The organism is Niabella digestorum (assembly GCF_036409055.1).
In the GTDB taxonomy this organism is placed as follows: domain Bacteria; phylum Bacteroidota; class Bacteroidia; order Chitinophagales; family Chitinophagaceae; genus Niabella; species Niabella composti.
The window spans coordinates 115,344-173,014 of sequence record NZ_JAZGLY010000006.1 but is presented as its reverse complement, the minus strand read 5'-3'; the positions used below and the strand labels follow the sequence as shown (position 1 = coordinate 173,014).

At 40.9% G+C, this 57,671-nt stretch carries 40 protein-coding genes (2 of these 40 cut by a window edge); 11 read left to right on the top strand and 29 right to left on the bottom strand.

Annotated elements, in window-relative coordinates:
• The 3 genes in view from V2H41_RS11315 to V2H41_RS11305 are tightly spaced (at most 51 nt apart) and all read right to left on the bottom strand, a layout consistent with a single transcriptional unit that may run on beyond the window.
• A protein-coding gene (locus tag V2H41_RS11315; protein ID WP_330975268.1) for a DUF4957 domain-containing protein crosses the window boundary here: on the bottom strand, positions 1 to 442 show its 5' portion. It extends 1,121 nt beyond the left edge of the window; the window shows 442 of its 1,563 coding nt (coding positions 1-442); its start codon is at positions 440 to 442; the stop codon falls past the left edge of the window.
• A 24-nt stretch (positions 443 to 466) separates the two neighbouring features.
• Entirely contained in the window at positions 467 to 2,248 is a 1,782-nt protein-coding gene (locus tag V2H41_RS11310) for a RagB/SusD family nutrient uptake outer membrane protein (RefSeq protein WP_330975267.1), read from the bottom strand.
• Positions 2,249 to 2,299: 51 nt separating this feature from the next.
• Positions 2,300 to 5,488 (bottom strand): SusC/RagA family TonB-linked outer membrane protein, encoded by a 3,189-nt coding sequence (locus V2H41_RS11305; protein WP_330975266.1) that lies wholly within the window; start codon positions 5,486 to 5,488, stop codon positions 2,300 to 2,302.
• Positions 5,489 to 5,826: 338 nt separating this feature from the next.
• Here V2H41_RS11305 and agaR point away from each other — a divergent pair, with 338 nt between their 5' ends.
• Positions 5,827 to 6,591: a transcriptional repressor AgaR gene (agaR, locus tag V2H41_RS11300; protein ID WP_330975265.1), complete on the top strand. Its 765-nt coding sequence runs from the start codon at positions 5,827 to 5,829 to the stop codon at positions 6,589 to 6,591.
• A 4-nt stretch (positions 6,592 to 6,595) separates the two neighbouring features.
• On the opposite strand, the gene V2H41_RS11295 is transcribed toward agaR, so the two are convergent.
• Positions 6,596 to 7,501 (bottom strand): AraC family transcriptional regulator, encoded by a 906-nt coding sequence (locus tag V2H41_RS11295; RefSeq protein ID WP_330975264.1) that lies wholly within the window; start codon positions 7,499 to 7,501, stop codon positions 6,596 to 6,598.
• 144 nt (positions 7,502 to 7,645) lie between these two features.
• Between V2H41_RS11295 and V2H41_RS11290 the strand changes: the two genes are divergently transcribed.
• Positions 7,646 to 9,997, top strand: coding sequence for a DUF5703 domain-containing protein (locus tag V2H41_RS11290; protein ID WP_330975263.1), 2,352 nt, complete (start codon positions 7,646 to 7,648; stop codon positions 9,995 to 9,997).
• A 46-nt stretch (positions 9,998 to 10,043) separates the two neighbouring features.
• Here V2H41_RS11290 and V2H41_RS11285 read toward each other — a convergent pair whose 3' ends face one another.
• From V2H41_RS11285 to V2H41_RS11220, 14 genes are all read right to left on the bottom strand, one after another.
• Positions 10,044 to 11,366: a DUF3472 domain-containing protein gene (locus V2H41_RS11285; RefSeq protein WP_330975262.1), complete on the bottom strand. Its 1,323-nt coding sequence runs from the start codon at positions 11,364 to 11,366 to the stop codon at positions 10,044 to 10,046.
• Between the two features lie 113 nt (positions 11,367 to 11,479).
• On the bottom strand, positions 11,480 to 14,845 hold the full coding sequence (locus V2H41_RS11280; RefSeq protein WP_330975261.1) for a glycosyl hydrolase: 3,366 nt from the start codon (positions 14,843 to 14,845) through the stop codon (positions 11,480 to 11,482).
• 79 nt (positions 14,846 to 14,924) lie between these two features.
• Entirely contained in the window at positions 14,925 to 16,934 is a 2,010-nt protein-coding gene (locus V2H41_RS11275; RefSeq protein ID WP_330975260.1) for an aceric acid hydrolase, read from the bottom strand.
• Positions 16,935 to 16,968: 34 nt separating this feature from the next.
• Positions 16,969 to 19,140: an alpha-L-rhamnosidase-related protein gene (locus V2H41_RS11270; protein WP_330975259.1), complete on the bottom strand. Its 2,172-nt coding sequence runs from the start codon at positions 19,138 to 19,140 to the stop codon at positions 16,969 to 16,971.
• A gap of 1 nt (position 19,141) precedes the next feature.
• On the bottom strand, positions 19,142 to 20,716 hold the full coding sequence (locus V2H41_RS11265) for an SLC5 family protein (RefSeq protein WP_330975258.1): 1,575 nt from the start codon (positions 20,714 to 20,716) through the stop codon (positions 19,142 to 19,144).
• A 59-nt stretch (positions 20,717 to 20,775) separates the two neighbouring features.
• The gene (locus V2H41_RS11260; protein ID WP_330975257.1) at positions 20,776 to 21,861 is read right to left on the bottom strand and encodes a Gfo/Idh/MocA family protein; all 1,086 of its coding nucleotides are present in this window, start codon (positions 21,859 to 21,861) and stop codon (positions 20,776 to 20,778) included.
• A 26-nt stretch (positions 21,862 to 21,887) separates the two neighbouring features.
• Positions 21,888 to 24,416, bottom strand: a complete 2,529-nt coding sequence (locus tag V2H41_RS11255) for a right-handed parallel beta-helix repeat-containing protein (protein WP_330975256.1) — start codon at positions 24,414 to 24,416, stop codon at positions 21,888 to 21,890.
• A gap of 129 nt (positions 24,417 to 24,545) precedes the next feature.
• A complete protein-coding gene (locus tag V2H41_RS11250; protein WP_330975255.1) occupies positions 24,546 to 25,037 on the bottom strand; it encodes a DinB family protein in 492 nt (163 codons plus the stop codon).
• Between the two features lie 77 nt (positions 25,038 to 25,114).
• Positions 25,115 to 26,350 carry a hypothetical protein gene (locus V2H41_RS11245; protein ID WP_330975254.1) on the bottom strand — a complete coding sequence of 412 codons (1,236 nt, stop codon included), beginning with the start codon at positions 26,348 to 26,350 and terminating at the stop codon, positions 25,115 to 25,117.
• Entirely contained in the window at positions 26,334 to 26,936 is a 603-nt protein-coding gene (locus V2H41_RS11240; RefSeq protein ID WP_330975253.1) for a histidine phosphatase family protein, read from the bottom strand. The genes V2H41_RS11245 and V2H41_RS11240 overlap by 17 nt, the downstream gene beginning before the upstream one ends.
• Positions 26,937 to 26,984: 48 nt before the next feature.
• The gene (locus tag V2H41_RS11235; protein WP_330975252.1) at positions 26,985 to 28,424 is read right to left on the bottom strand and encodes an FGGY-family carbohydrate kinase; all 1,440 of its coding nucleotides are present in this window, start codon (positions 28,422 to 28,424) and stop codon (positions 26,985 to 26,987) included.
• Positions 28,424 to 29,863: an FGGY-family carbohydrate kinase gene (locus tag V2H41_RS11230; RefSeq protein WP_330975251.1), complete on the bottom strand. Its 1,440-nt coding sequence runs from the start codon at positions 29,861 to 29,863 to the stop codon at positions 28,424 to 28,426. The genes V2H41_RS11235 and V2H41_RS11230 overlap by 1 nt, the downstream gene beginning before the upstream one ends.
• 26 nt (positions 29,864 to 29,889) lie before the next feature.
• Positions 29,890 to 30,852 (bottom strand): 2-hydroxyacid dehydrogenase, encoded by a 963-nt coding sequence (locus V2H41_RS11225; RefSeq protein WP_330975250.1) that lies wholly within the window; start codon positions 30,850 to 30,852, stop codon positions 29,890 to 29,892.
• Between the two features lie 37 nt (positions 30,853 to 30,889).
• On the bottom strand, positions 30,890 to 32,134 hold the full coding sequence (locus tag V2H41_RS11220) for an MFS transporter (RefSeq protein ID WP_330975249.1): 1,245 nt from the start codon (positions 32,132 to 32,134) through the stop codon (positions 30,890 to 30,892).
• Positions 32,135 to 32,240: 106 nt separating this feature from the next.
• On the opposite strand from V2H41_RS11220, the gene V2H41_RS11215 reads away from it, so the two are divergent.
• Complete coding sequence (locus tag V2H41_RS11215) at positions 32,241 to 33,014, top strand: DeoR/GlpR family DNA-binding transcription regulator (RefSeq protein ID WP_330975248.1); 774 nt, start codon at positions 32,241 to 32,243, stop codon at positions 33,012 to 33,014.
• Between the two features lie 20 nt (positions 33,015 to 33,034).
• On the opposite strand, the gene V2H41_RS11210 is transcribed toward V2H41_RS11215, so the two are convergent.
• The 7 genes from V2H41_RS11210 to V2H41_RS11180 all read right to left on the bottom strand — a co-directional run bounded on the left by V2H41_RS11210 (position 33,035) and on the right by V2H41_RS11180 (position 40,978).
• The gene (locus V2H41_RS11210; protein WP_330975247.1) at positions 33,035 to 33,874 is read right to left on the bottom strand and encodes an endonuclease/exonuclease/phosphatase family protein; all 840 of its coding nucleotides are present in this window, start codon (positions 33,872 to 33,874) and stop codon (positions 33,035 to 33,037) included.
• Between the two features lie 13 nt (positions 33,875 to 33,887).
• Positions 33,888 to 34,970 carry an SGNH/GDSL hydrolase family protein gene (locus V2H41_RS11205; protein WP_330975246.1) on the bottom strand — a complete coding sequence of 361 codons (1,083 nt, stop codon included), beginning with the start codon at positions 34,968 to 34,970 and terminating at the stop codon, positions 33,888 to 33,890.
• 202 nt (positions 34,971 to 35,172) lie between these two features.
• Positions 35,173 to 36,327, bottom strand: a complete 1,155-nt coding sequence (locus V2H41_RS11200) for an alpha-hydroxy acid oxidase (protein WP_330975245.1) — start codon at positions 36,325 to 36,327, stop codon at positions 35,173 to 35,175.
• Positions 36,328 to 36,443: 116 nt separating this feature from the next.
• Positions 36,444 to 37,265, bottom strand: a complete 822-nt coding sequence (locus tag V2H41_RS11195) for a sugar phosphate isomerase/epimerase family protein (protein ID WP_330975244.1) — start codon at positions 37,263 to 37,265, stop codon at positions 36,444 to 36,446.
• 89 nt (positions 37,266 to 37,354) lie between these two features.
• Complete coding sequence (locus V2H41_RS11190) at positions 37,355 to 38,785, bottom strand: alpha/beta hydrolase family protein (RefSeq protein WP_330975243.1); 1,431 nt, start codon at positions 38,783 to 38,785, stop codon at positions 37,355 to 37,357.
• A 21-nt stretch (positions 38,786 to 38,806) separates the two neighbouring features.
• The gene (locus tag V2H41_RS11185; protein WP_330975242.1) at positions 38,807 to 39,751 is read right to left on the bottom strand and encodes a dihydrodipicolinate synthase family protein; all 945 of its coding nucleotides are present in this window, start codon (positions 39,749 to 39,751) and stop codon (positions 38,807 to 38,809) included.
• 99 nt (positions 39,752 to 39,850) lie between these two features.
• Entirely contained in the window at positions 39,851 to 40,978 is a 1,128-nt protein-coding gene (locus V2H41_RS11180) for a sialidase family protein (RefSeq protein ID WP_330975241.1), read from the bottom strand.
• Positions 40,979 to 41,201: 223 nt separating this feature from the next.
• On the opposite strand from V2H41_RS11180, the gene V2H41_RS11175 reads away from it, so the two are divergent.
• Positions 41,202 to 44,024: an FAD-binding and (Fe-S)-binding domain-containing protein gene (locus tag V2H41_RS11175; protein WP_330975240.1), complete on the top strand. Its 2,823-nt coding sequence runs from the start codon at positions 41,202 to 41,204 to the stop codon at positions 44,022 to 44,024.
• A gap of 11 nt (positions 44,025 to 44,035) precedes the next feature.
• On the opposite strand, the gene def is transcribed toward V2H41_RS11175, so the two are convergent.
• From def to V2H41_RS11155, 4 genes are all read right to left on the bottom strand, one after another.
• Positions 44,036 to 44,620, bottom strand: coding sequence for a peptide deformylase (def, locus tag V2H41_RS11170; RefSeq protein ID WP_330975239.1), 585 nt, complete (start codon positions 44,618 to 44,620; stop codon positions 44,036 to 44,038).
• A gap of 56 nt (positions 44,621 to 44,676) precedes the next feature.
• Positions 44,677 to 45,243, bottom strand: coding sequence for a Crp/Fnr family transcriptional regulator (locus tag V2H41_RS11165; RefSeq protein WP_330975238.1), 567 nt, complete (start codon positions 45,241 to 45,243; stop codon positions 44,677 to 44,679).
• A gap of 242 nt (positions 45,244 to 45,485) precedes the next feature.
• Complete coding sequence (locus V2H41_RS11160) at positions 45,486 to 47,168, bottom strand: arylsulfatase (RefSeq protein WP_330975237.1); 1,683 nt, start codon at positions 47,166 to 47,168, stop codon at positions 45,486 to 45,488.
• Positions 47,169 to 47,202: 34 nt separating this feature from the next.
• Complete coding sequence (locus V2H41_RS11155) at positions 47,203 to 48,603, bottom strand: sulfatase family protein (protein WP_330975236.1); 1,401 nt, start codon at positions 48,601 to 48,603, stop codon at positions 47,203 to 47,205.
• Positions 48,604 to 48,847: 244 nt separating this feature from the next.
• Here V2H41_RS11155 and V2H41_RS11150 point away from each other — a divergent pair, with 244 nt between their 5' ends.
• From V2H41_RS11150 to lnt, 7 genes are all read left to right on the top strand, one after another.
• The gene (locus V2H41_RS11150) at positions 48,848 to 50,686 is read left to right on the top strand and encodes a DNA polymerase III subunit gamma/tau (protein WP_330975235.1); all 1,839 of its coding nucleotides are present in this window, start codon (positions 48,848 to 48,850) and stop codon (positions 50,684 to 50,686) included.
• 163 nt (positions 50,687 to 50,849) lie between these two features.
• Entirely contained in the window at positions 50,850 to 52,463 is a 1,614-nt protein-coding gene (locus tag V2H41_RS11145; protein WP_330975234.1) for a pyruvate dehydrogenase complex dihydrolipoamide acetyltransferase, read from the top strand.
• A gap of 175 nt (positions 52,464 to 52,638) precedes the next feature.
• Positions 52,639 to 53,001: a CoA-binding protein gene (locus V2H41_RS11140; protein WP_330975233.1), complete on the top strand. Its 363-nt coding sequence runs from the start codon at positions 52,639 to 52,641 to the stop codon at positions 52,999 to 53,001.
• A gap of 43 nt (positions 53,002 to 53,044) precedes the next feature.
• Positions 53,045 to 53,584, top strand: a complete 540-nt coding sequence (locus tag V2H41_RS11135) for a YceI family protein (protein ID WP_330975232.1) — start codon at positions 53,045 to 53,047, stop codon at positions 53,582 to 53,584.
• A gap of 74 nt (positions 53,585 to 53,658) precedes the next feature.
• Positions 53,659 to 55,206 (top strand): YifB family Mg chelatase-like AAA ATPase, encoded by a 1,548-nt coding sequence (locus tag V2H41_RS11130; protein WP_330975231.1) that lies wholly within the window; start codon positions 53,659 to 53,661, stop codon positions 55,204 to 55,206.
• Positions 55,207 to 55,348: 142 nt separating this feature from the next.
• Positions 55,349 to 57,154, top strand: a complete 1,806-nt coding sequence (locus V2H41_RS11125) for an ABC transporter ATP-binding protein (protein WP_330975230.1) — start codon at positions 55,349 to 55,351, stop codon at positions 57,152 to 57,154.
• 81 nt (positions 57,155 to 57,235) lie between these two features.
• Positions 57,236 to 57,671, top strand: the 5' portion of a protein-coding gene (gene lnt, locus V2H41_RS11120) for an apolipoprotein N-acyltransferase (protein ID WP_330975229.1). Its footprint extends 1,136 nt past the window's final position; the window shows 436 of its 1,572 coding nt (coding positions 1-436); the start codon lies at positions 57,236 to 57,238; its stop codon lies beyond the right edge, outside the window.

Here is a 57,671-nt window from a genome sequence, read left to right as displayed (position 1 = left end):
GTTCTATTTCATTTAGATCAACCGGATAAAATATTTGCTCCGCATCTGTTGTAAAAGTAGCGCTCACCCACTTTGAGTCCTCAACGCCTTCTCCTACTGCTTTTACACGTACTACATATCGTGTTTCTCCATCAAGACCAGACACCGTATACGGTACTTGATCCAGCGTAACCCCCTCAACAACCCGAAAAGGAGCTCCGGAGAAGTCGGTACCACTGCTACTTTCATAAATCTCAATAGTATAGGTACCTGCTTTTCCTACTTGTCCCCAACTCAATCTTACAGAGGTTCGATTTACAACGGTGGCTGTAAGCTTAGTAGGAGAAAACAACCTTGAGGTTTCAAGAGAAGTTCTTTCTTTCTCGATAGTTTTGGTACATCCATAGCTGCACACAACCATCGCAGCCAATATTATGGAGCAAAAATTACACGCGTATTTCATAACAGAAGATTTTGGGTGAGGTATTTAGAAGTTATACCCATCATTGTTCAGTTTACCGTTACTATTATCAATAAATACTTGCCAGATAGGCCAGAACTGTTGTAAATTAGGATCCCGAACAAATAGGGCATCCCAATAATTCACCTGATCTCCAGATGCAGTCATAGTCCACCTTTTACTATTGCCATAATTAAGGGCTGCGCCTTCTTCGTCAGTATCACCGAAGTTCAAACCGTAAATAATAACAGTTTCACCATCGTCGGCAGTCTTGTAATAAATATTTCTGGGTAATGAGGCATAAGGCCCGGTTCTATTTTCCAACTGCTCCAGTTTTACTTTAGCTTCATTCAGTTTAGTACTTAATAAGTTCCATCTGATCAAGTCCGCCTTACGAAGCATCTCTCCTGTAAACTCCAGTGCGCGCTCCTTAACGATAGCATTAAAGAAAGCCTCTTTGCTTACAGTAACAGCAGACATATAAGCATTTACTTTTTCAGGATTATTAGGGAACGCTCTTTCACGAATCATTCTCAAATAAGGGGCTGCAGCCTGAGGACCATCAAGCTCGTTAATGGCTTCTGCTGCCATCAGAATTACGTCAGCATAGCGCATATACATCCAGTTCAGACCGTCATCATTAGAAGATGTAACACGTCTTGGCAACCATTCATATCTGTATTTTCCAAATTGCCATCTTCCTAATGAGGTGGGCACCTGAACACCGTTAGTCCACTCGTAAGGCACACAAGTTACATCACGACGTACATCATCCTTATCATATTCATAATACATAATGGGATTAGGACCATTAGTGCCCCCGCGGTTTTGCCCTGTATATTTATCAGTAGTAGTGTGTCTTAAACCTAAATCAAAGATCACGCGACCGCGGCCTTCGCTGAACGGAATTTCCCATAAAGACTCAAGCCCTGCCTGTCCGGTTTCCGCACATAGTGTTCTGAATACTTCTTCAAAGCCTAGCAAGCGACAAGTACCGCTATTAATCACATCCAAGCACTCTTGCTTAGCTATCTGATACATTTTTTCGGGAGCTAGATCCGGATCATTACTTCTACGGATTTCATTATTGGCACGTTGAGAATATCCGCCCGCGGCTAATGCGATTCTCGCACGAAGACCTTTGACGAACGCTTTATTCACTCTTTCAGTGGTAGAAGTAGCTGCAGTTTCGTTAGGCCATGCCACTAGTTCTGCGGCCTCCCTTAAATCTTCCAGCAGTTGTTTGTAAATCACATCTCTGTCTGCCCTTGGGAGATAAGTGGTTTCGGTAGTAACCGGTTCAAAACGTGCCGGCACATCGCCCCAACCTTTTATAAGATCGTTATAAACAACAGCTCGCAACGTAAGCATTTCGCCGAGAATCTGTGCTAAATCCCGATTGTTTTTATAGTCACCATAAGTTCTAATACCTCGGATAGCCAGATTTGCTCTTTCTATACCTTCATAAAACTTTGCCCACGCATTATTATCGGTATTCATCTGGCTGTTATTTACATTGGTATTATAATTCGATAGCCAGGCCCTATCATCGTTTATTGACTTGAGGGAGTTATACACTTCACAATCTGTATTGATCCCATAATATACCAGATAGCGACCTCGATAGGAATTGGTTTCACAGAAAGACTGGATTACTCCGGCAATAGCTCCTTCCGCCAGGCTAGGCGTGGAAAAAATTACTGCTTCGTCCAAAGAGGATTTGGTGGGCGTATCCAGCAGCTTCTTACAGGATCCGGTTATTATTACTACCGAAACCAGCAAACATATTTTATATAGTGAGGTTCTCATTGTTAAATCATTTTTGGTTAAACAAGCTATGCATTTCCTATTCACTTTATGCTAGAAAGAGAGATTTAAACCCAGTATAATCATCCGGCTACGGGGGTAGGCTGAATAATCCACACCCGGTGTAAGCGCCGTTCTTCTGCGCGTAGATACTTCAGGATCGAAACCTGAATAATTGGTAATACAGAATACATTATATCCGGTAGCATAGATACGTGCACTTTGTAAACCGGCCTTACGGGCTATAGACTGTGGTAAATTGTACCCCAGCGTGAGTGTACCCAACCTTAGGAAGCTTCCATCTTCCACAGCCCAATCAGTAAATATGTATCGACTCATGTAAGGAGACCACATGGTAGTATTAGCATTCATAGCCGCTAACTCTTCGGGGTCATTAGAAAGCGTCCCGTCTGGCCGCAAATTGGTCCAACGTTTGCCTTCAGCCATGATATCAATCATGTTTCTTCCATGGTATTTGCTGGTAGAAGTGTATTCTACTTTGTTAGCATTGTAGATATTGTTGCCATAGCTCCAGTTAAACATCGCACTTAAGTCAAAATCAAAAATTCTTGCATTGATAGTAAAGCCCCCTGTATGCTTAGGATTGGCATCTCCGATAATTGTTTTATCCGAAACATTCACCACATTATCCCCGTTTACATCCTGCAGTTTTAAAGATCCCGGTCTGATCGTACCTACAATGGCACTGGCATCTGGCACGCCTTCTTTTAAAATCCAGCGTCCTGTACTAGGATTGTAACCCTCAAAATCAGAAACCTCATACCTACCGGTACCTTCTAGGCGATATCCGTACATTTTTCCTACAGAACCTCCTACAGCTACCCAATAATCGGTACCCACTTCGGTAGAAGCCCAGCCTGACTCAGCACCAAAGTTTTCCATCAGGCCGAGTGAAATAATCTTATTTCTGTTAAACCCTATATTACCACTAAAACTTAATCCAAAGTTTTTCTTATCGATAGCGTTCCAATTCAACGTAATTTCCAATCCCTGGTTACGGGTCTCGCCCATATTACGATATTGGTTATCATAACCGGTTCCAGATACGGGGAATAAAATCAATAAGTCTTTAGTGCTGTTGCGATATACATCAATAGTACCGGTTAATACCTGATTTTTGAGTGTGAAGTCCAATCCTACGTTCCGGGTAATAGTAGTTTCCCATTTCAGATTGGGGTTTGCCATAGTTTTGGAAGCTGCCCAATAGCTGTTATAACCATTTACCCATGTAGTGGTACTTACATCAAAAGTCTGCACCATCTGCCCTGAAGGAATATTGTTATTTCCAGCAGTACCATAGCTGAGGCGCAGCTTCAAATCGTCAAACACATTGCGCAACCCACTAAAGATGTCTTCTGAAGAAATACGCCACGCACCAGCAACAGAGGGGAAATATCCCCAACGATTCCCCTCGGAGAACTTGGAGGAACCATCAGCACGGAACGTTACAGACAATAAATATTTACTTCTATAGCTATAATTAGCTCTTCCAAAGAACGATAAAAGACGATCATCAGGGTACAAATAATTATCTACCGAGTTCGCAGCACCTTGGGCAGACAATTTTAAAGCATCATAAAATGTAAATGTGCGTGGGAAGCCATGAACCACTGTTGTTAGCATTTCCTGACTCACATTAATAAACTCCTGTCCTACCAAAACATTCAGATCATGATTGCCTGTAAGAAGCTTTTTGAAATCATAACTGAAAGTATTGGTATTACGCATAGCTCTTTTTAGCATCTTCTGCATTTGTATAGCGGGCAACCCCTGATTCTCTGCAGAAGGTACATTTTTTACATAATAGGTAGTAGGACCGTAAAAACGATCATCATCATAGTGATATTCATCCATACCTACTTCAGTCTTAAGCTGAGCATTCTCAAAAGGACGCCATCCCACACTAAGCCCTAGGTTCAGATTGACTCTCCGCTGTCTTCGGTCATTATCGTATACCGCCACTATGGGATTATACATATTGAACGCATCATCGGTTTCTTCCGCATCGGTGAGTCCTCCTACAGGTATAGGCGGATAAATCATGGCATACTTCAATCTTGAATCGGCGGAAGAAACTTCATTTTGCTCGTTCATCCCACCACCCTCAATGGTAGCTTTAGAATACCTCACCGAGAAGTCGGTGGTTACTTTAGCATGTGGTTTAGCATTGAGCTTAAGAGTGAGGTTATCTCGAGTAAATCCTGATGACAACATGATAGCTTTGTCGCTTATATGGGTATAGCTCGCAGCATAACGAAGTTTATCGCTACCTCCATTCATACTAAGATTATGGTTCATAGTATGCCCTATACGTCCAAATACCTGCTCCAACCAATCGTTGGGCTGCGCTTCTGCATACAAGTCAATATCTTGCCAGTTGCCTAAATAACGAGTAAAAGTTTCATCCAGCTTATTATCTAACAAGGCGCGTTCATATTGCCATTTTACATAATCCAGCGGATCGAGTACTGTGAGTTTATTCGCTAGCTTGCGATAACCACCATAACCGTTGTAATTCAGTCTAAATTTTCCTGCTTTACCACTCTTGGTAGTAATGATGATAACTCCATTAGCTCCCCGAGAACCATATATGGCTGTGGAAGAAGCATCCTTTAATACGTCGATAGATTCGATATCACCAGGAGCAATATCCGATATAGAGTTTACAGGAAAGCCGTCTACAATCAGCAGTGGGCTGTTATCGCCGGTAATTGAGCCGCCGCCACGTACCCTAATTTTTACTTCCGCATCAGGAGACCCCTCGGTAGTGGTTACCTGTACTCCGGCCAACCTACCACTCAAAGCTTCCGACGGGTTGGCAACGGGAATTTTTGCTAAATCTCTACCAGACATAGTAGCCACTGCACCGGTTAGATCCCTTCTTTTAGAAGTACCATAACCAATTACTACCACTTCATCTCCTGTGACAATATGCCTCGCCATCACTACATTCACTACAGAAGATGTTACGGTAATGGTTTGTGAGGTAAATCCTGTAGCAGTAAATACCAGCTGTTGTGTTCCTGTACGCGGAACATTAATGGTAAAAGAGCCGGCATTATCAGAAACTGTGGCAGTATTAGTACCAGACAAGGTTACCGTCACCCCGGCTAAAGGAGCCCCTGTTTCATCCAAAACAGTTCCTTTCACTTCACGTGACTGGGACCAAGCCGATATCGTGCAGATAAAAAGAAAAAAAACGAACTGGAAAAGTTTTATCATATAGCGTTTTTTTAGTCGTCAGTGACAAACAATCTGCGCAAGTTTAACCACTTTTTAGCAACACCAGACAGTACAGGACGGATTTATTTACGCAAACGTTTTCATGAACAACGGGCAACACTACACTATTATTTTAAAAAGTAAGGGGAAGTAGGGCTTTTGAAACAATAAAGTGCTGCATTTTGCCGAGAGCAGTAATATTTAAAAATAGTACCTCCTATTTTTAACCTTTTGCAGGCAGTAAAGTCAAACACATTACAATCATTTTCTAGTAGTAACATATTTAAAATGAGAGAATCATTACATTTAGTATTTTTGACACCCATATTCAGTAACTAATGAGCAACCTACTAGAACGGCATCAGCAAATTATAGAACTGATCAAAAAGGAAGGAAGTGTAAAGGTAACAGACCTCTGCGCCCTGCTTAATGTGTCTTCCGTTACAATAAGAAAAGATTTGCAGTTTCTGGAAGATAAAAAACTGCTGTATCGTACTCACGGTGGAGCCACACTCACCAATCCGTATATTGCTGATCGACACGTTGAAGAAAAAGTAACATTGCAGGCTGCAGAAAAACAAAAAATTGGCGCTTATGCAGCCAAGCTCATCGAGCCCAACGATTGTATTCTGATTGCCTCCGGAACCACGGTTCAGTATTTTGCAAAAAACATTGTGGCTAAAGAGAATCTCACTGTTGTCACTTCGGCACTAAATGTAGCACTGGAGCTCATTCACCATCAGGGAGTGGAAGTAATACAATTGGGAGGTTTAATGCGTAAAACTTCCGCTTCTGTTACAGGTACGTACGCCGAAGCAATATTAACCGACTTTTCCTGCAGTAAACTGTTTTTAGGGGTTGATGGTATTGATTTAAATTATGGACTTACCACGTCTAGTATGTCGGAAGCACTACTAAACCGAAAAATGATCGAAACTTCTCAAAAAACAATTATCCTAGTAGACTCCAGTAAATTCGGGAAACGCGGATTTGGCAAAATCTGCAATATCGACGATATTGAGCAAATTATAACCGACTCCAACGTCTCAGAACACACCATTAAAACGCTGGAAAGTATGGGGGTGGAAGTAACGATAGTCTAAATAATTAATGCTTATTAGCAGCACGATATTTTATTGGGGGCATTCCAGTAATTTGTTTGAACCTCTTAGAGAAATAATACGGGTCATCAAAACCCAAATTAAGAGCAATTTCCTTAATAGATTTATCCGTAAAATCTAACTGCTGGCACGCCTGCTGAATTTTCATCTGCATGAAATAGTCCATCGGAGCATACCCGGTTTGTTGTTTAAAAAGATTGGAGAACCGTGAAACAGAGTAATTGGTATGAGCACTAATTTGCTTAAGTGTTAACATATCGGTTATATGCTCCTGCATATACAAAATAGCATTCTCCACACAGCCCGGTTTAGTATCGGGGGTGGCAGGATGATGGCGTGAATTATAAATAAACAAGGATAAAAAATGCTGTAAACTGATATTAGCGAAAAACAGATTATCCAAACTAAACCCCAATTCAAGCGTCTTATACATCTTATTAAACACAGTGGGCGCTTCACCATTGTCTTTAACAAGGCGAGGCTTGAAATGCTCCTTCACCGTATGCATTTTATTAAACTCAGGTAAACATTTACCACCAAAATGTACCCAGTAAATGCTCCAAGGGTCATGCTCTGTACTACCATAGGCGTGCTCTACATGCTGCGGAAGTATAAAAAATTCGTTCGGCCCCACTTCATGCTTCTCCCCATCCAACATGTACCACCCATATCCATCTACACAATAGAAAAGAAAATTTTCAGGAAGTCCATGTTTACGTTTTGTATAATGTCCTTTAGCCTTGGGATAGAACCCCAGACTGGCGATATACAGATTATTTAACAATGGGTTTACTATAATATTAGATCGCAATACCGGTTTGGGTATTTCAATTCTTTTACGTCCCACTCCATACCAGATATTTTTATGTGATCCTTGTTTTACTTCCGTCATGACAAACCTTCTAACTTTTCTGAATATGCTGGTTCAGATCTAATCAAAAATAGGTTATTATTAAAAAAGTAAAAAGTACAATATACTTATACATTGCATGACTCCTCTATAACAGAAAGGTTTAATTCCTTATATTCGGGCACGATGAAAATTTTAAAAAGAATTACAAACTTTATTTCATTCCTACCTCATCTTTTGGATATGGGCAAAGTTTGCTTATTGCCTTTAGCACTTTTATTTCACTCATTTGCTCATAGTCAGGTACTACCTGATTCCTACAATATCGTTTGGACTTCTCAAAGCAATAATGCCAGTGAATCTATGCCTGTAGGCGGAGGTGATATTGGTTGTAATGTGTGGGTGGAGAATAATGACTTACTGATGTATTTTTCGAAAAGTGGAAGTTTTGATGAAAATAATACATTTCTGAAAAGTGGTAGAATACGACTTCGATTTCATCCCAACCCATTCAACAATGCCAGCTTTAAACAAGAACTGATACTGAAAGACGGATATATTAAGATTGAAGCTGCAGATAATAATATTCGACTTCAGCTAAAAATATGGGTAGATGTTAAACATCCGGTCATACATATACAAAGCCAAAGCAGTAAACCGTTAAAAGCGGAGCTATTGTATGAAAATTGGCGGTATACTGATCGCTTACAGACAGGCAAAGAGAATAATGCAAATTCCTGGAAATGGGCCAAACATGTAGATGTTGTTACGAAAAAAGATGAAATTCATTACGAAAACGAAGGTATTGTATTTTACCATCGTAATAGTGGTGCTGATGTATTCGATGCAACAGTAACACAGCAAGGTTTGGATTCTGTCAAATCACAATTATTTAACCCTCTTAAAAACCTTACAAGTGGGGGATTTATCAAAGCTCCTCAATTTATACAAGGCTACGTAGATAGCGGCATTTATGTAAACACACCCTACAAAAGCTACAGTCTCATTTCAAAAGCCCCACAAAAGCATCATTCTATTGAAATTTTCCTCTACAATGAACAAACGGAAACGCTGAAACAATGGAAGGATGCGGTATATCGACTTGCAAAAAGCTATCGAAGTAATCATCAGCAAACAATCCGGTGGTGGAATCATTTTTGGGAAAGAAGTTTTATTGTTATCGATACATCTCAATCGAACACCGAAAGTTGGCAAGTAGGTCGCAACTATCAGCTATTCCGATACATGCTGGGATGCAATGCCTATGGATCTTACCCTACAAAGTTTAATGGGGGACTTTTTACGGTAGATCCTGTCTTTACCGATAGTACTATAAAAGGCACACCGGACCATCGCAACTGGGGGGGCGGCACTTTTACAGCACAAAACCAGCGGCTGGTATATTGGCCTATGCTGAAAAGTGGTGATATCGACATGATGAAACCCCAGTTTGATTTCTATAATAGAATTTTGCCTACGGCTATACTGCGCACAAAAATTTATTGGGGACATAAAGGAGCCAACTTTAATGAGCAAATAGAGAATTTCGGCTTACCCAATCCTACAGAATATGGCTGGAAACGGCCCGCAGATTTCGACCCCGGCATTGAATACAATGCTTGGTTGGAATACGAATGGGATACAGTGCTCGAGTTCTGCATGATGATACTACAAACCCATTTCTATACAGGAAATGATATTGGCGATTATATTGCGCTCATTAAAAACGCATTGGTATTTTTCGATGAGCACTACCAGTATCGGGGTAAGCTTAGGAGCAACAAACCACTTGATGAAAACAATTATTTAATTCTCTATCCTGGATCGGGTGCAGAAACGTTTAAACTAACCTATAATGCTAGCGCCACCATCGCTGCATTAAAAGCAGTAACAACAGCATTATTAGCCACAGGAACAAAATATCTCACAAGTGAAGGAAAACAATATTTCGAAAAATTTCTATCTCGTATACCTCCCCTTCCCTTTATGAGTTATAACGGTAAACCCACGATTGCTCCGGCCCGGCTTTGGGCAAGGGTAAATAATACCGAATCACCACAACTATATCCCGTGTTTCCTTGGGGGCTTTACGGAATAGGAAGAAGTGGGTTAGATACTGCTATCAACACTTATCATCTAGACAGTTTTGCATTGAAATTCCGTAGTCATATTGGATGGAAACAGGATAATATATTTGCTGCGCGCTTGGGTCTCACAGAAGAAGCGCAACGCCTAACCACTCTAAAACTGAAAGATAGCGGAAGGCGTTTCCCTGCTTTCTGGGGGCCTGGATTTGATTGGGTACCAGATCACAATTGGGGAGGTAGTGGTATGATTGGCCTGCAAGAAATGCTACTCCAAACCGTTGACGATACAATTTATCTTTTTCCTGCATGGCCTAAAGAATGGGATGTACATTTCAAATTACACGCTCCTAAACAGACCACTGTGGAAGCGACTCTTAAAAACGGAAAAATCACATCGTTAATAGTATTACCTAAGGAAAGAGAAAAAGATATAAAAATATTATTACAATAACATAGTACTTATTAGCAGCTTAACTTAACCTAGAATCGCCACACAGCTATGGAAGTTCATCAAAATTGATTGAAGGAGGGCTTCCCTTTATAGGTCGTTTAAAACGTGATTGATAGGGAGTATAATGATTGAAAAAACCACAATTCCGTAGAAAGAACTGATTTTTCAATACACCTCCTGCATAATCCATGCGATAGCCTTTCGCTGCAGTATTGTCATAAGTAAAAACTGCCTCATTAAGCTCATGCCATTTATTATTAGCATCACAAATCCACTGATTACCGAACAACACCTGACGTTCCTGGTCTCCCTGCTCTGGAATAAAGTTTTCCAAAAACGAATGCAAGCGCCTCAAATAGGTATCAGTATAAGGGCGCTTAAAAGAAGCAATCAGTTTCCAGCTATTGGTTTCGGGTATAAAAAAATATGCAGTGTAAATAGTATTATTATTGCCATCAGGTTCTCCTTTCAGTAAGAATCGATAAGTAGTTCCTGCTTTCCAATTATAGCGCCAGAAACTCTGCCCCCCCGATCCTTCGTTTCCAAATTCACCTGTATATACACCCTCCCCTTTCTTCAGCATAATAATACGCTGATCTTCGGGTATACTTTTAGGATCATCGGTATTGTATGGACTCCAGACAGAAAACAATACACGTCTTTCTGTTGGAGAATTAACCTGTATACCAAAATACCCTTCTCCAAAGCCATTCGCCATAAAATAAGACCCCAGTTTGTCTTCACCCTCTGGTACTGTTATTTCATTATAAAACCATTTTGCTTTTATTTCTGAATAAAACGGATAGGACAAGTGCACAGAAGGTCCTCTTCTCCCCCAGTAAAAAAAGTTGCCCTCATTATTGAGAACATAATTTACTCGTGAAGTAATAACAGTCCCTCCTATTTCATAATGCGACACATCCGCAAAAATGTTGCTTGTTTTAGAAAGGCCTTTCAATGTTATCTTAACATAGCCAGTATCCTTGATTTCCCAAGTACCTATCGAATAGAGACGAAAAACATTTCCATCTACTGTTATATCTCTCGGCACATTATTAATAATAACCCTCAAAGAACTCCTACCTTCAGTTTTTGCACTAATTTTTAGATGCAGTTTCCCTGGAGTGCTCACCCTGAAATAAGTATCGAATTGCGTACTAGCATCAGTCCAATTAACAATACCGGTATTCGAAATTACTCTGGAACGCGGTTGAATAGGTTTGCTCCATGTATTTCCTCCTATAGGAATAATTAGTGAAGAATCTTTTATAGGTCTACTAGCTACTAGAGCAATGTGATGATGCACAAAAGAAGATGCGAGGACTGTGCAAAGAATTACTATAAATATTAAAGAGCAGGTTCTTTTCATGGCTAATTTTTAGATTATCCAATTCAGGAAACTTAAAAATAATGAAGAACCTCTTAGAAATGTCACCAAAAATAAATATGCGCAATCGATTGAATAGATTGGGAAATATGGAATTATTGCTCTATTCTAATCCGTCCCGATATGCCTGCTTTCTGCAGAGACTTTCCTTTCAATAACTCTAAATTAGCTGAAGTCCAAGTGATACGCTTTTTTTCAGGCAAGCTAATATCGTATAAAAGACGGTTCAACCAAGTATTAGTCACTGTGATCTCAATATTATTTATCCCCTTTCGGATAGCATCCGAGATATCCAATCGGTATGGCGCTGTCCATAAAGTACCACAGTATTTGCCATTAATAGAAACGGATGCGATATTAAAAACACTATCAATAATAAGATAAATAGGGCTATCTTTATTCACATCAGATAATGAGAATTGTCTTTTATATATAGCAGATCCTGAATAATATTTTATACGAGGATCATTTTTTTCATTCCACAATTGCAATACAGGAAAATCAACAACTTCTGTAGGTCCACCCATCTGCTGATCAAACTGCACTGACCAGTTACTTGATATATCATCAAGCAATGAACTAGTCTGCAAAAACTGATTCTTTGTAGACAATACTTTTGTCTTCTTTCTAAATATAATGAATACAGATTGATGTGTATCCAAGGGAAGTACAATAATGGTTCTACCATTTACAACCCTCCAATCGGACACCGGGGTAATGGAACCCGTTACAGGATCCGCAATCTCAGGAGTATATCCCTTAACTCTGAAGGATAATGTAAATTGAACAGGTTTGCTCTCCTGATTGGAAACAAAATAAATATGTTCATTATTAGTCTTCCTATGAGTCCAAGCAATTTTTTCTTTATTGGCTGTAGCATCCAAATCCCGCTCTACTCCTATCCTTGCAAATGTTTCTTCCATATAAGGTATGTCAATTATATTGCGACTACGCAACAATGCTTTCCATATCTTTTGCAACTCTTCGCTGTTATCTTTAAAACCTATAGGCTCCTTATGTCCTTTATCAATAAGAATAATAGCACCAGCCCTTGACAATTCTAACAATTTTATTGCAATATGCAAGGACATTAGATGACTATTAGGATTCATTAGCAATTTTTCGGGGAAAACCAAAATAGCATACTCAGCACCAGACTCAAATACCACTTTTTTATTTTTAACTTTAGCGCCCAATAATGCATCAGGATTAAAACAATCATACTTATACCCTCGCAGGGCATCTGTCCAATCTTCCGGATCGGCCATATTAGCCGAATGCTTTACCCCATCAGGAATGGTACGGAGTGGCTGATCTTTATTTTCCAAACGTTTTTGCTCCGATAGCAAGCGTTCCTTACCAAATATTCCAGGCAGCGTGTTCACTAATCGATCAGGCAAAATGGATCTTCGAGGCACTTCCTCTCCTGTAAAAACAGCAATATCAGCAACGGGTTTCCCATACTGAAGCATAGCGGAAACCCTGGTCATATAATCAATCCATGCCCTACTTTGCTTAAACCAAGTCTGATCGCGTTGATAAAAAAGACCGATATTACTGAGTGTCATACCAGGCTTACGATCCAGCCATGGATTATGTGTCATTACATGCAACACCATTCTATTAATTCCCATAGCAAAATTGCGGTCCCCAACAACCTTTATATTACCGGGATGCTCCGTCCAGGCCATTCTTAAATTAGTAAAAGCCTCTGCCTGCACTATATTCTTTCCATAAATATGCGCTGCACTGATGGCATCCAACATATCATTAGGCTTGTCATGTGTAGGACTATGTAGCCAAAATTCCCCGGTAGGATAATCCACTGTTTTAAAATGTAGTAAACCGTCGCTCACCATGGTAGGAGACACGTTTTCGGCCATAAACTCACAATCTTTTTCAGCAGACAGTTTCCGAAGCGTTTTATAAAAAATATCATTCACTAATTCTGCAATTGTTTCCCTCACATCATGTAGTATCCTTTCGGAAGTGGCGGCATCCTCTATTGGGGTACCCGTCATCACTAATAGATAAGGTAAAAGATCGTATCCTCTGCGTGCTTTAAATTCGGAGAGAAAGTTTTTACTCCAATTCTGACTCCCAGCCTCCCAGCTATCGATATAAAATATTTTAAGCACTTCTCTGGCAAGTCCGGGATCGGTCATTTCAAACACTTTACCAAACCAATTATCAAAATGAAGTTTAATGGCCTCCGCATCAAATTTATCACATTCCAGACCTTTTGCTGCGCCGCCCGTTGCATTAGTATGCCCTGTAGAGGTATGGCCTATTCGCGTAATAATCCAGTTCGCATCATATGGTGGCGTCCAATGCAGCTGTCCGTCTTCATCCATCTTGTCTGTAATATTGATAATCCTGTCGAAAGGTATGGCATCTTCTTTGCGTACGCACAACTCATCTGTATTTGTTGCCACACGCCACACACTTCCATTCTTTGCTTCAATCTGATTAATTACCGGCTCATCATTCAAATAGATACCTTTTACCTTCAGTGAAGGTTTCCACTTAGCAGCATCCAAATCCTCAGCGCCCGGCTCCGAACCATCCTTACTCCACAGAAAACGAAAATACATTGCCGTTGTAGCGGGTATAGAAAAAGTATAGTCTTCATCGCTGTCCTGCCAGCCGTGCCTTGGCGGTTGTAATTTAATTATCGTGTCAAACTCGATTCCATTATAACCTGCCAATACCGTCAACCTTAGGGCCTGATAATTATTACCTCCAGTACGTATTTTCAGCGATCGTATCGTAAACGGTGAAGGATATTTATATTGAATCCAACAAGCAGTATCACTTTTAAAAGATTTGGTGTCATCTATCGGAAAAGCAAGGTAAGAAGCTCTTTCTCCTGTACTGGTGATAACAGTAGGTACCAGAACCGTATCACTAAATGCCTGCGCACAATTCGCTGGATAGGCAAATACTGCGACATCCTTATAAAAATTTTCGTTAGCCTTAGGTTGTTCTAATACGATAGGATCGTGTAAAGGTGCTTTTACATATGTTTTTGTCCACACCAGTTTTTGCATGGATTGCTCGGGTTTGATCCAAGGGCCACCAGCCAACGCAAATCCATCACTCATGTGCAGAGACATCTTCATGCCTAGACGTTTGCACTCTCTTAAGGCATGATTAATCATTTCCCACCATTGAGGAGATAATTGACGGGCAGGATGGGGATACGGAATCCGGGATACCGTATCATAAATACAAGCCAGATATACACCACCAATACCGTTATTACGTAACCCTTCGAGATCGGCGGTTATACCCCCTTTTGATACGGCGCCGTGCATCCAATACCAAAGCACCCAGGGTTTAGCTGACTCTGGGGGATCTCTAAATATTGCATCGATTGACGCCCCACTTTGTTGGCCATTTGCTACACGTAATCCCAGTGCTACTAAAACAGCAAGCAAAATTTTAAACCCAATATTCATCCGCAATCATTAAATCAGCGCTAAAGATATTCTTTTTAGCATAAGCAGCAATTTACAACTATCAAATTATAAAATTCCACTATCTAAATATTGGCATCCAGACGGACATATCGGATAGTCCTCTGTTGGCCCATGTAAAGTATGGGATCAGTTTAATCTGTGCGGTGTCCACTGTTTTTGGCACTTCATTATACAATCTACCTTCCCAATGATCAGCTTTCAATACCGGCAATTGAGCCTCCAATGCCATAATGCGAGTGTTAGCAATATAAGTGGGAACAGGTTTAAGATTGGCATCCACAGGCATCATAACATTAAATACGGAGTGCTCGGAGGCATCTGCTGATTCTATGCAATACACGATGGGGCCTCGTTTCACTGCTACTTGATTACGAGTTTCCTCTACGAGCGGATGCGATGCCAATAATGTTACCGGCATATCCAATTCAAGGGCGATTTTATCTCCCTGCTTCCATTTTTTATTCAATGCAAAATATTGCCCGCCTTTTACTACTTCTTCTTTACCATCCCAATAAATACGCGCATTTTCACACCAGTTGGGAATTCTTAGATAAACATTAAAACTTTTATCAGGAGTTTTTGTAAACACGATATTTACGTTTCCATCCCAGGGATAATCAGTCTGTTGTTTTAGTGAAACTTTACTTCCATCAGCAAGTGTAATATCAGCATTATTACTACTATAAGTATTAATATAAAACCCCTCCCGGCTTACACTATACATATACTCGCCTACTTCGGCTAATGTGCGTACTAAATTTGGGGGACAGCAATTAGAAATATGAATATATGGCACACGACCTCCCGACCATCTTAGAATATACGGGAAAGTTTTATTATGTGCTAAAGGATTGGTATAAAAATATCCTGTGCCATCAAGGCTCACACCACTCAACACACTATTATACAAAGCAAGTTCAACAATATTCATATATCGCTCTTCTCCCGACAATAAAAACATGCGATAGTTCCATAATACATTCCCTATATTAGCGCAGGTCTCATTATGTGCTGTGAGATTAGGGAGTTGATAGTCGCGGCCATAGGCCTGATGCACACGCTGCACCGTGTCTGGATTGTAGGATATACCATCAACTGACACCCCATCGTACAAAGCCCCACAACCTCCCGTTACATACATCTTAGTATGGACAATATTATTCCAAAGACGGTCTAAAGTTGTTTTCAAGGTTTCATCGCCATTTTCCGCATACAGATCTGCCACACCTGCCATCAGATAATTAGCTCGCACAGCATGCCCTACGATACGCTGCATCTCTCTAAATGGTGCACGGTCACTATTATCATCCGTGCCGTCAGTAGTTCCTCTGATATCAATTAGCTTTTGTAGTAAACTCAGATATTTTGAGTACTGAGTAGTACGATATAGCTCAGCTAATCCCATATAATGTGAAGGGCAGATAGCATTTCGAGCTTGCTCCGGTGTGGCCTTATCATAAAACTCAATCAAAAAATCCGCAGCTTTAACAGCAATGTTTAGCAAAGATTTTTTTCCTGTCGCTCTATAATGCACACAGGCGGCTGTCATTAGATGTCCGAAATTATAAGCTTCGAAACTGAGCCTGTCATCAAACATCTTCACTACACCCGAAGTTTTCTGTTCGATAATATTCTTAGTATATATGTACCCATCGGGCCGTTGAGCTTTTTCAATAACAGCAATAGCTTCATCCATCCACTTATCCAATTGCTCATTCTTAGTTACTGCATAAGCTGCTGCCAACGCCTCTAGCGTTTTGTAAAAATCGCCATCATGAAAAGACGGTCCTCTAAAAGCGCCTTTTTCGAGCCCTGCAGCAATCTTAAAATTTTGAAAGGCGTAACAAACTGTATCGCTCGTATATATATTCCATATTGAAGGAATCATTACTTTATTTAAAATCTCAAAACGATCACGCCAAAAACCTTCTGTAAATTTTATATTACTCCAACCAGCCCCCCAAAGCTTTGCATACGGGCTCCTGTGTGTATTAACTAATGCATCTTGAGCATTCAAATTCCAAATACTCACTATGCTTATTAATATAGTAAGAACAAATTTCTTCATACCCTATTATTATTTTTAGCAATCCCTTGCACACTTAGAATGCTTGATAAGTGATTTGATACCGCTTGTTACTTTCTATTTTCAGCTCATACAAATTATCCCCTCTTTTTACAAAAATGCCATCCTTGCACTTAGGAGGAATTTTACTTTTCAATATCAACTTACCAATACCTACAGGTGATAATACTTGCAACTTTGTAGTACTGCAGTAAACCTCAATATTACCATTAGGCGTCGGTACTTTTCCCTCCATCCACTTTAATCCGCCTAATGCAGGCTCGATGGTATATGTTGCATACCCAGGCGACGTAGGCTTCACACCTAAATAATATTTTCCCAATAAATATAGAGGACTCGCTCCCCATGCATGACACAGACTTTTACCATACTTTCTGCCATACATAGCGTAATGATCTGCTCCGCTTTTTTGAGGATTATATTCTTCCCAGAATGAAGTGGCTCCCAACTTTAACATCCCACCCCAGTAGGATTTCATTTCCTGTGTCACATAGCTTTGTTCGCCTAAAGCACATAGCGCTTCCAACTCATAAAATCTCATATAAGGAGTGGTAATCGGAGGTACACGCTTATTCAACAATACAGAATCTTTAACGAAGGACTTCTGCTCATCAGACAAATAATCAAAGAAGATTGCAAACATATTTGCATACCGTGTCACATGATGAGTAGGGCTCCCCTTGACAAAGCTATGCACAAATGCCTTTTTTTGTTGGCTCCAATAAATATCAAAAAGCTTTTTACGCACATCTCCGGCAAGCTTAGCGTATTGCTGTGCATCTTCTTGCTGTCCTACTATATCGGCAACTAAAGCCATCGTTTCTAGACTACGTGCAAATAACAATTGTTCAAAGCTCACAGCACCTTCCTTGCTCAAACCTTCGGCCCAATCAATAAAAACCCAGTCGCCGGGCAAGCCTTCCAGCAAACCATCTTTATTTCTTCTGCCCAATACAAAATGCATCAAAGATTTCATCCGATCGTAATTGTTACGCACAAAGCTTACATCTCCACTATATAGATAGTAATCATAGATACTCAAGAACCAATAGAGTGTATAATCCATTATAGTATTAATATGACTGGTAATGGGATCTTTACCACGTAATGCCAGTATGGTACGTTTTACTGTTTCATTATCATTGGTGAGGTAGTAATTCATTAAGTAGCTTTGGTACGCATCACCACTCCAAATCCATCTATCTCTTTTAATACCATCTATAAAAAACTCACGCGTGCTTAAGTGAAATGTATATTTAGCAACCTCATAAATCTGATTAATTTCTTCATCATTGCATCTAAAAGATCCTTTATCTTCCAGATCGGCATATTCATAAAGCATGGAAACTTTCTCAAAATGCACATCCGGGTCCGTGAAGATATTAACATATCGAAAAGCTTTGGACAATTCGAATACAAAATCCCCCTCCTTTTGATCTATATATACCTTATCAAATGTCTCCGTGTGTGTTGTATCCAAAGCTTCTTCACGGCTTTCTCCGTAGTACACTGTAATTTTACCTTTCCCTTTCAGTTTATGCAACTTGATAAAGCCAAATGTCTCCTTGCCGAAATCCACCAATGTACCAGCACCGACAGCTGTCATACTAACGGCATCTTGAGGGCGTACCGGTAATTTAAATTGAGAAGGCAATTGTTCAGGTGTGTTAAAATTCCAATATCCTGCATTTACCCATTTAGTGGTAGATATATCCGATGTTTTGCCTGTTTCATCTATCCACTCCTTATCTTCATATGTCAGTAACCAAGAGCTATCGCTTTTAATCGTTTTTCCTCGGACAAAAATAGCCGGTACCGATTTTTGATTAAAGACTTTAATATTAATCTTGTGTTGTCCTGCCGGCACAAAAATTTTCTGCGGATATCCTTCAAAAGCTTTTCCATCCAGTTTTACATTGTACTGTCCTTCAACATAGATTTCTACTTCTTCATCTGCAGGCACATCAAATACCTTGTGAAAATCCACTAAAGGATAATGGTTATCAATTTTCCAGAATACGGGAAAAAACGTTCCGCGCTCTGTACGACGATTCTGCATTTCATTGGACAACCATATCTCATAGTCGCCCGGATACCAGATCCAAGTTTGAGCAGACAGGTTGTTACCCAAGCATAGGGAGGAACAAATAAAACATGCAATTCTTAACAAACAATTCATTCTTCTCATACTAATGAAATATTATATATAGTACAATCATTGCAATCACTAGCGCCGTCCATGCCCTCTTAACACGTAAAGTAGTAACGGGTATTTCTTCCTCTATAACTGTGGCCTTTTGTGGAGTAGGGTCTGCAATAGAAATCACCACAGCCAAAATCAGCAACAATAAAAAGATTAAAAAAGATAAAAACAGATAATGGGGCCAAAAGGAATAACTATTTGCCGGAAACACCCATAAATACAATACCCCTATAAATAAACTGATAATAGAGCCCCATATCAAGGTAAAATTCACAGCTCGTCGTGTAAGCGGTTTCCAAAACACTGCCAACAAAAACACTACTGCTAATGAAGGTGCGATAAACCCAAGCACAGCCTGAAATACATCGAAAAGGTTTAATCCTTTAATACTATCAATAGCTATAGCCATAAGGATGGCAAAAAAACAACCTGCAACAACAGTCATTCTGCCTACTTTGATGAGCTGCTGATTATCGGCATTGGGACGAATCTTTTTAGCATAGATATCGGTAGTGAAAACCGTACTTAAAGCATTCAAAGAAGATCCAATCGTTCCTACTAACACTGCAATCAGCACCACTATTACCATCCCGTTCATACCTGGAGGGAATAAATTCGTAACAAGCGTCATATAGGCTTCGTCTGGACTACTCAGATTAGGATATAACACATAACAAACCACACCCGGAATGATAAACAATGGCAAGGACAATATTTTTAACCATCCTATAAAATTCACTCCCAACTGTCCTTGTTCAAGATTACGCGCACCTAACACCGACTGCACCATCGCCTGATCCGTACAGAAGAATGCAATAGCTGAAACTGGATAACCCAACAAAATAGCATACCAAGGATAAGCCTGGTCTGAAGCGGGTCTTATCATACTCCAGTATTCATCCGGTGTTTGTTGTATCAATGCCCTTACCCCTCCTACTTTATGAATACCCATTACACAGAGCAGCAGGGATACGCCAATTAGCAAAATCATCTGAAACACATTTACCTTGGCAATAGCTTTCAGTCCACCTGCAAATGCAAATAATCCAGCAAACAACACCAACACAATTACTGATTGCCACATGGGGATTCCCAATATTTGTCGTACAAGAAAACCGCCTGCAAATAGTCCCAACGACAACCAGGATATAAGAATTTTCACCAATGCGTACCAAGCCAGAATATTGCGAGTGCCCTCACCATACCGTTGTCCCATAAATTCTGGCATGGTGGTTACTTTACTGGCAATATAACGAGGCGCAAATACCACCGCCAACAAAAGCAAAAACACGAAGGCATACCATTCAAAATTACCGGCCACTATGCCTGTAGCATAGCCAATACTGGCAAATGCCAGTAACATTGAAGGGCCTACATTGGTTCCCCACATATTGAACCCCACATTGTACCAGTTAAGAGATTTTCCAGCCAAAAACAGGGTTTCATCTTTTTGCTTCTTCCCTCCAAAACTGGCTTTATATCCTATAAATAATAGTATTACTAGGTAAGTAATTACTATGACATAGTCAATCGTTTGAAGCTTGGATAGAATTGTATTCACGTTAATGCTTCTTTTAAATAATAATTACATGGCGATTTTGAAAAACGCTGCATAGAATGTTACAACCCGACGAGTTGCGAATCCAAACCATACCGCTCTAATATTGCTTTTATTTTTATGGGAGTTCCTTGTTTAAGACTTTCATCCATGGCTTGCAGCAGTGCTACTGTTCCAATTCCTTCTGATATATCGGGATAGGCGGTAAATTCCTGCTCAATCGAATCAACGAAATATTCAAGGTAATTTTGATATTCGCCCGCATGATGACTTTGCCCTTCAAAACGGTAATAGTATTTTAAGGCATTATCACCCCAGGTAATTATTTTTTCCTCTCCGCTCCGGTCAGTAATTGCATAACGCAACTCATGGTAATCGGCTTGACTAGCCCCTTCCGTACCTCGCAAAACAGTACTCATACCACTTTCGCGGTAAGGAGGCTGAATAGGAGATGTATATACGCCGCTCACACGAGCAATTCTTCCATCAGTTGCCTTAAAAATAAAATGCATAGTATCCTCATGCTTCAGACCAGCTTTTTTACCATTAGCGCTGATCATTCCATACCCCATCACCTCTTCTATATTAGGCAAGTACCATCTGACAAAATCTACCGGATGACTTAATCCACCATATAGCCACTTAAAAGCCTCTTCCAAAGCCCATTTCTTTTCTAAAAACCATCGATGATCGGCGTGATAATGACTTTCTACTGTAATAAGTTCGCCAATTTCACCATTTTCAAAATCTTTACGCTGACGCATTGCGGGCTCAAAAAAACGAGAGCTTTGTCCTACAAAAATCTTTTTACCCGTTTGCTTTTGCAATTCCAATAAGGGTTTTGCATCTTTTAAGTTATCAATAAATGGCTTAGTGCATACAACATGCTTGCCATGCTTTAATGCCATACTGATATGCTCAGCATGCAAATGATCAGGCGTATAGATGGCAATGATGTCAATATCCGCATCCTTTAGCATATCTTCATACTGCGTCGTGTAACGGTCAAAATCAAACTCCTTACAACGCAGCTTGCAAAGATTCTCATTGACATCACACACCATTTTCAAATGCAATTTCTTGCTCTGTAGAGCTGCGCTCATTGTACTCCTACCCTCTCCCAGTCCTAATATTCCAATAGTTAACATTGCAATAAATATTTAAATACGTTCAATTATTTATTAAGCTTTTTGAAAAACTTCCACACTTCTTTATCCTTTGCGCCTTCTATACTCTCCTGATACTGCGCCATAATTTGGTTCCATTCTACTACACGAGGATTATTCTCAATTGTTTTGGGATTTAGTTCATTCAAGTTTTTTCCCTTTGGGATGCTGATAACCAACATCAGCTGCCGATCTCTTGTAAAGCAAAGCAGCTGCTCAAATTGAGCATTACAGAAGCCCTTTGCGACTTCGGGCCATTCATCAAACTGCACATCATGATAATGGAAATATTCCTGCTGCTTATCTGCATCTTCCACAAGATTTGCGGTGAGGATTATATGTTCCTTTTCCTTATCTGAGAAAACTTCTTCACTACAATTACTTCTATCAAAATGATAATAAAGATGATAATACGCTCGTACAGTTAGTTGAGGAAACTCTTTTTTCAATTTACCTTCAAAGACCGATAAGTCCTGTATCCTATCAAAGATGACATATCTATTCTTCCATCGGTAGATACTATTGGGATTAACATTATTTTGCTTTAAGAAGGCTTTAAGTCTATCCTCATCTAATTTACTTTTTCTATCAACTATTATCTCCACTAATTCTTCATGCTCCTTATTAATAGGCTGGTTTACAGTATGAGCAGTTTTTTCTTTCAATAAATAATGATACTGCGGTTCGAGGCCTGCTAGCTGTTTCACCCGCGCATCCACCTCTGGTCCGTTGTGCTGCCATTGGTTGCCGGGGCCATTATTATTTTGAAGATACTTATGAGAAGGAGTCCAGTTATTTTTAATAGTTATATACGCAGAACCTTCATCAGTATACAAATAAAACCAATGAGAGGGCAAATGGGCGTAGGGGGCTTTAAATACGCTATCAATATAATTTTCACTAATAAGCGTACCGGGTTGTGCACTTAAGGTATAAATACCCGCGCAGTCATAATTCTGTTTCCCAAAATGATGAATACGATTAGCGATAATTCTGTTATCCTTCATCACATTGGGCTGAGGGCTCCATCCCCAGCCTAAACTAATACCCGAATAGTTTACATTCTCAATTTCATTATGTTTAACAGTGGTATTACGCACGTAACCCAAGCCGATGCCCACAGCACCCCAATCCTCATTTGTAGCATCGGTAATTAGATTATTGGCAATTACTATGGAGTCAGTAAATATTCTTTCGTCCTGTGGATTATAAGGCAGATGTATCTCCATACCATCCTCGGCAAACATACCTGCTAATATTGCAGTACCACCGATGTCCTTAAAAAGGCTGCCTTTAATGCTACTATGTTTAACACCCTGTATAAAGTCCAGACCCGTGGATGCTACATGCTGAACTGTACAGGTTTCAAAAGAAATATCATGTGCAAAAGAAACCTCGATAGCTGCCGCAGGACGTACAATCCATGCCTGATTTTCCAACGAAGCCTTCTCCCTAGTACCGGCAGGTCTTAGTTTATAAGCATCCGTCATTGGCATGCCCGCCTGATGCGGAACATGGCCCATTAATGAAGGACGATTCCATGCTGCATATTTGAAATGAATACCTTTAAAATAAATATGCTGTACGACAGCATCGGCAGTGCCGGATATTTTTATTAGTTGCTCTTGCACCGGCACAACCACCATAGCCTGGCCGAGATCTTCGCCCTCCCGAGGCCAATAATAAAGTTTTCCAGATGAGTGGTCTGCAAACCATTCTCCCGGTTCATCTAAAAACGAAATGGCATTGCTAAGATAAAAAGCCGAGTTGCCTGTTTCTTTCGATAACCAGGGTGCCGGCCAAGGATGCTCGCTCTGTATACGACTTTCTGGCTGTCTGAAACTCAAGCGTGCGCTATCCCCCAACCGCTGCATATTATTAATGCGCAGAATCGCTATTTCCCACCATTGATGAATGAACATTTCGGCGCCTTTTACTTCTGTAAATGAAGAAGGAGGTGCCGGAATCAAACAGGTTTCATCTTTTTTATCCCAAGTGAGGATACGCTGCATCTCCATGCCGTTAGGCCATCTGGCCCTTACCGCTTTTTTTCCATTCACCCATAATTGACGCACTGGAGGTAGACCATATAATGCATCTGGCAAATCTGCCACCCATACATGGGGCATAGCACTTTCAGACAAACCTTGTACAGGATACTCTAGTTTTTTCCATCCACTTACTATAGCTCCTCCGCTAATAACGACTTCTCCTGAGCCGTCAGTTTGAATGATTGTAGGACTATGTGGTGTTCCGGAATCTTCTGGCCTTATAAATACAGGCTCCTGTAAATAATAGGTACCCGGCCGAAAAATAATATGAATAGGTTGTGTAAGTGCCGCTCCATTCAGACGACGTATCTCTCTTACTTGACGTAAAGCAGCCGCAAGTGAAGCTTTAGGCCGATGTAAAGTTCCTGAATCAGCATCATTCCCATTAGGAGCCACATATACATCCACAGTCTGAGCTATAACAGAAGTAATTAGCCCGACAATAGAAAAGATAAAAAACAGAACATATTGCAACAATCGTTTCACCAGCTAGGATTTAACCGTAAATTTACCGAAGGGCTATTTTTCCTGCATGGTGGTTTTTATTGTTGTAATGTAAAATCTTACTACTTGCTTGCAATATGTCCTGTATAAAAACAAGGAGTGGTTTTGGGCTTAAAATCTTTCCCAGAAGAAAGGAGGCTCTATGCCTAATGCCCGTAGATAAACATATCCTTGGCCACGATGATGAATCTCATTGTCTATGGCATATTGTATTATGCCTATCACCGACATGTTGTAGGCACCAAACAGGCTGATCTCCTCTCTGAAACGCTCCGGCTGAATCTGCGACCATGAGGTATTAATAATATCAGTAGTCTGATCCCAGGACTCGAGTATATCTGCCTTCTCCTGAACCTCAGGCATACACTCTTCTAAAGGGCGAATATTCCCTGTTACAATCTGCTGCATACTTCCTGCAGCAACGGCAATTATTTCTCTGCAGAGTTCAGCAAATGGGCGCATCCCTCCAATGGAAAAGTTAAACAAATCCTTTTCCGGAAAAATTTCTATAACCCTTCTGGTTAGTTTACGATGCCCTTGCCAGGCTACTAGTAATTCATCTTTGGTAAGAATAGGACGTTCAATAGAAATTGTTGTGCTCATAGTGTTATTTTTTTTCACAACAAATTTCAATAGGCCGGGTGACAACCCTTTGTCAGCAAGAAAATCGGCAATATTTTTTATTTCACCTTTTCAAATGGAATATCCGGATTGCCGGTCCACCGATACAATTGAAGGTTACAATACTGTTTTTTTTCTTTAGTAGTACCGTTTTCAGAAATATAGAAATAACCGTTTCCTAATGAATGTATCCCGGTAGCACCCCACTTAAAGTGCCACCCGTATGTATTGGTTTTAACATCATAAGATCCGGCTTTTGCCAATTGCAATACTTTCCCCTTTTCACCATTATCAAATCTCTTTAAAGTTTCCAGTACTGGTGCTTTCCCTCCATCTATTGCAAATAAGCCATAGTTGGGGAAAAGAGTTTTTTTCCCGTTATATACTGCGGCGAGCCAAAATCCCGTGTAAGGATCATATTCCAAATTCTGGATACCATAGGTAGTATTGCCTGTATACACGAAATACTTATTCAACGGCTTATCAGGGCCTATTGCTTCAAAATGATTTTGAGATAAGCGACGTTCATACTTTTTCAGCTCTCGTGGATCGTATTGTAAAATCACTTGATAATCGTTGTCGGACCGCGACGTGTCGCTGTATATACCATAAGCAACATTCAAATAAGTTTTGCCATTTTTCTTACCAAACTGCGGACCAAAAGAGATGCCATCAATGCCACTACAACCATAACGATGTTGCACTTCTTTACCCTTATGCTTTACAGTTGCAGTATAATCATCCAACACCTCTTTCAAATATACAGTTGTTAGCACCGGATCTTTTTCGGCATGCATGCCGGGTCTTGTAATCTTTTCAGGGTCAAAAATGGCTATGTAGAAAGAACTTCCTTGCTGCTTCGATAGCAAAGAATCATTTCCCAAACCCTTCAAGATTCCCTTCCCAATGTTATCGCTCTTATATTCTAAAGAAGCGTATAGGCGTCCATCTTCAGGATTCACATCCAAGCATCCCAGATGCCCCAAAAAGCCTTCCACACTTCCTATTATTTCACCTTTAAGATTAGTTTTTACAAGACTTGTTGTAAAAGAAAAATAAGCATAACCCCGTTTTACATCCACCACTACTCCCTGCACGTGAAATTTACCGCCTTCTATATAAATATTGCGAGGTAGACTATTTATAGAAACAACGGCATCTTGTGCGGATGAGGAGTTACGAGACGCGTTACATCCCGCCAAAATCAACACACTCAAAAGCAAAACGAGATAACCTTTTCTATTCATGGTTTCCACATTTAGATAATAACGCCAGCGCTTATAAGGATTGTGCATTCAATTTTTTCAGGACAAATCTGCCATCATCGTGCAGCTCAAAATAAGTAATGGAAGAATTTTCTATATCAAAAGAGCGATAATTAGAGAGTGGCATACCTAATTTTTCTGCCATGTATAGGCGATTTACACCATTATGAGCCACAACCAGTATCAATTGCCCGTGATGTTTTTGAAGCATTTCATTAAAGAAGTCATTCACACGCTTCACTACATCACCACCCGACTCTCCTGTACCACCCGCCTTTGCAGAACGAGGATCGGCCATCCATTCTTTCCAATAAGAAGGGTTTTCTGCATTAAATTCCTCTTTTGTTTTTCCTTCCCATAACCCGAAATCAATTTCTATAAGGCGTTCATCTGTAGTTACAGGGCGATTGCCCGATGCTATTTCTGCAGTTATTCTTGCACGTTGTAAGGGAGAAGAATATACTGCATCTATATTAACACCTTTTAAGGAGGCAGCTACTTTTGCAGCTTGCGCCAAGCCCTTTTCAGTAAGCCCCAAATCGGTTCTTCCGCAATATTTGTTACCCGCCGCATTGTAGGGCGTTTCTCCATGTCTTAACAATATTACTCTTAACATCTATCTTATGTTGAATGATATACTAAAGTAAGTTTTTAATTAATTATTCTATTTCAGAAATCCTTTATCCTTCATCGTATTCAGGAAACGTCCGTACAAATCATTATACTGCTGGTGCATATCAGAACGGGGGGAAATCCATTTTTCTGCCTGTGTAAGAGCTGCAGTCGCTTCGGTGATATCCTTAAAATAAGTGGTGGAAGCTGCCACGATGGCTGCACCCACAGCTCCTGATACATATTTCATTTTACATATTGGCTTTTGCATGATGTCGCTACGTATTTGCAGCCAGATATCACTATTACTGGCACCTCCTGCAGTATAAATTTCAGAAACTTCTTCCCCTGAAAGATTACTAATTAATTCATACGCGTAACGCTCGGCATAGGCTACTCCTTCCATATTGGCCGTGTACAACACTTCCTTCGAAACATTTTCAGGAGCAAAGCCTGATACTTCAGGAGCTAGGAAGGGGAAGCGCTCTCCTTTCTGCAAAAGCGGATAGGCAATTTGTCCGGTAGGTGTGAGTGTAACAGCTGCATTATTGTAATGCTCCAGCTCATCTTTAAATCCGGCAGAAACCCAGTCCGCACCGATATTTCCAGCCCCACCCGGCATCCAAAAACCAGCAGGGTGCCTATGATTATAAATCCGATTCTCCGGGTCTTTAATTTCTTTCACCGAAACCCCCTTAATCACCAAGGTGGTGCCGATTGTGGTATTCCACTGGCCAGGCCTCATGGCGCCTGATGCCACTTGAGAAGCACATCCATCGGTTAAACCAGTAGTAACTGCTACATTAGAAGGAAGTCCCAGCTGTTGTGACAAATCTTTATTAAGAGTTCCGATGACTCTTCCCGACGGTAGCACCTCTTGCAACCAATCTTTTCTTATCCCTAACACATCACTAATGTAATCAGGCCAATAAAGGGCGGCAAGATCAAAACCAGATTTCAATACATTAGTATAATCCGTCACATGCCATACACCGCTTAACTTCCCTGTTATAAACTCGGCTGCATGAATCCATTTGAAAATACGATCGGCCTTCTCAGGAAAAGTGTTGATAAACCACACCATTTTAGCCAAACCGGTAGACCAACTAAAGCCGGTAAATCCATGTGGGTGACGTTGCTTTGCCACAGCCGTACAATGCTTAGCATGCTCTGCCGAGCGCTGATCACTATACATAATGGCATTATGCAAGGGCTGATATTCTTTATCAATAGGAATAACAGTACCTGATGTAGAATCCACAGCCACCGCACGAACAGCTGCTTTTTGAAAAGCCGATAACTGTGCTACAGCCTTCTCTAAACATTGTACACATACCTCCCACCATTCGTTGGGGTTCTGCTCCATTCGCATTTCGGGAGATAAAGTAAATCCCTGTTCTGAACTGGCCGCAATATTACCCTTATTATCTAATATCACTACTCTGAGCCCCTGTGTTCCCAGATCAATCCCTATAAAATATGCTTCATCCATCAGAAAATCTTTTTTAAGAGCGCTCTATTATCCTTCCACTGTTCATATAGCTGCTGATGTTGCTTATCGTCCATAGGCTCAACTTTTTCATAATCCTGCACAGCATAACTATCTATCTTCAATGCATTGTTGCAAATCATCATACCACCCACAACCGAAGCATGACGATAATTATCACGTATTCTGATTTCCTTTCCTGTCAGATTAGCAATAAACTGCCTCAGGATTTTACTTTCTAAGCCTCCTCCACAAGTCCAGATATAAGACTTGTCGTAATGTGTTACAGATACGAGCGTTTTATAATTTTCATAAATACTGCATGCCATATCCCAAAGAGTAGCCCACATGAAGCTTCCTCTCGAAAGCTCATTGTTTACGGGAGTATTGAAAATAAATCCACCTCTGATAAGTGGCTTGGATTCGTCTGCTATTAAAGAACCTAAAGAAGCTACACACTGATAATCGCTTACAGATTGTATTTCGCGCTCAATCACTTCGTATCCTTCATTGGGATAGAAAATCTTTTTCAGGCGTTGATAGTTTAATCCGGTAACACCAGCATTGGCTTCTACCATAAAACTATTCTCATCTATATGTCTTCCTGTCCAAATACGCTGGCGTTCGTCCAAATCATAAGTTGCTGACAACTTGATAATAGGTGTAGTGGTTCCAGAAACGATTACAATATCCCCCTCATTGGCACAGGTGCTCAATACTGCCAGTTGCGTATCAGCTCCACCTACAATTACCTGAGCTTCAGGATTAATGGATAAGCCTTCCGCTACCTGGGGCTTAATCTTCCCTAATACGGTTCCCGAATCGGACAAAGGAGGCAATAGCGACGAAGGGAGGTTGAATTTTTCACATAAAGCATCCGACCAAGATTTACGCGCTACATCATACAGCAACGTTTCTGATGCCTGAGAGTGCTCGTAATGTTCTACTCCCGAGAACATGTATTCAATCCAATCACTAATGCTCAAGAATGTATCCGCCTGTTCCCATAAATCCTTCCTACCTTCTCTTAATCCCACCAGTTTAAATGCCGAAAAGAGTGAAGTAGGGAATCGTCCTGTAAGACGGTACACTTCATCTTTATTTTGCAAGGTATGCTCCCATGCTCTTCCTCTGTGATCGATATTCGGCATTCCGATTACGGGTATACCGGCTTTATCCAATACTACAATACCTTCACGCTGGCTGGTAGCTGTAATTCCCAGCACTTTCACCAGGCCAGCCTGCTTTAATGCGATAGCTGTAAGTTCCAAAATCAGATCCCATAAAGCCGCCGGATCAAAATAAATAGAATCGTCATATTGATGATCTCTGATATACGGAACATCTTCACGTGCTGCACCTAGTATACTCCCATCTGTAGCAATTACAGCTGCGCGCAAATTGCCTGTTCCGAAATCTATAATAATATGAGCATTCTTCATTGTTCTTTACTTTTTAAATATTTCCGTTATTGATGAACGGCTTGCTGTTTGGCCCATTGTAATAATTTCTCATTCATGATACGTACATGATGATCTTCCACTTCATGTGTAGCACCTGCGGTATGAGGTGTTGCCAGTACATTAGGATGATCAATGAGGCGGTAATCGGTATCATCCGGAGGTTCATGATCGAATACATCCAGTATGGCGCCACGAATTTTATTACCCTCTATTGCTTCGAGTAGATCATCACGCTTTACAACCGCAGCTCTAGCAGTGTTGACAAAAATGGCGTCTTTCTTCATCAGCCCGATAAGACGTTTATCTATCATACCTATGGTATCTTTATTCACCGGAAGATGAATCGAAACGATATCAGAAGTTGCAAACACTTCTTCCAAACTCACCTGCTTGTAGTCTTCAAATGGAGTTGTAATAAATGGGTCATAAAATTGGATCTTGCAAGGGAAAGACTTCACCATACCGGCAATACGTTGCCCTACTGCACCAAATCCAACCATACCGATGGTCATACCGGCGATTTCATTGCCCTTAAACTGTAGATAAGAGTCGTGTGCTCCGGCCTGCCAGTTGCGCCCCTTCAACCACTCGATCGAAGGAATCGTTTTACGCAAGAAAGTGATCACATTAGCTATAAACATTTCCGCTACTGCCTGTGCATTCCGAGCAGGAGTGTTAAATACTTCAATACCTAGTTCTTTAGCAACCTGTACGGCTACATTAGATGGTGTACCTCTACAAACACCAATAAATTTCAAACGAGCATGCTTACGAATCACATCTTCCGTTACTTCGTCGTGCTCCGTAATTAGCGCATCCGCTTGTGTTTCTGTCAATAGGTTATCTAATTCTGATGCATTAAAGGCGCGCCCGTTTTCTTTCCATACCTTATAAACAACTTTTCCAAAACAGGCTTCCAACTCTTTACGTCCCGCTTCATTGTAAGGCGCAGTAATTAAAATAGTCATATATCTCTTTGATTTTTATAATTAAACAGCTATAATTCTATGCATTATTATCTTGTGCTTTGGGCAATGTGATGAACTGTGTAAGAACCGCACTAACGAAATACAGAATGGCTAAGATCCATATAACACCTGCATTTCCTAGAGGACCAATAAACAGTCGCACAATTAGTGGGCCTGCCACTACCGATAAGCCGGCTCCTAGGTTTAAAAATGCCATAGCAGCCCCTTTCCCTTTAGTAACCAAGGATGGTACTAATGCCGATAAAGGCACATAACCCGCCAATAGTGCACCCCAGAGCACACCACTCAACATCACCATATAAAAGCTACCATTGAAAATCTGAGGTGAATAATAAAATAATAGTGTGGATAAAGCACAACCCACGCCACCAAATACCGAAACGGTTCTACGCCATCCTAAGCGGTCACCCACAAAACCGAAAATGAGATTGAATATTATATTGGCTGTAAAGATGGTACCCCATATCTTCAGCCAGTCTTCTGTAGAGAAATTATACTTTTCAAAATAAAGCGGCATAAATACCGGAAAGGCAAACTGAGCAGTAGTATTAATAGTTCGAACAATCCCCCCCAGTAATACCTTTGGCTCTTTTACTGCAATGGCAAAACTCTCTTTTACTTCCTGCAGTTTGTTACGCGAGCCTGTTTTTTCTACTTTATCGCGATTAAGCAGTAGAGCAAATACTACCCCCAATGCCACCCAGAACAATGAAGTCCATAATGTATTGAGATGTCCCAGCCGAGATATTGCCCAGCTGGAATAATAAGCGCCAAATACATTTAAACCACCTGTAAACACAAACCAGAACCAACCTACAGCTGTTCCCAGTCTGCTCTGTGGAGTACGATAGGTGATCCACACCAAAAATGTGTAAGCAAATAAAGGATAACCAAAACCACGAATGGCATAAGTCAGCATCATAGTGGGAAAATCTAGGTTTTGGAGTCCTACACCCACAAATCCCACAGTACCAGCTACAAACAGCAAAAAGCCCACCCACATCATTTTTCGCACACCCCATCCTTCGGCCAATATGCCTGACAGGAATGAGGAAACAGCCACAGTAAAACCGTAAACACTAAAAAGTGTTGCGGCTTGCTCAATATTGAGACCGCGGTTATTAATCAAATAAGGGCTTAGCCAGCCTTGCTCTACCCCATCTCCCATCATGAAGATGAGAATTCCTAGATACCCCCAAGCGAGGTGTTTGGGAAGACCTATTTTAGCAAACAATCCGTTTTGAGTTAAGTCGTTATTCATATATGCAAGAAATTTTAACAAAATAAAATAAATTTAAACATTTTTAAAAATAAAAATTAAATTTAAAAATAGCAATTTTATCCCCTGATTTTAAACCCTATTCACCATGGCAACAAGAACCATTACTGAGCGACATGAGCACATCTTAAACGAGATCAATAAAAAAGGTAAGGTAAACATCGACGACTTAGCCCGAGAAATGAAGGTTTCGGGCGTAACAATCCGTAAGGATTTGAAAATCCTGGAGGAAAAAAACTTACTATTTAGAACAAAAGGTGGCGCCTCTCTCAATAATCCCTACGCCGTGGATCGTCCCATAAATGAAAAAGAATTTATTAATATTGAAGAAAAGAAAAAGATTGCGAAAGCAGCTTTAAGCTTAATTAAAAACGCCGACTCTATCATGATTGGCTCGGGTACCACTGCTTTTGCCTTGGCATCCGCGCTTCATCCCCAGCACAAAGTCACAGTAATTACGCCTGCACTAAAAGTGGGACTAGAGCTCAGTAATCGTACCAATGTGGAAGTACTTCAATTAGGAGGTTTAATCAGACCAAATTCTTCTTCTGTTGCCGGAGGGTATGCGCTTCAGATTCTGGAAGATATTTCTTGCGAACTGCTCTTTCTTGGTGTGGACGGAATCGACATGGATCATGGCGCCACAATTTCTAACCTTACCGAAGCCACATTAAACAGGAAGATGATTGACGCAGCCCAAACACTTATTCTTCTAGCCGACAGTACGAAGTTTAATAGACGTGGAGTGGCAAAAATCTGCGGTATCGAACAAATCTCTTATATCGTAACAGATGATAAAATTACTCCTGAACTGGTAAATCAGTTTGAAGAAAGAGGTATTAAAGTAATTATTGGTTCATAGGCCTTTGCCGAACCCAACAATCATTTAGTAATAATTATATCAGCAAGCAGCGGCAAATGATCGAGGTCGTTGAGTCCGGTTGTGGGTGCCGACACATTCATGATCTTAATATTGCTGCTCGTAATAATATTATCGATATGCCTATCGGGCGCATCCTGCATACGATCCAGTATTACTGTTCTACTTGTTGCAAACCACCCCAGATGTCCGCCGTTAGCTATATTAAACCCGGCTTCCTTGAAGGATAGTACGGCATCGTCTTTAGCATTGAAATCTCCGGCACAAATAAAGTATTCATACTTTTTCAATTCATTCTTAATGGCTTCTAATGCCTTCTTATGACCGGCAGCCTGCCAAGGAATATGAGTGGAAATAACTTGTACAATGATATCACCTAATTTCAAGTCGCCTATTAATGCATAATAATCCTCATACCAATACTGTGTACGAATATTCTGCAAGTGATAGTTTGTAGCTATGCCATTAAAAATCCAAGTGTGTGCTTTACCAAAATAGAGATTATTGTAGTAGGGCTTTAATAGCTCATCTGCCGCATTATAAGTACTATCCTGATCGAAGTATTGATTCCATTCTTGCACAAAGAAGATATCCATACTCTGTTCTCCAATCCACTTTTTCCAATTCAGCAGCTCTTTCTGTATATATCTATCCGTAGTAGAATTTTTATTGGGGTAAAACCTTTTACCTTTAGGCTCATACCCCCCTTTCATTCCCTGATTAAAGTGTCCTACATTATAAGTACCAACTCGTAGTTTAACGGGCGTACGATCTCTTTCTTGAGCAACAGAATGTGATAAGAACGACAAAGCTATGATACAGCATAAAAACACTTTCTTCATAAGAGCAATTCGATTAGTGTAGTAGAGGTTTGAGAATACGTGTGAGTTCGGGCTGAATTACTTGTAGCATACGATCAAAACCAATATCATTGGGATGTACACCATCTGTGGTGCCCTCATGATCTTTTCCTAAAAGATTATCGCCTTTGATCAAATAAAGATTTTTAACCCCCTTCTTTATCAACTGCTGATATTCTTGATAAGCATTCTCGTTTTGCTGACGCACTCTTTCTCTGACTACTTGATTAAAATTACCCGATTCCCTAATCACACTTTGTATTATGATAATGGGAGCATTAGGATGCTTTGCTCTGATAGCCTTCACCAGATACCCTGTGCGTTGGGCAATCTGCTCCGGACTTGGATTAGCAAAGCAATCTAGTACAAAGGCGTCTGCATCAATGGTAGCCAGCATATCTGCTACTTCTTTTTCCATTTTCCCATTTCCGCTTAATCCTAGGTTAATAAAATTGACTCCCATCTCTCTTGATAATCTTGCTGGATAAGCCATTCCGGGTCTGCTAGCCGAAGCACCCTGCGTTATACTAGAACCATAAATCACAACTTTCTTTTTGAAAGGATTAATACCTCGCACCACTTGATAACCACTATCCACTCCGATCTGTAAACTTTTCACCTCATCATATAAAGGTAGATATAGCAAACACTCTTTTTCGGAATTATCCATGTTTTCTACCATTATATATTCGCTGCAAACATTGCTAGGGCGACCTACGCCGGCAAATACCCACTTCCCTTCACGTTTAATGTACAAATCCAAGCCTTTATTGACAATGGGTGTCATATTGTTGCTCTGCCTTCTGTTTGTCACACACCACTTCGCGGCAATACGAGGACTTCGGGTCTTAAAAGAAATAACAAGCCCTGCGGAGTTAGTAAGCAATTGCTTGACCGCCGCAGGGAAGTCCGGATATAATGTAGTATCAATTCTGTGATAACTTTTCAGAGGAAAGGCTTGACCTATCAATTCTAAAGAAGCTGCATCGGTAAATACAAGCGAAGGGACTTTTGGAGACTGGGCCTGAAGAAAACTATACAGGCCCATACTAATCAGTAGCAGTACTATTCTTTGCATATGGCTCAATAAATTAATCACTCTAAATTAGCCATAAACGTCTATTAGTGCATCCCGATCTACAAATTTTACAGTGAAAAACTTAAACAACCACTCCATCACGTGAGTATCGGCCATCCTAATAGTGAAATAGCCTCACTTAAAGCTTCCATCTATCACCATTTATTACGGAAGGGTATAAATATGCCGATGAGCAAATCACTTATTTAATCAAACACGACGGAAGCTCTTCCGGCCTTTCGCAGCAAACCTGCTCCATTACCTGTTTTAATTGAGCCTTCAGCATTGCAATCGTGTGATCGCCCCCTTTATTTCCCAGGGCCCCTACACCATACATAAATGGGCGACCCATAAAAGCAAAATCAGCGCCACAGGCCAGCGCCCTTGCAATATCTGGACCAGAGCGCAGACCACTATCGATCATAATCTTATACTTACTCTTGTAATGTGTTACCAGCCTTTTTAAAGATTGAATCGTGGATTCGCCAGCATCAATCTGTCGCCCTCCGTGATTGGAAATAATAATCCCATCCACACCAATCTGCGCACAAAGCTCCGCATCTTCTTCACTCACCACTCCTTTTACTACCAACTTACCGGGCCAAAGATCTCTAATAGCACGTACTTTATCTGCATCCACCTTACCGCTAAATGTATCGTTCATAAACTTCCCCAGCTGCTTTATATCCATTCCCTTGCGCATATAAGGCTTTAAAGTAGCAAAAGAAGGCATTCCAGCTCGCAAAGTTTCTAGCGCCCAAATGGGTCGTGTAGCAGCTTGGATAAAATTACGCAACGTGTGTTTCGGCGGCATAGACAAACCTGCCCTTATCTCTCTGTATCGAAGCCCGAAGGAAGGCACATCCACCAGCACCACCAACACCTGACACTCTACATCCTGCAGACGTCTTAGAATATCATCGCGCAAACTGTTTTCCTTGGGATGATACAATTGAAACCAAAATTTACTTTCTGTCAAAACCGCAATCTGTTCAATACTGCTGGTAGAAACCGTACTCAGAATAAAAGGAATATTGTGTTTCAAAGCCGCTTTAGCTAAAATATCCGGAGCATTCGGCCACATTAATCCCTGCAGGCCTACCGGCGCAATACCAAAAGGTGCACTATAGGTAGTTCCAAATAAATCCACGCTCATGTCTACTTCCTTCCGCTTCTTTAAATAACGTGGCATTAAAAGAATATGCTTAAAATCCTCTTCGTTACGCCATACGTTCAGTTCATCATTACATCCGCCTTCGAGATAATCGAAAGCAAACTTGGGCATACGCTTTTTAGCTTTTTTCTTCAAATCCTGAACAGAAGGGTACTTGGGATAATACTGCAGGGTATTACTCATATAGCAAAATTAACTTTAATATATTTTCACAAGATTAATGTATATGGACCGATTCCTTATCCTGCCCCATCCGGCAGCAAATAATGCCAATGAATGTGCTTAAGTAAGGGGGAATGCTATTCCGGCTGAAAAATCTTTTTCAGGTAGGCCACATTAGCACCGTAGTTATAACGAACATTGGACGGCTGAGTTGCATCACGACTGCGTTCGACCACTAACCATCCCTTCCATTTCATTCGATCAAGGGTTTTCTTTATTCGATAAAGATCAATCTCCGGATCGTATTGTAACCACACACTATCCTTGTTCGTTGCATGAATCATTGCAATATTCTTCTTCCCTAATGTCCTTAATTCCTTATCCAAATCCCTTCCCTCTTTAATGGCATTGGAAAAGTTAAAGCATATTTTTATGGCAGGATTATGAATTTCGCGCAATAGTTTTTTCTCCTCTTTAGCAGATAGTGAAGTTTCAATAGCTACTACCACACCTGCTTTTGCAGCCATAGCACCTACCCATCGTAGGCGTGATACTACAGCATTTCTTACCGATGGATTTTTCTTCATATCGCATTGCACGCCCATCGGCAAAAAAGCCAGCTTCACATTCATCAATTTCATGGTTCGAATACAATCCTCTATAGATTTTTCAAAAGCTTCACGCCCGCAGAAAGATTGTGCATAATAGCCGGTCATAGCCAAGCAAAAGATCTCTACGTTATTATCTTTTGCGGCTTGCAAAAATCGTTCTCTTACCGAATCGATGAGCAGTTTATTATCAAATGTAGGACGGTTGCCTAAGCCTCCCATGTCCACTTCCAATCCGTCAGCATTGAGCTCCTTTGCCAAAGGAATAGCACTGAGCTTTTGACGCTTTAATAGCATCAAGTCAATAACCCCAATTTTATATCTATCCTGCTGTGCCTTTATATATGGCATAACAGATAGCATCATCAGAAGAACCAGCAATAACTTCTTAATTGTTTTACAAACCACCCTACAATATTTTAGTTAACAAATAAGCCTTGTTATTTTATAGCCTCTTCAAAAACCTTACGAAGATTATCAAATCCCATCACGGCATGAGCAGGGAGGCGCTCCCCCTTCTCTCCAAACACGTACATATCCGTCTTCTTCTCGATAGTAATGTCCGACTCATCTATATTACCATTTCTATCAAGTATAGCATTCATATTTAGGCCAAGATGTTTTGCCATAAAACGGTATACAGCCTCACGTTTTTCAATGTTAAAGTCGTGTTTCCCTTCAGGGAAATGCACATTCTCTACATGATCTTTTCGATCATACCATTGATATATTTTTTGCAAATAAGGAAAGTCATGTTCTGGCATCTTATCAGTCCAATCTGCCCCATCGCTAATGAGCAATTGAGGGCGGGGAGCTGCCATCGCTGCGATTTCTACATTGTTAGTTCCACCCTCACACAAGTGAATGGGCATTCCACTTTCGCAAGGACAGCCTCCATAGAAATAAGATGAAACCGAAACAACAGGAGCTGAAACTTTAATACGATCATCAATGGCAGTCATTAGTATGGTATGACTACCACCACCAGATCCACCGGTAATAGCTACTCTGCTCGTATCCGCCTCCTTAAGGCTCAACAAATAATCCAGTATACGTATCGCACCCAAAATCTGAATGGTTTGAGCAAGGGCCTTCCGATGATCTTCATACTTAAATTGCAACTCCGACTCCCCCCATCCAAACAAATCGTAGCTAATGGCAATTGCCCCCATTTTTGCAAATGCCGCACAGCGCAGCTGACAATCGGCACGAAAGCGGTGATCCTGCCAATGGCCATCAGGATTCATTATCACCGGAACTTTCCCCTTGATTTTATCGGGACGATAAATAGAACCATTTATCCATACTCCTTTCAGAATCTCAATAGCTATATTACTCACCGTATATCCCCTATACTTACGCACAGGCGTTTCAATAGGTTTGCTTAAAGGGTAAGTGGGAAGTTTGGAAAGACGCAGTGCATGCAATAAGCAAGACTTTAGTTTTTCTTTTCTGTGCTGCCATTCCTCTAGATTATTATAGTGAGCTGCGATTCGGTCTAACTCAGCCCACCCATCTTGCGGTTGCCAACGGTAGTATTCGTAATTTCCAATTTTGTAACGCTTCGTACCATCTCGCCTTGCCATTAAATCAAAAGGAGCTAAAATGTTTTTCAATGTCTCCTCTACATCCGCACGATATCGCCAACGGGCGTAGGGTAAAATCTTTCCGTCAATTAATGAACTATCAAAACGAAGCGTAATACTATACCGTTGCTGCACTTCCGCCAGCACCTCCTTCAAGGGCATCGCATAAGCGCTATCACTATTTGACTGCGCTTCTACTTTTAATACTAACAGCAAAAAAATAAAGAAGCTCGTCAGCAATTTTTTAAATTGCTTATTGATAATGAAAAAATCAATGGCAAGCATATTCCATATTTTTAAACAAACCTAAGTCACTTTCACAGTCCGAATATCTAACTGCTCACACCAGTATAAAAACTTATCGTATAATAAATCTAACTCTTTTTTTTGTTCAGGAGTAGGATGCATGGCATAGGCACGGCTGATATGCTTTACAGGCAAGCCTCTTTTCTGTAAAAAATATTTTGCACTCATTGGATAAGCAATATGAATCATAGGGTCAACTGCCGTAAGCTCTTCTTGCAACCATTTTACTTTTTCCAACATATCGGCATCATTGGCATGTTCTACCATCCATACCAATACTTCCGGATAAAAGTTGCCTGATATGGAAGACATACCCACCGCCCCATGCTGCATACTAAACATAGCATTCGGAGTATGCGCATCATAAAACTCCAATTTGTTAGGCACTTCCTGTAGCACTTTCAGCTTGGCCTCTACATATTCCCGTTTAATGGAAGTGTCCTTATGATAAACGAATCTGTTTGTCTGTACTAATTGTTTAAAAACAGCAGTGCTTAGAATACGCTTGTATGGCGCCGGACATTCATAAATTCCCAAAGGAATATTCTGTGTGAGTGCAAGCATGTTTTCAAAATTGCGCAATAACACATTATCATCCTCGTCAACTTTTGCAAAATGGCCGGAAATTAATATCACGGCATCTACACCTGTATCATAAATACGCTTGGTAAAAGCGGCCTTTTCTTCGATAGTGAATCCAAATGAACCCGTAGCCACTACAGGCGCTCGACCATTCACATATTTCACAATATGTCTGGTCAATTCAAGTCGCTCGGCTTCGCTGATACTGAACATTTCACTGCTCAGACAATTCGCAAAAAAGCCTTTTACCCCCGCTTTGAGATAAAAATCAATCAAAACATTTAATGCGTCATAATCAATCTCGGCCTTAACGTTAAAGGGCGTAATCATTACAGGCACAAACTTCCCGGCAAGCGTCTGCATTTTTTAGGCTAAAGTTTATACTTTTTAGCAGCAAATCGATGTAGGATACTATCAATATGATGGAAAATTTTGCTACCTCGAAAGAGCACGCTAGATGCATCAATCATCTGTCACAACCCCCTTGGCAGTAATCTTACCAGGCCACTGTTTGTTTTTAATTTCAGTTAATATCAATTTAGAAGGATCAATCTTTACGTACTTGATTTTTTCTCTTCGCCAAGTATAAACAATATGTACCATTCCATCTTTACTTTGTATAACGGATGGATAAGAATACTGACTAATGGGAGAATCTTCCAATACTAATGCTGCATACCATTTTTTACCATCCTGGGATAAGGCTACATTCAGTGGTGTACGTGGCCCTTTACCTTTTACCCAACTGGAATCAGGAAGTACATGATTATACACGAGCAACTGACGGCCATCATGCAATGTCACCGCATCTGTTCCGGAGTTATTATTAGGCAAATCTAGGGCAGACATTTCGGACCATGTTTTTCCACCATCATTGCTCCAAGTTTGAAATATCACGGTATTTCTAGTACGTCCAATAGCCTGTAGTTGTCCATTTGAATATTTTAAAATAGAGGGTTGAATAGCCATGAATTTTTCCGGCTCATTAATCGGTTGCGATTTAGACCATGTTTTTCCCCAATCCGAAGTATATTCAAAATGCACCTTCCATCCATTCTTCTCTGTACTGGAAGGACAAATTAATACCCCATTCACCAATTCGGGTTTATTTTTAATGGGACCTAAAAAGCCATCAGGTAGTGGCTCGCGCTCACTCCAAGTATGTCCGTTATCTTTTGAACGCTTTAGCCAACCCGTCCAACCTGCGACATTCGGTCCTATTTTATAAAATAACAATAATTCTTTTTGCGGTGTATAATACAAAACAGGATTGTAACAGGCATAACGTGTAGAGTCGTTTAAAACCCCATCAGCAACCATAACTGGCGCTGTCCACTTTCCATCTTTTAGATGACTCAGCCAAATGCACACATCACTATGCCCTTCTTTGGTTCCACCAAACCAAGCAGCTACAATTCCTTCGTCAGTTTCAGCTATAGTGGCGGCATGAGATTGAGGGAAAGGCGCCTTATCAAAAATGAATTCATCTACCAAAATTCCCTGCTTCCACCTATTTTGCTGAGCAAATAGAAGAACAGGTGTGAACAACATACAAACAATCGAACAAATGATCAATAATTTCACTTTCATAACTCTATTTATAATCTGAAACAATTCCATATTGAAATATATCATCAATCGTAAACACATTCAAACGTACAGATTTTTCAGCACATTGGCTTTTTGCTTGTACTGCTTTACAGGCATATTCCCTAATAGACACTTCTGTCAGAGACGATTATACCTTGAAATTCCACACACACTTCTCAATGTAAAAACATACCTTTACGTCCGCAATTAATATTTACAGAAGATGGAACTCCGGCAACTTCTTAATGCAATACTTCCCGATGAAAGAATTAAGACAAAGCTCATTGATGTTATTACTTATGCTTCCGACGCCGGTTTCTATCAGCTTATTCCGAAAGCTGTAGTGCAGCCGGTAAACGAAGAAGAAATTAAACAACTATTCGCTTTCTCCCATACTCATCAAATACCTATTGTATTCCGCACCGGCGGCAGTAGTCTTTCCGGGCAAAGCATTACCGATGGCATTTTGGTAGATTTGAGCCGCTTCTGGAATAAGATCAATATTGAGCAAAACGCCTCGCAAGTACGTGTACAACCAGGCATAACCGGTGCAATGGTTAATGCCTACCTGAGACCATATTCTTGCAAAATCGGTCCGGACCCTTCTAGTATTTCAGTGGCGATGATGGGTGGCATCTTGTCGAATAACTCTAGCGGCATGTGCTGTGGCGTACGATTCAACTCTTATCACACTACTAAATATATAAGATTTATTTTGCCGGATGGTAATGTCTACTCCACCGAAAACGCAGAGGACTATCATCGTTTTCTTACGCATAACAAAACATTGGCCGATGAGCTAACTAGTTTAAGAAATATAGTGCTGAGCAATGAAACATTGCTCCATAAAATCCGTTCAAAATACCAGACAAAAAACACGGTTGGTTATTCTCTAAATGCATTGGTGGATTATGAGCATCCCTTGGATATTTTTGCGCATCTGTTGATTGGCGCAGAGGGCACCTTGGCCTTCATCTCTGAAGCTGTAATGCACACCATCCCCGACCTACCCTATAAATCTACAGCACTTTTATACTTCACCGATATTTATGCAGCATGTAAGGCTATTGCACCGCTTATCGAAACGGGTGCAGAAATGGTAGAACTGATGGACAGAGCATCGTTACGTTCTGTCGAAAATGTAAAAGGTATTGATCCGCTGATTAAAGAACTGCCTGAACCTACTGCAGCGCTGCTCATCGAGTTTCAGGAGCAAGAACAAAGTCGGCTGAATGAACGTGTAGCCACCTTCATGAATCGTATTGGCGAGTTTTCACTACTCAACGAACCTGTATTCACGGAAGATCCTGCACAGCGAGCATTCTATTGGAAAATTCGTAAAGGTTTGTTTCCAGCTGTAGGTGCTGTAAGAGCTAGTGGAACGACAGTGATTCTAGAAGATGTAGCGTTTCCTTTACATCTATTGGGCGATGCCATTCTGGATCTACAAAAGTTGTTCAAAGAATACAACTATGATAATGCCATCATTTTTGGTCATGCCAAAGATGGCAATATTCACTTTGTCGTAACTCAGGCTTTCGACACAACGGATGAAGTAAAACGCTATCAGAACTTCCTGAATGATGTAGTAGAGCTGGTAGTAAAAAAATACAATGGCACATTGAAGGCAGAGCACGGTACGGGTAGAAACATGGCTCCCTTTGTCGAAACAGAATGGGGAGGTGAAGCCTATGCCATCATGAAGCGTATTAAAGAAGCTGCCGACCCGTACAATCTATTAAACCCAGGCGTCATTATCAATGCCGATAAAGAAGCTCACATTAAAAATCTAAAGCCCTTACCTTCTGTAGAGGAAGAGGTGGATAAATGTATTGAGTGTGGCTACTGCGAACATCGCTGTCCGAGCCGCGATCTCACTATGACGCCGCGACGCAGAATTGTAGCACGAAGAGCCCTGGCTCAATTACAACATCGTGATAAAACAGCATACAATCAGCTCCTAAAAGAATATCAATACCATGGTATGGACACCTGTGCAGTAGACGGATTATGTGCAGGAGCTTGTCCCGTGGATATTAATACAGGCGACTTAATTAAAAGACTAAGAAGAGAAAACCACTCAGCATCTATCAATAAGCGTGCATTATGGGTAGCCAAAAATTTTGGCTGGGTAGAAAAAACGGTACGCGCTGCATTATATGCAGGCGGAAGTTTGGATACCCTCACCGGCAAAAAGGTATTAAAGCCCCTTACTGCAGCACTAAAAAAATTAATACCCGATATACCGCAATGGTCAACTCATTTAGGTATACCACCTAGTCTAAAATCTTTATCTACCCCTGCCATCACACATATAGATGCACCTACTATAGTTTATTTTCCGGCCTGTATTTCTAGAGTATTGGGACGTGGTGAAAAAGGCAAAAAGAACATCATGGAAACCTTTATGAGTGTTTCAAAGAAAGCAGGCATGAATGTAAAGGTACTCCAAAACATATCTGGTACCTGTTGCGGGCAGATATTTTCATCTAAAGGATTTTACCCGGCCTACAAGTATACCGCCAATAAAATTGTGGAACATCTATGGCGCGATACAGAACAAGGAAAATATCCTGTAGTGATGGATGTTAGCTCTTGTACATATACTTTACATCATCTACGTCCAGCTCTGTCTGAAGAAAACCAACAGTGTTACGATCAATTACATATCATCGATAGTGTGGATTATCTGCATGATTATGTATTACCGAAAGTTTCCGTTCACAGTAAAAAGAATAAAGTAGTACTACATCCAGTGTGTGCCCTTGAAAAAATGGGCATCGAACACAAGCTGGAAAATGTAGCTAAGGCTTTTGCTCATGCAGTAACAGTGCCGAAGCATGCAGGTTGTTGTGGCATGGCTGGAGATAGAGGCTTTCTTTTCCCTGAACTCACTGCATCAGCTACAGCAGCCGAGGCAAAGGAAGTTTGTGAAACAGTATATGAGGGCTATTATTCATCTACCAAGACCTGTGAAATAGCCATGAGTGAAGCCGTAAAGCAGAATTATGAATCGATTCTTTATCTAGCAGATGAATGTTTGTAGAGATTAGAACCCTATCGTAGAAAACGCATAGGATAACGGGAATATATCTGTCCTTTCTGAACCTTTTTAAGTTTCCCCTCCAGCAGTTTTCGTTTTAAAGGGTTCAAATAATCTAAAAACAAGACGCCTTCGGTATGATCATACTCATGCTGAATCATACGCGCGGTAAGTCCACTGAAAATTTTTGTATGCAATTCAAATTCCGCGTTGTAATAGGATACAGTCACAGACCATGGTCGTTGTACCGGTTGTAACACACCGGGAATACTCAGACAACCTTCTTCGTCTATCCATTCTTCCGTAGAACGCTCGGTGATTCGGGCGTTGATAAAGGTTTCCCTAATACCCTCATCCTCCGCTGAATAGTAGTGCTTTCTTTCTTCCTCGTCCAGATATTCAAAGGTGGTTTTACTATCCACAATAAAAAGCCTGATAGGAAGCCCAATCTGAGGAGCAGCCAATCCACAACCATTGGCACGTTCCATCGTATCCCACATATCAGGTATCAGCTTGTCTAAATCGGGATAATGGCGATCAATATCCTCACAAGGCTGTTGTAAAATACTGTGTCCATAAGCTAAAATAGCCCGAGTCATATTATAATTTTAGTACAAAAATGCCCGAAATAAACGGGATAAAAAATGAACATATGTTAATAAATCTGCCGACGAATACGACTCAAACCCTGCGGAGTAATACCAATATAAGATGCTACATATTTCAACGGTACAGATTGCAAAATTTCTGGTTGCTCATTCAACAATTGCATGTAACGCTCTTTGGCACTAAGCTTCAGCAAGGATAGTTCGCGCTTGCTTTTTACTAGTAATAACTTTTCAGCTGCCAGGCGCCCCAAGCAATTACCCACCCGAGTTTGCACATATATCTTTTGTAAATCGCTATAGGATATTTGCCACGCAAGCGTTTCGGTCAGTGCCTGCATTGCATACTCAGAGGGTGTACGCGTTAAAAAAGAGTCATAGGCACAGGCAAATTCCTTCTCAAAGCAGAAATTGAATGTCAATTCATTCTCATCATCCGGAATATAAAAACGCACAATACCTTTTTCAATAAATGTAAGATACTGTTCTACCTCACCTTGCCGGGTAATTATTTGATGCTTTTTGAATCGTTTTCGCCTAAAATGAGCAGCAATAATCGCCCATTCAGACTCCTGTAGCGGCACCATTCTTTCATAATATTCCCGGATATATCCCATAAAAAATTTGCAGGAGGTATTAGCCCCTGCAAATTTATTCTAATTAACGATATCACAAGTATTCTATGTCTAAGGACATACCTAAATACTTGTGCATTTACACGCTTCTGTCTGATCCGAAACTCATAATACTCCCAATAACCCGTGATCTACGGTTGTATCCATCAAGCTGGAGAAAATGGCCCAAAACCTTTATAGCATAAGAATATATGCTACGGGTTCCATAGCCATGGCCTTCACACTTATTTATTATTAGGTTTAGGAAGCACATGATGTTCCCGCGCCCACTTATTCCACATGGCTTCGAGTTCCTTTACTTTATCAGGATGTTGTGCTGCCAAATCATTAATTTCCGCAGGATCATTAATAATATCATACAAACTCCACTCCTTTTGTCCCTTGAGCAGTACCAATTTCCAGCCTTTATGTCTCACATAACGAGCTCCTTCATGTTCGTTGAATAACGTTTGATGCCCGGATTGTGATCCACCTTTCAACACAGCCGCAAAACTTTTACCTGCAAGCGGTTGTATTTTATGACCGTTATACTCCTCCGGATATTGTGCTTCCGCTACTTCTATCAAAGTAGGCATAAAATCCATTACATGACCAACCAGCTGATGATTGATTGCCCCTTTGTTTTTAATTACAGCCGGCCATGAAATAATCATGGGCGTACGAATTCCCCCTTCGGCAGATTGCGCTTTCCACATACGATAAGGCGTATTAGCTACATTTGCCCAGTCGGGCCCTATGGAAAAGAAAGTTGTTTGCGGACCTGGCAATACCGATTTATCTGTATTGTAAGCTATAGGCTTACCCGCTCTTGTGGAGCCGGGACGATCAAAACCCGGACCGTAACGCTCACACAATTCAGGACTTGCACCATTATCACTTAAAAAAATAAGAATAGTGTTTTCATAATGTCCGGTTTCTTTCAATGCCTGAATGATACGTCCTATCCCCTGATCCATGCGGTCAATCATTGCCGCATGTACAGCCATTGCGCGAGCATCCCATTCTTTATGCGGATTATCTTCCCACCGCATTTCTCCGGGATGACGGGGTGACAATTTAGTAACTTGGGGATCAATAATTCCCATCTTTATCATACGTTGATAACGCTGTTCTCTAATAGCATCCCACCCTTTGGTATACGTATCCTTATATTTTTCGATATCCTCCGGTAAAGCGTGTAAGGGCCAATGAGGTGCATTATGAGCTACATATAAAAAGAACGGTTGCTCTCCCTGAGCAAACTCTTTAATATACTCCACGGCCTTATCATTTATCGCATCGGTATGATAATAGCCTTCCGGCACAGAAGTAATAGGTGTTGTACCTTCTACCAGACTAAAAGGATCAAAGAAATCAATGACGCCCCAGATGGTTCCGTAAAACTTCTCAAAACCTCTACTGGTGGGATATTGATCAATAGGTGAGAACAGCGGATACTGCACCTGATGGCTCAACCATTTCAGCTGCTCTTCGGGGGTAGGTCGCGTAATCGTATTCGAAACATGCCATTTGCCGCTCATGGCCGTTCTATAACCTGCTGTCTTAAGTACTTCCGCAATCGTAACAGCATCTTTACCAATATGTCCTTTATAAGCCTTATCATCGCGCTTTCCGGTCATCTGACCGATACCCGCATCATGGTTATACAAGCCAGTAAGCAAAGAGGCTCGGGTGGGACAACAACGCGATATATTATAAAATTGTGTGAAGCGGATGCCACTTCGAGCAATGTTATCCACATTAGGTGTTTGAATCTCTCCTCCATAACAACCTAGGTCGGAATATCCCATATCATCTGCCATAATCAATATGATATTGGGACGTTTATCTTTACGAGGAGGTTCTTTAGCCTGCGCATAATAGACGGCTCCGATAAACAAAGCAAGTAATATATAATATCTCTTCATTTTGTGTATTTATTTGAAAAAAACTTGCAGATTCTTAGTGCGGTTGTCTAGTTAAAGCTTGCATCTCGGTTTCCCCACCTTTGTCCCCTTGCTGCTGCATAAATGCTTCTAGATTTGCTCTCAATTCTTTTTTCACTGTTTTATACTTTGCACTTTTAGCCAGATTATGCAATTGCCAGGGATCTTTTTCTAAATCATATAACTCTTCCTCAGGTCTTTCAACATACTGCATAGCTCTCACGGAATCCTTTTTAACCCAGCTTTTAAATAATGCCGACTTTGTCACAACATTTAAAAAACGACCTTGATGATGTAAATTCCATATGTACAAATACTGATTGCTTCTGATAGAACGGCAAGCATATGCATCACTTCCATCAATGATACCTCTTGTAGTTTGTACACCATATACATAATCTCTAAAAGTCTTGCGACTGCCGGTAAGCACTTCTTTAAAACTTTGACCGTCGAACCCTGTATTACCCAAAGCATCAGTAGATCCGGTATGCACAGTAGCCGGATTCCCACCAGCCATATCGATGAGCGTAGGAAGTACATCGGTATACTGCATCAAAGCGTCGTTGCGAGATCCCGCCGGTACCACACCAGGCCATCTTACAATAAAGGCCGACCTTAGCCCTTGATCGTATAAAGTCCATTTAGCAAAAGGAAAAGAATTACCCTGCTCGGATGTAAAAATCACAATGGTATTATCCTTTTTGCCGTTACGTTCAATCATATCCAAGCAATACCCTACCAGACTATCCAAATAAGTGATTTCTGCAAAATAACTTACCATCTGTTTTCGTGTGGCTTCGGTATCTACCATATGGGGTGGCACTTCTATCTTCGATTCATCGTACAGAGACACATCACCTCTAGTCCAAGGCCCATGCGGCTGATTGCTGGTAAACATTAAAAAAAACGGCTGCTCTCCTGATTGTTGAATATATGCTTCTGCCTTGCTCAAGTCTACGTCAATACCCTTACCGTTATCATGATCACGACCACCTAAAAAGTCGAAAGGATAAGCACTCAGCGGATTAAAATGCTTTTTTCCTATGAGGGCTACTCGATATCCCAACTCCTTCATATAGACCGGTAATGTTTTGATGCCATCGTATATCTGACTGTGATTAGGATAAGCTCCATTGCGCACTGGCCCCAGTCCCGTAAGTAACGTCTGACGTGTAGGAGAACACATAGGAACTATATTGTACATATTATCCAAGCACATCCCTTCTTGAGCCAGTCTCATAAGGTTGGGCGTACGTACCTGTCGACTCCCGTAGGGTTCTATATCGATAGCAGACAAATCATCAGCCATTATAAATAAAATATTGGGCGGAGATTTAGGCTGCTGGGCACTAAGTACATTTCCCAGGCATAGCATTAACAAAGCCAGTAGGCAGCGTACATAACAATTAGATTTCATAAAACCCATTATATAATAATTGTAGGTGAAGTATACTAAAGCATTGCGCAATCGTTGTCTCACATTTGGAGAAAATGTAATTTTTATTATCCAGATTCAAAATATACATTCAGCAATCTGTCCCGTACTCCCTCTGTGGAAATGATTCTTATCAGGCAAATTTTTAATCATCAATTTTCCACATATTGCTAAAGTAGAACAATTCATTGTTCATTTATGTTACATTTGTCGCGAAGTTTCGTTCATGGAGAAATTTATAGTTTCAGCAAGGAAATACAGACCTCAGAATTTCGATTCGGTAGTAGGACAGCAGCACATTACTACCACCCTCAAGAATGCTATAAAGCAAAATCAGTTAGCGCATGCTTTTCTGTTTTGCGGGCCTCGAGGTGTGGGTAAGACCACCTGTGCACGTATATTGGCCAAAACCATTAATTGTGAGTCTCCTACTCCAGACGGAGAAGCTTGTAATGAGTGCAGCTCCTGCGTCTCGTTCAACCAGGGATCTTCCTTAAATATCCATGAGCTGGATGCCGCCAGTAACAACTCGGTAGATGATATCCGCACACTGGTAGAGCAAGTGCGCTTTGCACCTCAAGCAGGAAAGTATAAAGTATATATCATAGACGAGGTGCACATGTTAAGTTCCTCGGCCTTCAATGCTTTTCTGAAAACTTTAGAGGAGCCCCCCTCCTACGCCATATTTATATTGGCCACCACTGAAAAACATAAAATTCTTCCTACCATATTAAGCCGCTGTCAGATATTCGACTTCAAGCGAATTACTACTAATGACACGGTAGAACATCTTCAAAGTATTTGTGAAAAAGAAGGTGTAAAGGCTGATACAGCGTCGTTACAGTTAATAGCCCAGAAAAGCGAGGGTTGTATGCGGGATGCGCTGAGTATTATGGACAAAATTGTGAGTTTTAGTCATGGCGAACTCACCTATGCCAGCACCTTGGAGCATCTGAATATCTTAGATGAAGACTACTACTTCAAACTTATGGACTATATGCTGCAGCAAGACCTCAGCAGCACCATGCTTTTATTGGATGACATTAATCGCAAAGGTTTTGAAGGCGACTTGATCCTAAATGGTATGGCTGCCTTTATCCGCAACCTGCTTGTTAGCAAGGATGAAAAAGTAGTGTCTTTATTGGATACAGTAGAAAGCTTTAAAGAACGATATATTACTACTGCTAAGCAAATTCCGGCTTCACTGCTTATTAGTGCGCTCAATATCCTCACAGAGGCTGAAATCAATTATCGGGCTTCGAAAAACAAAAAACTGCATGTAGAACTCACCTTTATTAAATTATGTTATCTGCAGCAGGCATTGCAATTTTCGCTGGACGACAGCGGAGTGAGTAAAAAAAAAATAGCTGAGCATACCGGTGCCATCCCCTACAGACAGATACAGCCGATGGCTATAAAGCCGGTGCAATCTAAAAAGACTCCTAATCCTACTGGTGTTACTCCATCCGAGACTGCCGGAGCCCGACTCACCATTGCAGAAGAACCTAAGGCAAAAACTGCTCCTAAAACTGCAACATCGGTGGCCGCAGATAAGCCTTCTTCCGAAATTATGGCGGCCCATACTGCGACTCAACAAACAAACGCACCGAAAGCTGGTCTTAAATTCAGTAGTATTGAAAAACTCAGAAAACAGTTTTATCAAACACAGGATACCCGAGAAGATAAACCACTGGAAGAAGCTGCCTTGCAGGAAGCTTGGAAAAAATTCATTCAACAATTAAAAGAAAAGCGCAATCCGGCTGCACAAAGTTTTGAATTAGCTGAAATCAAAATTGCCGATGCTAACTCCTTCTACGTTTATACTTCCAATCCACTGGAAAATCGTTTTGTAGAAGTAACCAAGAGCGAAGCTGCGGAATTTCTTAAAAAAGCATTACAAAACTCGCAACTACAGATTTTTAATGCTATTGACCCTACACGTCAGCCCAAGGTGGAAGATTTGCCCCGAGTTTTATCCGCTACAGAACAATATCAAAAACTAGTTGCCAAATACCCTCTGGTGCAGCAGCTTAAAGAGAAATTAAAACTGGAGCTGGATAGATAAATTTTCCCCTAAACATTCATTAGTCATTCACGAATAAACAGTTCCTAGATCACGCTAGAACAGCGTCTAGAACTGCATTCTAGTGCTTTTTAGCACATTCCGTTTTTTTAACTTTTCAACTTTACTCATAATTCACTAATTTCGGGCGAAATATTCAAGATACATGGCTGAAAAAATATTAATGCCCCGTTTGAGTGACACAATGACTGAGGGGGTTATTGCTGCATGGCATAAGAAAGTGGGAGATAGTGTTAAAAAAGGCGACTTGTTGGCTGAAATAGAAACGGATAAAGCCACCATGGAGCTCGAAAGTTATAAGGACGGAACCATCCTCTATCTGGGAGCTGAAAAAGGCGGGAAATTACAGGTAGATGACTTATTGGTAATTGTGGGAGAACCTGGAGAAGATATTTCGGCGCTAATTAATGGCAAAAGCGGTGATAAACCTGCACCGAAAGAAGATAAAAAAGAAGAGGCTCCGGCCGCTCCTAAAGAACAAGCTCAAGCTGCACCCAAAGCTACTTCCATTGATGTTTCAAAGATGGAAGAAGTGGTGCTGATGCCTCGTCTGAGCGACACGATGACTGAAGGCGTCATTGCCAGCTGGGCGAAAAATGTAGGCGACGATGTGAAAAAAGGTGATTTGCTCGCTGAAATTGAAACAGACAAGGCTACTATGGAGCTGGAAAGCTACAAAAGTGGTAAACTGTTATATCAGGGAGCTAAAGCCGGCGAAAAAATTCAGGTAAACGATTTGCTTTGTATAATAGGGGAAGAAGGTAAGGTAAATGTAGATGAAATAGTTGCAGCCGTAAAAGGAGGTGGAGCCACTGCTGCTCCTAAAGAAGAGGCTAAAGCTCAACCGCAGGAAACCAGCACTCCGGCAGCTTCATCAGCACCTGCTGAAGCATCAACTGATGGCCGCATTAAAGCCTCTCCTTTGGCGAGAAAGCTGGCCGCAGAAAGAGGTATAGACCTAAGTAAAGTTCAAGGTTCTGGAGATAACGGAAGAATCGTTAAAGCTGATATTGATAATTATGTAGCTACAGCAGCTGCAGCTCCGGCTACACAATCAGCAGGCACACCTGCAGCGCAGGTAGCTTTCGAAGACAAGCCGGTATCGCAAATGCGCAAAGTAATCGCAAAACGCTTGTCTGAAAGCAAATTCAGTGCACCGCACTTCTATATAACCATGAGTATTGACATGGATGCGGCAGTAGCAAGCCGCGCCAAACTCAATGAAACCAGTCCGGTTAAAATATCCTTCAATGATTTGGTAATCAAAGCATGCGCTATAGCCCTGAAGCAACACCCGGTAATAAATAGTAGCTGGTTAGGTGATACCATCAGAGTAAATAAGCATGTAAATATAGGTGTAGCTGTGGCTGTTGATGAAGGTTTATTGGTACCAGTGGTACGCAATGCCGATACCAAATCCCTCTCCCAAATTGCCGCCGAAGTAAAAGAATATGCGAAAAAGGCCAAGGATAAAAAGCTCCAACCATCCGACTGGGAGGGCAACACCTTTACCATTTCTAACTTAGGAATGTTTGGTGTAGATGAGTTTACCGCCATAATCAATCCTCCGGATGCTTGTATTCTGGCTGTAGGAGGCATTTCTCAAGTACCGGTAGTGAAAAACGGAACCATTGTTCCGGGCAATGTAATGAAGGTAACACTGAGCTGTGACCACCGTGTAGTAGATGGGGCCAACGGAGCTGCATTCCTGCAAACACTGAAGAGTCTACTGGAAGAGCCTTTGAGAATGCTCGTTTAAGTGAATCTTAATTCATTATAATAAATTCAAAAGCCACAATATTCTATTGTGGCTTTTATTTTTAGTTAATTCAACCAAAAGACAACGAATATTGTTAAATTTAAAGAAAATTAGAGGATAGCTCATTCGTATGAATACATAATCTCCAATCTTTCAATCATCAAAAATCCCACTCATGAATAAAAAAACCTTAGTGCTGGGAGCATCTGAAAATCCTTCGCGTTACAGCAATATGGCCATTAAAAGATTAAGAGCACATGGACATGAAGTAGTAGCTATCGGACGTAGAAAAGGTAAAGTAACCGATGTAGAAATTCTAGAAAAAAAAGCGGATATTCAAAATGTTGACACAGTTACGATTTATATGAACGAACAGAATCAGAAAGAATTCGAAGATTATATTATCTCTCTAAAACCCAAACGTATTATCTTTAATCCTGGAGCAGAAAACTATAACTTACTACTCAAAGCCAAACGGACAGGTATCCAACCCGTGGAGGCCTGCACGCTGGTAATGCTCAATACAAGTCAATATTAAGAGACGTAAAATGACCAAACTGACCTTACTAAAGACATTTGTTATGCTGAGAAATTTCGTAACCATTGCACTTTTAACGCTATTATCGTATGCTGCTACGGCTCAAAACTTAACACCGTCCGATGCCGACAGTAAAATCTCATTTACTATCAAAAATATGGGTGCTGATGTAACAGGATCTTTGAAAGGATTAAAAGGCACTATGAAATTCGACCCCAAAAAATTAAAGTCAAGTTTTTTTGATGTTACTGTAGATGTAAATACTATCAATACCAATAATACCCGAAGAGACAATCACCTGAAACAACCTGATTTCTTTGATGCTGAAAAATTTCCCTTAATCGCGCTTAAAACTACGGAGCTATTGGCCAAAGGGAGCCACCAATATACAGCCAAAGCTGTACTTACCATGCACGGAGTATCCAAAAACATTCAATTTGACTTCACTGCAACTCCTGTGGAGGCGGGCTATCAGTTTATAGGTGATTTTATAGTAAACCGCAAAGACTATGGCATTGGGGGTAATAGCATGACTATGGGTGATGATGTAAAAGTGCATCTTGATGTAATCGGGAAAAAATAATACCTACTATAGTCATTCACACACCGGTGCTTCTTGCCAGATATTCAAAATAATTTTTACTTTTATCTTCAACTATGTTAGTGAAGATTAATGGAAGCGCTGTGTATGGCGTGGATGCTATTCCTATCACTGTAGAGGTAAACTGGATGAATAGTGGCAAGGATCCATCCATTGTCGGCCTACCGGACAATGCAGTGAAGGAAAGCCTGCAACGTGTGGAAAGCACCATCAAGACTAATGGCTATGCAATGCCTCGCACCAAGGTAGTGGTAAACCTAGCGCCTGCTGATATTAAAAAAAGCGGTACGGCATTTGACCTACCTATTGCCCTTGGTATCTTGGCAGCCTCAGAACAAATTTCCAACACCGAGAGCCTAAGCCAATACGTCATTATGGGTGAACTGAGCCTGGACGGCGCCATTCGCCCCATCAAAGGCGCATTGCCTATAGCGATACAGGCTCGCAAACAGGCGTTTAAGGGATTGATTGTACCCAAAGTGAATGCCCGTGAGGCAGGAATGGTCAATAATTTGCAGGTATATGGAGTACAGCATATCAAAGAAGTTATTAATTTCTTCGAAAACGGAGAAAAAGGACTTGAACCTATCACCATCAATACACGCGATGAGTTTTTCACTTCGCAATACGAGTTTGATATTGATTTTGCAGATGTAAAAGGTCAGGAAAATATTAAACGTGCACTGGAAATAGCAGCTGCAGGAGGTCATAATGCGATCCTTATCGGACCTCCGGGAGCGGGGAAAACCATGCTCGCCAAACGTTTGCCTACCATCCTCCCTCCTTTGACCCTTCACGAAGCGTTGGAAACCACTAAAATTCATTCAGTAGCAGGTAAATTACCCGAAAACGCTACATTGATTTCCCGACGTCCATTCAGAAACCCCCATCATACGATATCGGATGTGGCTTTGGTGGGGGGCGGAACTTTGCCGCAACCGGGCGAAATTTCCTTAGCCCATAACGGGGTATTGTTTCTGGATGAGCTACCTGAGTTTAAACGCACCGTACTGGAAGTGATGCGCCAGCCCATGGAAGAACGGAAAGTAACCATATCTAGAGCAAAAGTAGCGGTGGACTTTCCTGCCAACTTTATGCTTATTGCGTCCATGAACCCCTGCCCTTGCGGCTTTTACAACCATCCCGAAAGAAAATGCACCTGCCCCCCGGGAGCAGTGCAGAAATACCTCAATAAAATATCAGGTCCTCTGTTGGACCGTATCGATTTGCACGTAGAAGTAACACCTGTTCCGTTTAGCGAACTTTCTACTTTTCGTAAGGATGAAAGCTCAGCAATGATTCGGGAACGCGTAATAAATGCTAGAGCCGTGCAATCCGAAAGGTATAAAGCTTTTCCTGGCATATATGCTAATGCACAGATGACCAGCAAAATGCTTCGAGAAATATGCGCAATCGATAACGTAGGACAAATGTTATTGAAGTCTGCAATGGAAAAACTCAACCTTTCGGCCCGTGCCTATGACCGCATCTTGAAAGTATCGCGCACCATAGCCGATCTAGAAGGTAGCGAAAAAATAAAACCGGAACATTTAGCCGAAGCGATTCAGTTCAGAAGTTTGGACAGAGAAAATTGGGCAGGATAACCTTGAATTGCATAATGGCTTGCTGAATTTTAAGGATTTATTGTATTTGACAATGTTGTGCTGCAACAATTCATGCATTTCTTTGTTCTTAAAAACACAATGTCGTTTTCCTGCGGCATTTACCCAAGCTAAGAAAAACAATATGCGCATTCTTCTACACTATCTCAAACCTTATCGATGGCTGGTGGTATTAGCTTTGTTTCTGGCAGCCATTAATCAGGTCTTCTCCCTATTTTCTCCTATGATTGGTGGTAAGCTACTAGATTTGTTTGCCACACATCCACATTATTTCGACAAAGGGCAAACCATCCCTCGTACCGAAACGCAATATATTTTTGGTGGCAATGGCTACCATGGCGTATTGTTTTATCTTTTATTGCTCATTGGTACCGCCATGGTAAGTCGTATCGCAAAAGCATTTCAGGATTATTCCGTAAACGTCATCATACAAAAGTTCGGTGCTACTATTTTTACGGATGGTTTAAAACATTCCATGCGTTTGCCTTACCAAGACTTTGAAGACCAGCGCAGTGGTGAAACATTATCCATTCTTACTAAAGTGCGACTGGATACAGAAAAGTTCATTAGTAATTTCATCAACGTATTTTTCATCATTATTGTAAGTGTTGTATTCGTTTCCATCTATGCGTTTCAGTTGCACTGGAGCATCATGCCCGTGTATGCGGTGGGCATTTTACTGATAGCTGTTGTAACCAGTTTGCTTAGCAAAAAAATCAAATTCATTCAAAGAAATATTACGCAACAAACCACTGCGCTGGCGGGTGCCACCACAGAAAGTCTGCGTAATATCGAAATCGTCAAAAGCTTAGGGCTGACCGATCAGGAAATTTCAAGACTAAATAATAACACCTTCAAAATACTGGGATTAGAACTTCGAAAAGTAAAAAGTGTACGTGCGCTTAGTTTTATCCAGGGCACTATGGTTAATTTTCTGCAACAGGTCATTACATTTACCTTGCTGTGGCTGATATTTAAAGGCTCTATTAGCCCCGGACAATACTTATCACTTACATTCTACGGGTTCTTCCTTTTTGGACCAATGCAGGAAATTGGCAATATCATTCTTTCCTATAGGGAAGCCGAAGCCTCCCTGCAAAACTTTCATACTCTCATGCAGAAAGAAGCCGAACCCAAACCACTTACCCCTAAACATATCGGCAAAATACACAAACTGGAGTTTAGCGAAGTTTCTTTCCAACATCAGACGGCACAATTTAAGGCTCTTAATAATATTTCCTTTGAAGTGAAAAAAGGCGAAACCGTCGCCTTCGTGGGTCCAAGCGGTAGTGGTAAAAGTACGCTTGTAAAGCTCCTCGTAGGACTTTATCGCCCTAAAGAAGGGAAAATATTTTACAACAATATTGACGGCAACGAGATGAACTTTGATGAATTGCGTAGTCAAATAGGCTTCGTGACGCAAGACACACAACTGTTTGCCGGAACCATTAAAGAAAATCTGCTTTTTGTAAATCCCACCGCTACAGACAAGCAGTTATTCGATGCTTTACAAAAAGCCAGTGCGACATCTATTTTACAAAGAGCAGAAAACGGTATTGAAACAGTTATAGGCGAAGGGGGATTGAAGCTCAGTGGAGGCGAAAAACAACGCATTGCCATTGCCCGAGCGCTGCTACGCGATCCGCATATGCTCATATTCGATGAAGCTACATCGGCACTGGACTCCATCACTGAAGAAGAAATTACACAAACCATCCGCGAAGTATCCTCAAAAGGCAATCAGATAACAGTATTGATTGCACATCGGCTTTCCACCATTATGCATGCCGACCGCATTTATGTACTGGAACGTGGAGAAATAGCAGAGACCGGTAATCACACTGAACTTCTGGAGAAAAAAGGGCTCTATTATGCTATGTGGCGTCAGCAAATAGGCGAAAGAAGAAAGCCGGTACTTACTACAGCTTAGTAGAAGCGTAGCCCATTATACATTCAACAAAACAAGGACTTCTTCCAATAAGGTTCGGGCTTTTTACCTTAGTTTTACGGCATGCAAGTAACGCAAAAAAATTTATTGCTTTCTGTTTTGGGGGCCTTGTTGCTTTGGGCTGCATGGCCGATTTCACCCTTCACCTTTTTGTTGTTTATTGCTTGGGTACCCTTATTAACAATAACCGATTCCTGCTCAAGTATTAAAAAATACTTCGGCCTTACTTATCTGCACATGATTTTATGGAATGTGCTGACCACATGGTGGGTGTCCAATGCCAGTTTGGAAGGAGCACTGAGCGCCTTTTTTGCCAACAGCTTGATCATGTGCATACCTTGGCTCCTTTATTACCTCACCAAAAAATGGATCAATGGAGCCTTAGGCACTCTATCCATCATTCCCTACTGGCTTGCCTTCGAATACATTCATCATAACTGGGATTTAAGCTGGCCCTGGCTCACATTGGGTAACGCCTTTGCAACCCATCCGCAATGGA

Excerpts from the sequence above, each read along its gene's own strand:
- V2H41_RS11310 (WP_330975267.1), bottom strand. The coding sequence starts at position 2,248 with ATGAGAACCTCACTATATAAAATATGTTTGCTGGTTTCGGTAGTAATA.
- V2H41_RS11305 (WP_330975266.1), bottom strand. The coding sequence starts at position 5,488 with ATGATAAAACTTTTCCAGTTCGTTTTTTTTCTTTTTATCTGCACGATA.
- agaR (WP_330975265.1), top strand. The coding sequence starts at position 5,827 with ATGAGCAACCTACTAGAACGGCATCAGCAAATTATAGAACTGATCAAA.
- V2H41_RS11295 (WP_330975264.1), bottom strand. The coding sequence starts at position 7,501 with ATGACGGAAGTAAAACAAGGATCACATAAAAATATCTGGTATGGAGTG.
- V2H41_RS11290 (WP_330975263.1), top strand. The coding sequence starts at position 7,646 with ATGAAAATTTTAAAAAGAATTACAAACTTTATTTCATTCCTACCTCAT.
- V2H41_RS11285 (WP_330975262.1), bottom strand. The coding sequence starts at position 11,366 with ATGAAAAGAACCTGCTCTTTAATATTTATAGTAATTCTTTGCACAGTC.
- V2H41_RS11280 (WP_330975261.1), bottom strand. The coding sequence starts at position 14,845 with ATGAATATTGGGTTTAAAATTTTGCTTGCTGTTTTAGTAGCACTGGGA.
- V2H41_RS11275 (WP_330975260.1), bottom strand. The coding sequence starts at position 16,934 with ATGAAGAAATTTGTTCTTACTATATTAATAAGCATAGTGAGTATTTGG.
- V2H41_RS11270 (WP_330975259.1), bottom strand. The coding sequence starts at position 19,140 with ATGAGAAGAATGAATTGTTTGTTAAGAATTGCATGTTTTATTTGTTCC.
- V2H41_RS11260 (WP_330975257.1), bottom strand. The coding sequence starts at position 21,861 with ATGTTAACTATTGGAATATTAGGACTGGGAGAGGGTAGGAGTACAATG.
- V2H41_RS11250 (WP_330975255.1), bottom strand. The coding sequence starts at position 25,037 with ATGAGCACAACAATTTCTATTGAACGTCCTATTCTTACCAAAGATGAA.
- V2H41_RS11245 (WP_330975254.1), bottom strand. The coding sequence starts at position 26,350 with ATGCACAATCCTTATAAGCGCTGGCGTTATTATCTAAATGTGGAAACC.
- V2H41_RS11240 (WP_330975253.1), bottom strand. The coding sequence starts at position 26,936 with ATGTTAAGAGTAATATTGTTAAGACATGGAGAAACGCCCTACAATGCG.
- V2H41_RS11235 (WP_330975252.1), bottom strand. The coding sequence starts at position 28,424 with ATGGATGAAGCATATTTTATAGGGATTGATCTGGGAACACAGGGGCTC.
- V2H41_RS11230 (WP_330975251.1), bottom strand. The coding sequence starts at position 29,863 with ATGAAGAATGCTCATATTATTATAGATTTCGGAACAGGCAATTTGCGC.
- V2H41_RS11225 (WP_330975250.1), bottom strand. The coding sequence starts at position 30,852 with ATGACTATTTTAATTACTGCGCCTTACAATGAAGCGGGACGTAAAGAG.
- V2H41_RS11220 (WP_330975249.1), bottom strand. The coding sequence starts at position 32,134 with ATGAATAACGACTTAACTCAAAACGGATTGTTTGCTAAAATAGGTCTT.
- V2H41_RS11215 (WP_330975248.1), top strand. The coding sequence starts at position 32,241 with ATGGCAACAAGAACCATTACTGAGCGACATGAGCACATCTTAAACGAG.
- V2H41_RS11210 (WP_330975247.1), bottom strand. The coding sequence starts at position 33,874 with ATGAAGAAAGTGTTTTTATGCTGTATCATAGCTTTGTCGTTCTTATCA.
- V2H41_RS11205 (WP_330975246.1), bottom strand. The coding sequence starts at position 34,970 with ATGCAAAGAATAGTACTGCTACTGATTAGTATGGGCCTGTATAGTTTT.
- V2H41_RS11200 (WP_330975245.1), bottom strand. The coding sequence starts at position 36,327 with ATGAGTAATACCCTGCAGTATTATCCCAAGTACCCTTCTGTTCAGGAT.
- V2H41_RS11195 (WP_330975244.1), bottom strand. The coding sequence starts at position 37,265 with ATGCCATATATAAAGGCACAGCAGGATAGATATAAAATTGGGGTTATT.
- V2H41_RS11190 (WP_330975243.1), bottom strand. The coding sequence starts at position 38,785 with ATGCTTGCCATTGATTTTTTCATTATCAATAAGCAATTTAAAAAATTG.
- V2H41_RS11185 (WP_330975242.1), bottom strand. The coding sequence starts at position 39,751 with ATGCAGACGCTTGCCGGGAAGTTTGTGCCTGTAATGATTACGCCCTTT.
- V2H41_RS11180 (WP_330975241.1), bottom strand. The coding sequence starts at position 40,978 with ATGAAAGTGAAATTATTGATCATTTGTTCGATTGTTTGTATGTTGTTC.
- V2H41_RS11175 (WP_330975240.1), top strand. The coding sequence starts at position 41,202 with ATGGAACTCCGGCAACTTCTTAATGCAATACTTCCCGATGAAAGAATT.
- def (WP_330975239.1), bottom strand. The coding sequence starts at position 44,620 with ATGACTCGGGCTATTTTAGCTTATGGACACAGTATTTTACAACAGCCT.
- V2H41_RS11165 (WP_330975238.1), bottom strand. The coding sequence starts at position 45,243 with ATGGGATATATCCGGGAATATTATGAAAGAATGGTGCCGCTACAGGAG.
- V2H41_RS11160 (WP_330975237.1), bottom strand. The coding sequence starts at position 47,168 with ATGAAGAGATATTATATATTACTTGCTTTGTTTATCGGAGCCGTCTAT.
- V2H41_RS11155 (WP_330975236.1), bottom strand. The coding sequence starts at position 48,603 with ATGAAATCTAATTGTTATGTACGCTGCCTACTGGCTTTGTTAATGCTA.
- V2H41_RS11150 (WP_330975235.1), top strand. The coding sequence starts at position 48,848 with ATGGAGAAATTTATAGTTTCAGCAAGGAAATACAGACCTCAGAATTTC.
- V2H41_RS11145 (WP_330975234.1), top strand. The coding sequence starts at position 50,850 with ATGGCTGAAAAAATATTAATGCCCCGTTTGAGTGACACAATGACTGAG.
- V2H41_RS11140 (WP_330975233.1), top strand. The coding sequence starts at position 52,639 with ATGAATAAAAAAACCTTAGTGCTGGGAGCATCTGAAAATCCTTCGCGT.
- V2H41_RS11135 (WP_330975232.1), top strand. The coding sequence starts at position 53,045 with ATGCTGAGAAATTTCGTAACCATTGCACTTTTAACGCTATTATCGTAT.
- V2H41_RS11130 (WP_330975231.1), top strand. The coding sequence starts at position 53,659 with ATGTTAGTGAAGATTAATGGAAGCGCTGTGTATGGCGTGGATGCTATT.
- V2H41_RS11125 (WP_330975230.1), top strand. The coding sequence starts at position 55,349 with ATGCGCATTCTTCTACACTATCTCAAACCTTATCGATGGCTGGTGGTA.